This is a genomic window from Desulfovulcanus ferrireducens, from assembly GCF_018704065.1.
Classification (GTDB): domain Bacteria; phylum Desulfobacterota; class Desulfovibrionia; order Desulfovibrionales; family Desulfonatronovibrionaceae; genus Desulfovulcanus; species Desulfovulcanus ferrireducens.
Window position 1 is genome coordinate 1 of sequence record NZ_JAGUQP010000010.1, and the last position, 57671, is coordinate 57671.

The following is a 57671-nucleotide window of genomic DNA, read 5'->3' on the forward strand; positions in this document are numbered from 1 at the left end:
ACATGAACAAAATGAACAACGAAACAAATCGCCTAACTTATTGCCTTTATTGAAATATTTTTAACCGGACACTAGTGAGATAATTTAAAAATGGGTGGCATTCCTTGTCTCAATCCTTTTTTCTCAAAGGTACATCTCTATTCTGTAAAAGATGTGAAGTTTATTTTAACGAAGACGATTATTGGGTCTCAATCCTTTTTTCTCAAAGGTACATCTCTATTAAGATTTAACTTGGTGTAAAAATCAAATATTTGAAATGAAAGGTCTCAATCCTTTTTTCTCAAAGGTACATCTCTATTTATAATGTCTTATTGGTGGTCTTATAAACCTGGAGACATTGGTCTCAATCCTTTTTTCTCAAAGGTACATCTCTATTGGGAATTTCCTGAAATGTATGAACATCTTGAAAGAGTTGAAAATAGTCTCAATCCTTTTTTCTCAAAGGTACATCTCTATTTCCATAGCGAGCCAATAGGATTCTATTCCCTAATAGAGGCATAGTCTCAATCCTTTTTTCTCAAAGGTACATCTCTATTCTCAAATTAAAAGTAAAGGTTTATTAAACATTGTCTTAATCAAGTCTCAATCCTTTTTTCTCAAAGGTACATCTCTATTCACTAAAAAACCTTCTTTGTATAAAGCAGGAGCGGAAAAGGTCTCAATCCTTTTTTCTCAAAGGTACATCTCTATTACCTGAATTTAACCTCGGCCATGTTCAGGTATTTCCAAAGTGTCTCAATCCTTTTTTCTCAAAGGTACATCTCTATTCCCAAATATCACATTTTAAAATCTATCCAAGAAAAAGATTTGTCTCAATCCTTTTTTCTCAAAGGTACATCTCTATTGATGAGAATGGCTTTATAAGAACTAAGGTTGATAAAACCAAAGTCTCAATCCTTTTTTCTCAAAGGTACATCTCTATTCTGGACTAATTTCATTATTATTTAAACGATTTTGAACTAAAGTCTCAATCCTTTTTTCTCAAAGGTACATCTCTATTCCTGCCTTCCTAATCTCCAATCATTCCACTCCTTTATCCCCCACCTTGCGCGAACCTTTTTCCCAAAATCATCTTTACCCTCCAACCACACTTTACCTTACTCCTTTTTTCTCAATCATCCCAACTAATTAGACCTTTGCGCCAACCAGACCCAATTTTGCCCATTTCCCCCTTTTTGCCAGGTCAGCGCACATTTTCCCCCCCCACTTATAGTAGTTACAATCCTATAATCCATAGCTACTCCTACGGTTAAATTTCCAGCTTAATTGCATCAGTAGCAAATTTATGCAAAATTGATGCAATCAATGTTTGGTATGGAATAGCAGATTCAACACTTTTCCTTTTTTATCTTAAACAAATCCTGTCTGGACAATCTAATGCTTATCTGCGCCTTTTTATTCACATAGTCTTTCGCTACTTCCTGAAACATCATTTTTTCTTTTGCAACATTGTCCCACTGTTTATACTTGCCACTTTCTAAATCGTCCAGAATTTCCATTTCTTCTCTATCCAGTTCTTGTTCTAGAATTTCCTTCATTTTTTTCTCATAAATATTTTCTAGTCATTTTTCTACTGGGAATGATTGCTTTTAAAAAAAGTTCATTTTATTTTTATTGCTCACGAATGGCACTTTGCAGTAGTATTCGTTGATTTCAACTATCATACTCTTCTGATGAGGATATTTGGCTTGATTGTAATGTCCTAGTATATCAAGAATATCTTCCTGAGACATCGCCCAAATAACATCTTCAAAACATATCCCTCTAAATTGATTATAGTCTCAATCCTTTTTTCTCAAAGGTACATTTCTATTCTGTCTTTTAACTTTTCAAAAATTTCCATATCTTCTATCAATCTTTTGCAGACAATCTTCCTGCCATCTCCACAAATATCCACCACCTTCCATCTCATAACAATTTTATCTTTAAATTTCCACATATTACATTTTGCGCATACCAAAGGCATTTCCCCAATATTTTCAAACCGTCCTGAGGCCCACGCAAATAGAGCCAAGCAGCCACAAAATCTAAATATCTTTTTGCCCTCCATACTTCTTCCCCAAATAAACAGCCGCCCAATTCAATGCATTTTTAGACTCATCAGAAATACGAATCCTGAACCTGGCGCCAAAATCCTTGTGTTTATAGGTTCCGATTAATTTGTATCCATCTTTGTCCGACTTTACTCTGAAATGCTTGCCCTTAATGTCTCTTTGTCCGTAATATGGTTCAGTATGGATAGTCTTTATCCATTTATTTTCTTCCCAAATCTTGTTGACAAACTTCTTAAGACCGCCTGGATAATGGTGGTCATTGCCAAAAGTGGGCTCTTTGCGTTCTACTGCCTTTTCAAGTGTTTGCGGCGCGCTCTGATGTCTTCTGTCATAGCTAAGCAGATAAACCTGCCCAATCGGACTCAATTCATAAAGCCTTTCGCCATCAACCTCCACCTCGGTCAAAAATATTTTGAGCCTTTCATCTATCACCCCCAGCTCGCTCTCCGCAAAACAACTCCCTTGTTCAAGACTCATCAATATATCTGCGTTTTCACCCACTAGGTCATAGTCCAACGAAATTGGCAAGGGAGGAAAATCAATGATCTCGTTGAAACGTTCATGCTTGTAGTAAACGGGTATGTTCAGTGCCTGTCCGATAACCACGGCAATGGCAATCTGCGCTTTATAGCCCCCTGTTGCATCCAGGGCGACAAACCTCTCGCCCCCAAATCTCTGGATATAGTCGCCTATGGTTTTGACCAGGTTCCTGAGTCCTTTAGTCCTGAAGTCCCTTGGCGCCTCATCCTGCAAATTTTCGATCACGGCATAATCCAGGGTCTTAAATTTCAAATCCTTTCTCAGGGCAAAATATTTCTTCAGGAACTGCCCCATGTTCCTGCCCTGTTCAGTATCAGAAACAAGAAAAATAAGGTTATCCAAGTCTATCCCTTTTTTATACCTTAAGTGTTCAATGGTATTGATCTCTGCCCCGCAACAACCATGCGCAGGATCAATGTTTGCCATTAACCTGGCCACTCTTTTCCAATCCTTTTGCTCCGAGGAGAGCCGAATTTCTTCCCACTCAGCCGGCATGTCCGAGCCTGGTTCCAGCCGTTTCAAATTGCCCAGAAAACTGGTTCCTACAGTACAAAGAAGCGTATTTCTCATGGCTCGCTCCGTTTTTATATAATTTCCAGCAATTTTTTATACCAATCTTTCTTTTTGCACCTTTTTTCAGACCCGTATCCTTAATAAACTCCACAATTATTGCGCTTGCCTGTTTTTGAAACTCAGTGTCATCATCGTCTAAAACCTCGCGGCCAATATTAGGCGGCGAGCCGGCACGCTGATTAGCAGGCATGGCACCCAAACGCAGCGTCAGGGCAGCAATTTTTTGCGCACTTACCTCCAAAGGATCAAGTTTATCCTGCTTTAGAATTTCAGGCGCCGATCCTTGCTGGCCCTGCGCATTCTCTGTTTGAGATTTATATGGCTTATAAGCGGACAAAATATTTTTCGGACAAAATCCCTCTTGCAAACGCAGCATAACCCAACCAAAAGGATACCTGCTTCCGGCAAGAGTCCTAGTTTGTGCCTTAAACTATTCTGCCCTTATTTGTTTTGTCTGTTGGTCTGCTCACCTCATCCCAGGTCATACTCTCAACATGAGGGTATTTCCCAAGCCGCAATAAAGCACAGGTTTTGCTGTTTTTTATTTGCTCTATCCGCTCCATTACCGGCCTTAAACTGGCTATCTATAAAATTTTTCCATCTCTTCCTGAAATCTAGCGCAATAAAACAGGTTTAAAGCCAGCACAAGCTCACCTAAACCAAAAAAAAATATTTTACGTTCGCATTTTTTAAGGTTTTTGTCCGCAAAATTGCCAATAATGTAAGTGAACTATATTGGAATAAAGTCTCAATCCTTTTTTCCTAAAGGTACATCTCTATATGCAGACTAGGGTACAGATGTATGATGCTGCATTAAGGTAGTCTCAATCCTTTTTTCTCAAAGGTACATCTCTATGAAAGAAAAAGGTTAAATAGATAAATGGAGGGTTTATCATGTCGGGTCTCAATCCTTTTTTCTCAAAGGTACATCTCTATTTTATTTAAAGATTTAGCGGAATTGTACTATAGAGGGTTCGCGTCTCAATCCTTTTTTCTCAAAGGTACATCTCTATATGCAGACTAGGGTACAGATGTATGATGCTGCATTAAGGTAGTCTCAATCCTTTTTTCTCAAAGGTACATCTCTATAAGCTATGATTAAAGCTTATTGTAAAAAATACGAAATTGACGAAAATGTCTCAATCCTTTTTTCTCAAAGGTACATCTCTATTATATGTGTAAAGATATAGAAATGGCAAAACTTGCCGATTGGTCTCAATCCTTTTTTCTCAAAGGTACATCTCTATGAAATAACAAGTTGAATATATATGAGGGGTTAATGCCCGTCTCAATCCTTTTTTCTCAAAGGTACATCTCTATTTCAAAAAATACCTAATGCTGTATGTTGTGTTGGAATTGCTTTGTCTCAATCCTTTTTTCTCAAAGGTACATCTCTATAGCGAACCGATAGGATATAGAGTTATAATTTAACTTCCCTGTCTCAATCCTTTTTTCTCAAAGGTACATCTCTATACTGCCTTCCTAATCTCCAATCATTCCACCCCATTATCCCCCACCTTGCGCGAACCTTTTTCCCAAAAATCATCTTTACCCTCCAACCACACTTTGCCTTACTCCTTTTTTCTCAATCATCCCAACTAATTACAGCTTTGCGCCGACCAGAGCCAATTTCGCCCACTTTCCCCTTTTTGCCAAGTCAGCGCACATTTCCACCCACTTATCCATATCACCGCACAACCCAGCTTACAGATGCTCATCTAACCTATCCACCACAAACACATTCCCTTCAAAATACCCATAAACCCTATCTCCCTCACCAGTCCACGCGTAAAACTCGTGCGTACACGGCTCCATTGCCTTTCCCTCAATGGGGTGAAAGCGCAAACTCCTGGGATTAAATCCTTCATCTCTCAAACATCTAATAAGCTGGTCAATGCGATCGTTCATTTCTTTTTTTCTAGCCTCAGGTAATCCATTAATCTGTTTTACAAATTTTTCAGAAAACCGCACATATTCCACTGGCTCCGGCCAGAGCCGCTCTCGATACAAGACTTCTTTGGCCCTGTTCCAGACCACCTTGCCCCAAGGTGAAAAATCCACTTCTTCTTCCAGCCTGAAGACAAATATCTCAGGTAATCTTTCTGCTTCTTCAGGCTTTAGAAGCCTTGCCTCAAGCCGTCTGAACAAAGAAATGTTTTTTTTAATCCCCCCTTCCATATCAATTTGAATGGGCAGTCTGGGAATACGCAGCAGGGTTGAACCAGACTCAAACACATAAATAATCTCATCTGCATAAAACATGGCAATGACCTGCAAAAAACCCTGCACGCTTTTAAATCCTCCTGTCAGGTTAAACACAATGTGATATTGGTTTTGCCTGTAACCTGGCAAAGTAGAATCAAACAACTCTGCCAGTTCTGTTAAAGCCAATTGAAAGGACAGCATATTTTCTGTTTGTAAATCTGTTTGCCGATGCACCTCAACGCTCATTTTGTCATTTTGCTTGATGAGCCAATCACGAATCATGGTGCCTGTTTGTTCACCAAGCCAAGTATCAGTACAAAGCAGAAAATGATAATCACCTGCCATGAAGCGACCATTGTAAAATTTCACCAATGCGTTTAGTTCGGCAGAACGCCTGGTTACACCTGCGGGGCCGAGGGCAAACAATTCTTCCTTTACCTTTTGTACCCTTTTTTCCAGCAATGACCGATGTTCAGGTTCTATATCGCCTGGATTTTTATAATTGGCATAACGGGTCAATAAGGCGCGTGTTTCACCATCAGCCCCGCCGGTTAAAAGACTTGTTCCGCATGGAGACACAATGTAATTGGGCATAATTCTTCCTCCACAGCCATAATTTTTATCCGTTCACCAGTTCATGATACCATTTCTTTTTCTTTACGCTTTTCTTCAAACCTGTCTTTTGCACAAATTCCACAATAACCTGCCTGGCCTGATTTTGAAACTCTGTATCCTCATCAGCCATGACCTCATGTACAATATTAGGCAGAGAACCTGCCCGCTGATTGGCTGGCAGGGCTTCAAGACGCTGTTGCAAGCTCTTCAATTTCTCCCTGCTCTGATTAACTTCCGGCTCCTGTAGGTCCTGATCCGGTTCGTCAGCTTTACTGTGCTCTTTTACGCTTGCTGTTACAGGCATGGCAAAAGACGGGATATGCTCGTCGGGACTGTAACCCTCGTCAAAGGTAAGTAATACCCAACCAAAAGGATAGCTGGCTTCGGCCAGGGTCCTGGTAGTGCCATAAACATATCTATTTCCAATTTTTTTGCCTTTTGGTTTGCGCACCTTATCCCAGGTCATGCTTTCCACATGGCAAAAATGACCAATCCGCATCAATGCCTGATTGTTTTTTATCTGCTTTATGCGCTCCATCACAGGCTTTAAGCCAGCACCTACCTGACGCAAATGAGGAAGATTATAAAACTTTGTTATTTCTTCCTCAAACCTGGCCCGATAAAATTGATTCAGGGCAAGCAACAATTCATTCAAGCCAAAACTAGGTATTTTGCGCTTGCACTTTGCATCTTTTTGATCCGCAAAATCACCAATGGACAACCTGGCCTTCAGGCGCAAATCATGTCCTGCGCAAAGACATTTTAGAGCCTCAACATAACCTTTCGGCACAGACCGTTTATTCGGATTTTTACCCACTTCCACAGGACGCACAATTTCAGCTCCATCCTCAGGCACAACAGCATCAGATATTTTAAGGTGTTTAAAAACGTCAAAACGAACATCGCCAAAGATAATCTTATTATACGAGTCAAAACACTCCTTTTGTTTACGCTCGTTGAAAGAACATTTTCGCTCTGCCTCGGCAGTTACAGTATGAGCCAAAAAACTTCCTATGGCCGTGCGTATGGCTCCCTTAATACTGCTGCCCGGAACATAGGCATAATCTCCCACAGGATTGCGCGGCAAAAGATTAATGCGCAATTCATTTTCATTACGCTTGCCCTGCATGGCCTGACTGTAAAAATCCACCAATTCCTGTGCTGCCACAGGTATTTTTGCTGTTGCATAACTGCTTATATCTCTGGCTCTGCTTAAAATACGCCTTAATTCCAGATAATTGTAATTTTTTAACGCCCTTGCCACATCTGGCTCCTGCGCATGGTCAGCAAACCACCGGCCACTATCCACAAGAAAAATATACGCATCTTTGTCCTGTTTTTGCAGCACATAATTTAACGCATCCAGGTCTTCACCAGTTCCAACATGCACAGGCGTTAATACTTCCAGAGTCAGGGTATAATATGTCATATTCCACCTCCGACAATACGAAGCGGTAACCACAGGCCCATAGCATAGTGCCTTATGCGTGCATCCACATGCACATCCTGTAAAAGTGCCCCAGCTGGCGCAGTATTGTCCTTAAAAACAGCTCCTGGTTCCAACAAAATCATTGGTTTTTTAAAGGGATTGGGTTTACTGCCATCAGGGCTATGCACAGCAAAACTACCGCCTAATTTACCAAATCTGGAAAATACACTATAATAGCAAGGTAAATCTGGCATCCTCTCAAATCCCAGCAAAGACAGGCTCATCCAGGCATTGTATTCTTTCAGGTCAAACAAACACCCAGGATTAAACTCATTGTCCTGCTCAATAACAAGTTGCCCTGCACCAGTGCTTTTATCTTTGCCAAAGCCAGTAGGCACAATATATTCCTGCCAAACTTCATCCCATAAGTTTTGATATTCCTGAGATGCAAATTTCACATACACATCAAAACAACTGCCCGGATTAGCCCAGCTTTCACGGACAAAATACAGGCCCCCAGGTTCAAGCACAGTGCCTGTCTTGCGGCTAATAGTGTTGTGGGCACGCACTATTGATTTCCAGACGCTCTCCTGGTTATTTCCTCTAAACGTTTTCTGATTTAACTTCTCTGCTGCCATACAAATCATGTTTTCCTGAGTTGCATTCTCACGCAATCTTAACCAATCATCTATAGCTATCCATTTTTGCTTACGAATCTTCTTTAAAACCTGACTGCCCCAGAACAGCTTTTCATCCTCGCTTTTATCTCCTAATTTTTCATTAGCAGCAGCTATCTTCAAAGCTAATTTTCTAAGAAGCGACCTCTCAAGGGCTGGTAAGACAGGCAAAGGCAAATAGTTATGGGGAAAGGCGCAGGAAATAAGCATGGGCGCATCTTCCAAAAGGACATCATCAAACGCATCCAAAAAAGATTGTAAAAACTTCTCCCCCTTAAGATAACGCAGCCCCCAGCAAAGATGACCAAAAATAGTGTCAGAGTAGAGTGGCGTTATCAAACGGGATAAAAGGGTTATTTTATAACGCACATACATAATTAATCTCCATTTTCAGATTGCAAACCAACAGGCACATCCGCTTTTAATGCCTCCTGTAAATGTTCGTATTTGACTTCCTCTTCATCAATGCGCACATTACAAAATTTAATCTGACCACAACCTCTTGAACCACATCCACCCAGGGCATCAAGTTCTAAAAGAGCCATTGCCTGTTTGATGGCTGTTAAAATATTATTCTTGTTTTGCCCATCAAGATCAAAAAGACGAACACTAATGTTAAAATCAAATTCTACACCAGCAGGGACTCTTTCTAAAGGACGGGGATTTTCTGCTGTGCCTTTTATCCGATTAATGACATTTTCGTACTTAATTTCCATTGGTAAATCGCCATTTCTAAATTCATTTTTCCATTTTTCAGTCATATAGGCATCACGCACCAAGATACGCGTTGGACCTATCTTGGTTTTGCTTTTCTCAGCTCCACTAAACCCAAAAAGGCAACAAACTATACATTTACCACAATCACAGGGACCACCATCTCCTTTTAGCTTATTGTATTTTACTTCCAACAAAGAACGCATTTTGCCTTTTAAAGATGAACCAGGAATATAAGGTTCACCTGTCAAAGGATGTTTGATAATTGGCTGATCTAGGCCACCAATTTCCAGGGCTGCATCACCACCGCCAATGTGTAAACCAGTTAACAGCTTAATTGTGCCTGTAATATGAGTAATTTTTTGTAATTGCATTGTGTACCTCCATTAATTAATCTTTAATCCATATTCTTTGGCAAAATGATAGTAAAATCCAACTACAGCTTCAAAAAACAATATGAAATCCATAAACTGCTCTTCTGTTTGTATATCTTTTACTGCATTTTCAATAAATTGCCTAAAACTTTGAGGAATTTTACCCCTCGCTGCATTGTAATTAACCTGCGCAACCTGCAAGGCAATTAATGGTTCTAATTTTTGATAATCAAGACCATTTTTTAACTTCATTTCCAAACGTTTAAACTCACCGTAAAATTTTCGTAACTGACTGCTGCTCAATGTTTCTGTTTGTCTGTTACTTGCTTTACCATTTCTTTGTTTTCTTATAAATTTGTCAGCTTCTTGTCTTGCTTTGTCTATTAAATCTTCTTTAGTCAGCATACCACACCTCCTTATTTTCTTATTGCACAAAGTGCATATTGTATTCCAACTATGTTTTTAGCAAATCCTTTTGCGCCTTCATTTACCTGAATAAGCTCGCGCAAATACTTAATTTCATCTTCATTTTGCACTTTTCCCTCCTTTACCTTCATTATGTTTCTGGCCAGATCATAAAGGGCGTGAGAAACATAAAGTCCGCAACGCCAATCAAAAGATGATTTTTGCTCACTGTCTTCCCATCTTGCAATGACTTCTGCATCCCTGGCATACTTTAACAAACGATAGATAAAGGCCCTGCTTACCAGACTATCTTTGTCCATAGCCATTTCTGCCAGCCTTGTTCCAACTTCCACCTGCCTTTCCAGTTCATCCCAGGTCAACACCTCATCAAACAGACAAACAGCATCTTTAACTGTAAACCCCTGTTCGTCTTTTCTGGCCTTGGCCTTTTCCAGGGCTTCCTCTGCCAGTGGTGCTGCCCTGCGCACTGGAAAACCTGGTTTTATCAGATACAAACCACAGGAAAGGGAAAAGTCTTTATTGCCCGCACAAAACTCAGCAAACTCCTTTCTTATCTCCAGCGCCAGATCTATAGTCTGATGCCAAGGACCAATGAGGAAAAGATCATCTCCGCCAGCAAAGACCACATAAGTATCCTGAAACTTCTCTGTCTGTTTTAACTTCTCCACTAGATAACCAGCAAAAAACACATTGAGCATCCTGGACAGCGAGGCAAACCTGGATAAGGAAAGCCGTTCTTTTAAGCCCAGGCTAAACACCAACCCCAGGTTATCCACATCTGCCTTTAAAAGACATAATAAGGCCCTTCCCCTGCGATCTTCACCTTCGCCTTCACACGATTTCAAGGCAATAAGACCAAAAGTCTTTGTCCGTCCTGGCAAATCTTCTTCTTTAACGTCAGGATAACTCTCTTTTGCCAATTTAAAAAAATCTTTATTCTTTAACTCCTCTCCTGTAATTTGAGGCATAAAACCAGCAAGCCACCATTGACCAAACTCAGTATCTGGCTTTACTCCTAAAACTAAGTCTGCCTTTTTTAAATCAATCTCATTTTCTGCATTGATAAACACATTTATATTTCCAAACACCTGAAACCCGTCGCGGCCAAACACAACATATCTGGCTCCGGGTAGCTTCTTGCCAATGATTTTAATTTGTTCATAACACAAAGAACAAACAGAAGCGCCATCAATCTCTTTTTCTGCAGGCAATTTTTCACAGGCTCTGCATTCACCTTTCCAGGCATACAAATCATAACCATCGTCCAGAACAGAACCTTTTTGTTTTAAATAACTTTGAAAACGTGTATGCTTACTTTCATCCAGACAGAGATTAAATTTATCCAGGGTGGAGGCAAAATTTTCCAGCAGCAAATCTTTACCACTGACTTCCAGATGGGCCAGACAAAGGGCCAGTTCACCTTTAAAGCTGGCAATAAAAAACTCATCCACTTTAGTCTGAAAGTCTGCCACTATTTTTTTCACTCGCGGGGTATTGGGCAAAAGTAAAATAAACTTGCCTCCAGCATCCATCACCTGAGCAACCAGACCAAGCCCTGCCTGTTTACAAAAGTCCAGAGTTATTGAACGCGTAAGTACCTGCAAATAAAAGGACCTGGCCCGAAATAACCGCACAGCCCCTTTGATGCCACTTTCACTTACGCCAAAAATAAAGCGCTGAATCCCTGAAAGGTCGCCACCAAACAAAATAAATTTCTTAGCATCATCTACCTGTGTTAGTGCTACCTCTGGATGGTCCTGATGATAAAGCCACAGGGCCTGGGCAACGGCAGCGGTAACCAGACAGTGGTCATACAAGGAGATATCCGGCAGGGTTTTGTAAGAAGAAGACGGCACGCACCAGAGATATTTTTCCATGATGCGCAGAAGCCAGGGCAGATAGTGCTTAAAGGGCAAGTTTTCAGGCATTTTTTCCAGTTCAGCAAGAAATCCTTTATACAAATTCTCGTATTCCTGGCCAAACTCATCCTCTTTTTTATCTTCCTCTTCCAGTCGTTGGACCGAAAAAATAGCCTCTTTTTCCGGCTTAAACTCCACGAGCTTCATCCGCCATTTGCCTGGCTCAAAAAACTTATTTTGAGCCAATGACACCTCTTCCAGGATGCAATTGAGCCGGGCAGCGCGAAAATCTTCTGTAATTTTGTCCTTCACCCGATCAATACCAGCAGCCAGCCTATCCCCAACTGCAACACACATCTGATCCAGCCTTTCTTCATGAGGCTTATGATGAATGGACGCCAGAATTGCGAGTTCATCGCGCCTGCCTTCGAGTTCCGCAGGCAAAGGCAAAAAATGACGCACAAAATAGTCAGTATAAAGCACATGCCAGTGCGAATGGTGCCCATCTTTAAAAGGCATCAACTCGTCATCCTCTGGACTTCTGTCCGCTTTTGCCCGCTGCCCCAGCTTGCCTATATCGTGCACAAGGCCAGCCAACACAACCATCATTTGTTTTTCATCCATAATTCTTCTCCTTCAAACACCTTCACGCTTCCACACATTTATATTTTCCCAGCCCAAAACTGGTGTTTTTGCCTACATGGAAATATTGGCCCAAGAGCAAAAAGGGCCAGAAAGGCTCAAAATCGCCTTTAAAAGTAATGGATCCCACAAGGCCACCGCTTGGCATAATTGATTTCTGTCTTGTGGAGTATCGGCTCCAATGAAACCACTTAGTATTGTCCTCCAGCGTTTGAATGTTGGCTGCCAGATCAATCAAACCCTTGAAATCAACATCTGGTTGAGCAGCACAGTGAAATGTGGACAAAAGCGCTATCCGGCGCAGAAGGGAGCGAAACAAATCCTGAAAACTCAAACCTTTTTTTATGACCTGTCCTTTGCGCACAAGCTTGAGAGGGGTCAAAAATTCCAAGCTAATCCGCTCTCTTGGTGGCGCGGAAGCTAAAAGTTCGCTCCATTCAAATGGTGTAACAGGCTTAATCTCGCTAGAGCCCTGAGAAAAAACAGTTTTGTCCTTGCAGCGCACACATTCCAGAATGCATTTGCCTTTGTCCGCTCCTATCCCCTGGTTGCCCAGGGCCTCCATAACCAAAACAAAATAGGGTAAATAATCTATGGCCTTGCCTATCAAAGTTAAACCTACAACAAGCCTCGCATTTCTCTTTACCAGACGCTCCTTACCAAGAGGTGGACAAAGAACAAATGGGTGAGGTATATGCTCGTACTTACGCATAATCTCTGCCTTTTGGGGCCGAGGGGTCTCAAATACATAGGCATAAATACAGGATGTAGCTAGTATGCAATCCTTACACTCAGATGTAGACCTAGCAACGCATACGCTCTTTTTAAAAATATGGCCAAATCCGCCCCTGAAGGTAGCACCTTTGTATGCAGGGAGCACAAACTCCTCTTTTGCACTAAACTCAAATTCCAACGGGAGAAGTTTCATCTCTTCCATCCAAGACATACCAACACCTATTCTAGTCAAAAGTTTAAGATATAAATTGAAAATACAAATAACAGCTATAACTAAATGACTCAATAACAGACCAGCCATTAAAATTACTATCAAAAAAACTCCATAAATCTTTATAAACAATATTTAGCAAATATTGTTTTACCAAAGAAAACATAATTCATTGGAAAAATCATAAAATTACAATCTCTTAAATAGGTTTGCAAAGAAAGACAATAACTTCACTAATGTCCGATTAGAATCGGGTTAAATTTCAGGGGAAATATGGTAATCAACGGTTTTTTGACGGTCCAAGTTGCCGTGAACCTAAGTTGAGCAATTTTTAGGCGCCAAAAAGATACTTCAAACATGGTTTCATCAAGGACCTGCCTGAGATACCAGGTTGCCTGAAGAAGTAGTGCTGGACTGGCCTATTCGTAGGTAGGGTGCAGATAGATTGATCATTCCGGAAGCGTTGATTTTGATATCGCTTTTCATGCGAAAGAGTAACGATGTTTATTGATCCTAAGAATCGCCTTAAAGATTCTGAAATCTGCCGGCGAATGTTTTGCGCTGGGCCAAGATTCCGGTTAAGATGAAGTAAGCTCTCAACAAGGAGGACCTTGCTGAATCTCGGCGGCGTCTACGGTGACAAGGACGCGGGCAATCCCATCGAGTACGACCTCTTAAAACTCGTTCTCACGAACGACTCTTTTTATATTCTCTCGCTCCCCCCACTTCTCACTCCTCAAGTTCCCTTTATTTTGCTAACTACTTCTTATCCTCAACAATCCCCCTGGCTGAGTTAAAAGGCAATCTTCCTTGACGCTGTCTTCGATTTCAAATAATCAACTGGGTTTTCATAAGCTTAAAAAGTACGTGAGCAAACACCGACCGTTTAACCGTTTAAAAGAAGTTAGGAACATAGGAAGTTAAGGAGTTTGGAGAATACCGAAAGGACCAGTTCATCCTTCCCCTCCAATCTTCCCAGCGACCCAACTTCTTAACTTCCCATTTTGACCACGTACTCGAAAATTAAAGAATAGAGGTAAGTTAAGTTGAACAAGGAGCATTCAAAAGAAGAAAGTCAAATCTTAAAGCACCGCAGGGAAAAGGCCAAATTTCTTCAAGATGCTGGGATCCCTCTTTACCCCAATACCTTCCGTAAAAACACCGATATTGCTGATATTTTAGACAAATACGGGTCATTTACTGTTGAGCAGTTGGAAGAGGTAGGAAACGACTTTTTGGTTGCCGGCAGGATTGTGGCCCTGCGCTCTTTTGGCAAGGTAACTTTTTTTCATATCCAGGACCATACGGGCAAAATCCAGGTCTATGCCCAGCGCGATCTTATCGGCCCTGAGAATTATAAAATTTTCAAAAAATACGACATCGGGGACATTGTTGGAGTCAAGGGAGGCCTGTTCCGGACCAAGACCGGTGAGCTGACCATCAAGGCCGAGCACATTGAGCTGGTGACCAAATCCATGCGCCCGTTGCCGGAAAAATACCATGGTCTTAAAGACGTTGAGACCAGGTACAGGCAGAGATATGTGGACCTTATCGTCAATCCCCGGGCCAGGGAAATTTTTATCAAACGGACCCAAATCGTCCGCTTTATCCGCAATTTCTTAGACTCCAAGGGATTCATGGAAGTAGAGACCCCCATGATGCAGCCTATCCCAGGCGGGGCAACTGCCAGGCCCTTTGAAACTCATCACAACGCCCTGGATATGAAGCTTTATTTACGCATTGCCCCGGAACTTTACCTGAAAAGACTTTTAGTAGGTGGTTTTGAGCGAGTTTATGAAATCAACCGCAACTTCCGTAATGAGGGAATCTCCACCCAGCACAATCCAGAGTTCACCATGCTTGAATTCTATATGGCCTATGCTGATTTCCACATGCTCATGGAGCTTACCGAAGAACTATTTTCCAAGCTGGCCACGGAAATCTGTGGCAGTCCCAAGATTACCTACCAGGGCCAAACCGTTGACTTGACACCACCCTGGAATAAACTTTCTTTTTATGAATCCCTGGAAAAGATAGGGGGGCTTAAGCCAGAGGATTATCAGGATTACGACCGGGCCAAGGAATTGGTCCGGAAACTAGGGGAAAATGCTCAAGTGGGCGAAAAGCTGGGCAAACTCCAGGCCAAACTCTTTGACATCCTGGTTGAACCGAAACTTATCCAGCCCCATTTTATCTATCATTATCCAACTGATATTTCCCCGTTATCACGCAAAAATGAACAGGATCCAACCATAACTGACAGGTTCGAACTATTTATCACCGGTCGGGAAATGGCCAATGCTTTTTCTGAGCTCAACGACCCCTTTGATCAACGTGCCCGCTTTGAAGAACAGGTCAAGGAAAAAGAAGCAGGTGATGACGAAGCCCACCGTATGGACGAAGATTATATCCGGGCCCTGGAGTACGGTATGCCCCCGGCAGGCGGCGAAGGCATTGGCATTGACCGCTTGGTCATGCTCCTTACTGACTCACCATCCATTAGGGAGGTCATTCTTTTCCCTCTACTAAGACCAGAGGTTGCATCCGGTTAATGAACTTTGAACTCTTTGTCTCTCTTCGCTACCTTTTGGCCAGGCGCAAGCAGGCCTTTATCTCCATTATTTCCCTTATCTCCATTTTAGGGGTGGCCATGGGGGTGGCCTCTTTAATTGTGGTTCTGGGAGTAATGAACGGGTTCAGCCAGAACCTGAGAGACAAGATCCTGGGAGTCAATGCCCATGTGATTGTTAGCAGCTTCCAGGGAGGCATCGCGAACTACTATAAGCTCAGCCGGAAGATAAGCTCTCTCTCTGAAGTTAAAGGCATAACTCCTTTCATCTATACTGAAGTTATGCTCAGTACCCCTGGAGGGGTAAAAGGAGTGGTTTTGCGCGGCATTGATCCTGATGTAGCGGGACAAGTGCTCAGCCTGGCCCAGGACATGCGTAAAGGAAAACTTGAGGACTTGAATAATCAAGGTCCGTTTCCGGGGATAATCATTGGCCATGAACTGGCCAGCCGTCTAGGCCTGGTCATCGGCAGCAAGGTAAACCTCCTTTCACCTGCAGGCAAAAAATCAGCCGCAGGCTTTTCCCCCAAAATAGAGATATTCGAAGTTCGGGGCATTTTTAAGACCGGCATGTACGAATACGATTCTTCGCTGGCCTATACCACCATCTCGGCCTGCCAGAAGCTGTTAGGTTTTAAAAAAGACCTGGTCACCGGGCTGGAAATACGCCTCCGGGACGTATACAAGGCAGAAGTCATTGGCCAAAAAATCCAGGAGCTACTCGGAGGTTATCCTTTTTATGTGCGAAATTGGATGGAGATGAACCAGAATCTGTTTTCAGCGCTCAAACTGGAAAAGACAGCCATGGGTGTCATCTTGATTATGATTGTTCTGGTCGGTTCATTTAGCATCATTACCACCCTGGTCATGTTGGTTATGGAAAAGACCAAAGACATTGCCATTATGATGTCCATGGGTGCTACTACAGCGATGATCCGGCGTATTTTTATGTTTCAGGGGCTGATTATCGGTTTTATCGGCACTAGCCTGGGGTATATCCTGGGTTTGTCTATCAGCTTGCTCCTAAAAAAATATCAGTTTATCAAGCTGCCGGCAGATGTATATTATTTAGATCACCTGCCTGTTCTTCTGGAATGGTCGGACATGATTGTCATCGGCCTGGTGGCCATGCTCCTTTGTTTTCTGGCCACTATTTATCCTGCCAGACAGGCGGCACGCCTCAAACCATCTGAGGCCTTAAGATATGAGTGATACTTTGTACGTCCTAAAGGGCTTGGGTAAAGAATATAAAACCCCCTCCGAGCAAGTAACGGTGCTCAAGAAGATTGATCTGGAGATCAGGCAAGGAGACAGTGTGGCCATTTTAGGGACATCCGGCTCAGGCAAAAGTACTTTGCTCCATATCCTGGGCACGCTTGATTCTCCATCCTGGGGGAAAATCACCTTTAGGGGTTATGACCTAACCAAGATTGATGCTAAAACCAAAGCTAATTTACGCAGAAAAGAAATTGGCTTTATTTTTCAGTTTCATCACCTTTTACCTGAGTTCAATGCCTTAGAAAATGTGGCCATGCCGGCCATTATTTCAGGTATAAAAATGAACATGGCCAGGGAAATGGCTGCCAAAGCCCTGGAGCAGGTAGGTTTAAAGCACCGCATAGACCATAACGTAACAACTTTATCCGGAGGAGAAAGACAACGCGTAGCCATAGCCAGGGCCATCTTACTTAAACCCCGAGTCCTTCTAGCAGATGAGCCAACAGGCAATCTGGATGAAAATACCGGTGAATCCATCAGTCAACTTTTGATTAAATTAAATCAAGACTTGGGCATGACCCTGGTCGTTGTTACTCATAATAATAGTTTGGCCCAAAAAATGAATCAAAAACTAAAACTTCATCTGGGAGTATTGCATGAGATGTAGGGCACGAACCACAGGACCTGCCTTAGGCAGAAAAAGAGTGAGGTTAATCGGCTGGTTCTTTATCCTTTTTCTCTGGCTGACAGCTTCTGCTTATGCCCAGGACCTGACCAAAATCAGACTTATGGTCCTGCCTTTTGAAATAAATGCAGGCTCTGACCTGGACTATCTGCGTGAAGGACTGCCCAAGCTCCTGATTCAATCTCTTCGCGAACAGGGTTTTGTCGTTCAGGATTTTCAAGAGACATTAAAAATAGTTGAAGACCAGCAGGTAGATTATCTGGACCTGGCCACCGTCAAAGACCTGGCCCTGCTGGGGAATGCCCAATATGCCGTTTATGGCAATTTCAACCAGGTTGGGGAAACCATCAGCATTGATGCCCGACTGGTTGAAGCTTTTGGACTCAAAACTCCCAGGGCCCTTTTTGTGGTCAAAAAAGGGACCATCAATATCCTGCCGGCCATAGAAGAATTAGCGGCAAAGATAAAATTAGAGCTGCTCAAGAAAGAACGCATTACTGAAATTGAGGTCAAGGGAACCAAAATCCTGGATAAGGACGTGGTTTTACTGCGTTTAAAAATCCAGAAAGGTGATATCTTTGACCCAAAACAAATCAATACGGAACTAAAGAGACTGTTTGACCTGGGTTATTTTGATGATGTGCAATTCAAGGTAAGCGACCTGCCCGAAGGCAAAAAAATCACCATCATTGTAAAAGAAAAGCCTTTAATCCAGGCTATTAGCGTTATCGGGGCCGATGCCATTGACGAAGATGATATTTTAGAGGTCATGTCCACCAAAACCGGCTCGGTTTTAAACCCCAAGATCCTTGCCGAAGATTTAAACAAAATCCGAGAGTTGTATCGTAAAAAAGGATATTACCAGGCCAAAGTAAGCTATGAACTGGAACAGACCGACACCAGACAGGCCCGTTTAAACATAAAAGTCAAGGAAGGGGAAAAATTATATATCAAAAAAATTCGCATCGAAGGGGCCAGACAGCTCGACCCGGATGATCTCAAGGATCAACTGGCCCTGGCTGAACGAGGCTTGTTTTCCTGGCTGACGGGTAGCGGAGTGCTCAAAGAGGAACTTCTTGAACGTGATGCGGCCGCCCTGGAAGCTTACTATGGCAATCGCGGCTTTCTTGATGCCCGGGTGGGCCAGCCCGAAATAGAGTTTAAAGATGATGGCATCTACATAACCTTTAAGGTCATAGAGGGTCAGCGCTACAAAGTAGGTAAAATCGATTTTAAAGGGGATATCCTCGTTAGTGAAGACAAACTAAGGAACATAATCAAACTGGACGACCTGGCCGAGGAGGATGAATATTTTGATCGCTCGGTCATGCGCCACGATTTACAGGCCCTGGCAGACTATTATACTGATTTTGGCTATGCCTTTGCTGAAAGCGATGTTAAATTGGACAAAGACAAAAAAAACAATAAGATCAACGTAACTTATATCCTGAACAAAGGGCAAAAAATATTCATCCGCAGAGTGACCATTGACGGTAACACAAAGACCAGAGATAATGTAATCCGTAGAGAAATGCGGCTTTCTGACGGTGACCAATTCAGTGGAAGCGCCTTGCGACGATCCAATATTCGCCTCAATAAACTGGATTATTTTGAAACCGTAGAAATCGAGACCCTCCCCACAGACAGCCCGGATCAAATGGACTTAAAGGTAAAGGTCAAGGAGAAAGCAACCGGGATGCTCTCGTTGGGGGCCGGATACTCATCCCTGGACAAGTTCTTTGTTTCCGGTCAAATCCAGGAACGTAATCTTTTTGGCAAAGGATATGTCTTAGGGCTTAAAGGAACTTTTAGTGGCAGAAAGACAACCTATGATTTTAGCTTCTGGAATCCGCATCTCCATGACTCTAAGCTGGGGATCGGAGGAGACTTATATTTGATAGATGAAGAATTCTTTGATTATGACAAAAAATCCACGGGGGGCAAAATAAAGTTTGCCTATCCATTAGGTGAGTACACAAGGCTTTATTGGAACTATCGCCTGGAACAGTACGCCATTACTAATGTTAGCGATAGTGCAGATGAGGACATTAAAGCTTTAAAAGGCGAAAACTGGGCCAGTGCTCTTTATGTAGCCGCCTCCAGAGATACAACCAATAGACGTCTTAATCCCTCCAAGGGTAGCATCAACAGCCTATCCATAGAGTATGCTGGCGGCCTAATCGGTGGAGATGATAACTTTATCAAGTATATCTTCGACAGCAGCATTTATTATCCACTCTTCAAGGAAACAGTATTTCACTGGCATGGTCGAGCCGGCTATGTGACGCCCAATAGCGACGATGAAATTCCCTCTTTTGAACGTTTTTATATAGGTGGGATTAATAGTGTTCGCGGGTATCCCGGACGAGAAATTGCGCCTAAATACGACAATGGCGACTATAAAGGTGGAAACAAGGTCTTTTTTACCAACTTTGAATACCTTTTCCCATTAAATAAAGAAATAGGCCTTATGGGACTTGTCTTTTTTGATGCAGGTAATGCCTGGGATGAAACCGAAGGCATTGACCTTGACTTGTACAAGAGTGTCGGTGCAGGTATTCGCTGGTACTCGCCTCTTGGTCCCCTGCGCCTAGAATATGGCTATGGTCTGGATGAACTTGACGGTGAAAAACACAGCAAACTCGAATTTAGTGTTGGTCAGTTCTTTTAGGGAGTGTAAAGTGTGAGTTTGGAGTTAATTCAAAACTCTCCTGCTCTCAAAATTTTTTCAAACTTCAAACTCAAACCAAAAGGAGTTTAGCAATGATGAAAAAAATTACCTTGGCTTTAATCTCTATTCTTTGTTTTTCCAGTTTCGCCCTGGCCCAGACAAAATTGGCCATCATTGATATGAAAGAAGTCATTTCCAAATCAGAACCAGGGCAAAAGGCCATGGAAGAGCTAAAGAAAAAATTTGACAAAATGAAACAAGGCCTGGACCAAAAGAAACAGGAATTACAAGCCCTGCGTGAAGAACTCCAAAAGCAAAGTCTGGTTCTTAGCCAGGAAGCAAAACAGGACAAGGAGTTGGAGTTCAAGCGCAAAGTCAGAGACTTTCAAGACATGTTTCAAAATTATCGACGCAAAATCCGTATGGAAGAAAAGAAACTGAGCGATCCGATCATTGAACAACTCGTTCAAGTAATCAAAGAGTATGGTAAAAAACACAAATATACAGCAATCTTTGATACCAAGTCCAGCGGACTACTCTACGCTGACGATGCCATAGACATCACCAAGGAGATTATTGTCGAACTCAATCGTGCCTGGAGAACAAAACAAAACTCAAAAACCGGAAAGAAAAAATAATGCTTCTTTCAGAACTAGCGCAAAAATTGGGACTTAAACTCGTAGGCGATGACCTGGAAATAACCGGTGTCAACACCTTGGATAAGGCCAAAGAAGATGAAATCTCTTTTTTGGCCAATCCAAAATATATACCATTATTAAAAACAACAAAAGCCGGAGCGGTCATTGTCGATGAAGAACACGCCACTAAACTTAACCGTGCTTTAATCAGTGCCAATCCTTATCTGGACTTTGTGCGCACAGTACAGTTATTTGCAAAGCCTCAAGGCTCATTTACAGGCCAAAGTCCTCTCGCTTATATCCATGAAGCTGCCGAAGTCCATCCTTCAGCGACCATCTATCCACATGTCTATATCGGGCCGGGAGCAAGGATTGGAGAAAACACTCAAATCTTTCCTTCGTGCTATATTGGCGAAAATAGTGTTATTGGCGATAATTGCATTATTTACCCAAATGTAAGCATAATGGCCAGGACCATAATCGGGAACAAGGTCATTATACATGCCGGTGTAGTTATAGGTAGTGATGGCTTTGGTTTTGCACAAGGAGAGTTGGGCCTGGAAAAATTCCCTCAGGTTGGACAGGTGATCATTGAAGACAATGTTGAAATCGGAGCCAATACAACCATTGATCGTGCGGCCTTGGGTGAAACAAGAATAGGCCAGGGCACAAAAATAGATAACCTGGTCCAGATAGGACACAATGTTAAAGTAGGCGAAAATTCTATTCTTGTTGCGCAGGTAGGTATCGCCGGCAGCACTACTTTAGGCAAAAACGTAATTCTGGCCGGACAGGTTGGAGTAGCAGGGCACCTGGAAATAGGAGACAATTGCCGGGTAGCCGCCCAGGCAGGTGTCGGCAAAACCCTGCCACCGAATACGGACGTAGGGGGAAGTCCGGCTATGGAGCACAGCGCTTACTTGCGTAGTTCTGTCCTTATGCCCAAACTGCCTGAACTGTTTAAAAAAATCAGGCAACTGGAAAAAGAAATTCTGTGCCTAAAAGAAGAAAACAATAAAAAATGATATCCATGAAAGCTACGTATCACAAATATAAAGGAGACAAGATATGAAAGGCCCGAGTCACGGTGAAATTGTAACCAAAGATATCCTGAACCTCCTCCCGCATAGATATCCGTTTTTGCTGGTAGACAGAGTACTGGAATTTGAGCCTTTTAAATATTTGAAAGCCATTAAAAGTGTTACCATAAACGAACCTTTCTTTCAGGGTCACTTTCCAGCATTTCCGGTCATGCCTGGTGTTTTGATTTTGGAATCCCTGGCCCAGGCCGGTGGAATTTTAGTGGTCAAAAGCATCCCTGAAAAGATGGAGGGCAAAATATTTTTATTTACTGGCATAGAAAAAGTCCGCTTTCGTCGCTCTGTGTTTCCTGGAGACCAAATGGTTCTGGAAGTAGGTTATGAAAGGCATAAACTAAATCTGTGGAAAATGAATGCCAAGGCTCTGGTCGATGACAAAGTTGTTGCCCAGGGCATTCTGACTGCAGCTATTGCCGACCGGGGGGAACAGTAGTGGCAACTAATATCCATCCTACAGCAATCATACACCCTGGTTGCGAGTTAGGCCAGGATGTCCAGATCGGACCTTACGTTATTATTGAAAACAAGACCATTATAGGCGACCGCACCAGGGTTGATGCCTTTGCCCAAGTCAAATCTTATACTCAAATGGGCACTGACAACCATATATATTCTTATGCCTGTATCGGAGAGGTTCCCCAGGATTTAAAATTTAAAGGTGAGGAAACCTGGCTTAAAATAGGCAACAATAATAAAATCCGGGAATACAGCACGTTAAACAGGGGGACCGGAGAAGGAGGAGGAGTAACCACAATAGGCTCAAACTGTTTTTTTATGGCCTATACCCACGTGGCTCATGACTGCCACCTTGAGGACGGGGTCATCCTGGCAAATTGTGCAACTTTAGCCGGTCATGTCCATGTAGGACAAAAATCAGTAATCGGTGGTCTCTCAGCAGTGCATCAGTTTGTCCACATTGGAGAATATGCATTTATTGGGGGTAAAACAGGAGTGGCCCAGGACGTGCCCCCGTTTATGCTTGTAGCTGGCGAACGGGCCAAGGTTTATGGCCCCAATACAATTGGCCTGCGCAGGGCAGGATTTTCCAAAGAGCAAATATCAGCACTAAAAAAAGCCTACCATACCCTCTGGCGCTCTGGTTTAACCCAGGAACAAGCCCTGGAAAAAATCCAGGCAGAATTTGGCCAGTTGGACGTAATTCAAAAGTTTGTCCAGTTTGTCAAAAACAGCCAAAGAGGTGTGGTCTCTCCCAACCCTTAAAAATGTCTGAAAACAAAGTCTTAGGCTTAATTGCCGGCGGGGGCCAGTTTCCTTTTCTGGTAGCTGAAAATGCCCAAAAAGAGGGGTTCAGGGTCGTTGCTGTTGGCTTTGTCCATGACACAGACCCGGGCCTTGAAAGCAAGGTCCACTCCTTTCTATGGCTGAAACTTGGCCAGCTAAACAAGCTGATAAAGTTTTTCAAAAAAAATAATGTCCAAGAGGTAGCCTTTGCCGGCCCCATCAATAAGCCCCGGGCTCTTGATATCAGGCCAGACCTTAGAGCAGCCAAACTCCTGTTTAAGCTTAAAAGCAAAAACGACGATGCCATTTTAAGGGCAGTGGCAGCTGAACTTGAGCAGGAAGGCCTGGTAGTTGTTGCGGCCAATAACTTTGTACCCGAACTCATCTCCCCAAGAGGTCAAATAAGCAAAAGGAAGCCAAGTCCTGGAGAAATTCAGGACATCATCTTTGCCTGGCCCCTGGTAAAAAAGCTTGGCGAGCTAGATATCGGTCAATGCATAGTTGTGCGGGAGCAAATGGTCGTGGCAGTGGAAGGCATGGAGGGAACCAATGCCACTATTTTACGGGCCGGACAGTTAGCGGGCAAAGGTTGCACGGTGGTCAAGGCATTCAAGCCAGGACAAGACAATCGAATTGACCTTCCCGCACTTGGTCCGAAAACCATTGAGGCCATGGTTAAAGCCCAGGCAACCTGCCTGGCCTATGAGGCAGGCAAAAGCCTTTTTTTTGAGCTGGATCAAGCCATCTCACTGGCCGACAAGTATAAAATAGCCATTATAGGCGTTGACGAACAGTTATTACAAGGGCTTAAGGACTGATTTTTTAAAGTAGCTCACAAGACTCAATCCCCGAAAATCACCCCTCCTTTTTACTCAACCCCAGTATTTCCACGATTCTATTGCCCACTTCTAAAGTAAACTCTCTACCTTGTAAGGTCTTCTTTTCTTGTTCGCCAAGGACTTGTCTAGGAGTATTAATAAACTCCTTTTTAGGCTTGATTTCATAGTCAGGAGGAAATGAATCCTCAAAATACATTTGCTGAAAGCCAATAAATTTCAGACTATGCGCCGTTGCATCTAAAATAGCCAGCTCATCCTTATCCAAGAGACCGGCCTCTTTTGCCCTGATAAGCCCAGCCAGGCACTCACCTCCTTGGGTACAAGCAATGTGCCCGTACCTGTTGGCTAAAAGCATACCTTCGATGATCTCCTGCTCTTCAACCTGGACCACGTTAAATATACCTGGCCCGCCAACCCGCTCATACTCTTCTACCAAAGCCTTTACCCTGGGGAAAGAGACAGGATTGCCAATCATTGCGGCCTGGGCCACACTTGGACTTACTTTAACCGGAGCAAACCGGCGCTTTCCAGGTTCCTGGGCGTAATATTTAAAAACCGGATCAGCATGGCTGGATTGGACACCAATAATCCGGGGCAACTCATCTATAATGTTTAATTTCTTCAATTTTAAAAATCCGCTCATAATAGCGGTTATATTTCCGGCATTGCCAACGGGCACAAAAACAGCCTTGCCCTGCATATCCCAGTCATACCACTGGGCGACTTCATAAGCATAACTTTCCTGACCAAGGATGCGCCAGGCATTTTTGGAATTTAAAAGTGCCACTCGAAAATTATCAGCAAGATATTCCACCACCTTCATACAGTCATCGAATACTCCCGGAATCTCAAGCACAACAGCGCCACTACCAAGAGGCTGAGCTAACTGCTGGATAGTAACCTTGCCCTGGGGTAAAAGAACCACGGACTTAATCGGGTCCCCGACATAGGCAGCATAAAGGGCTGCTGATGCTGATGTATCTCCGGTAGAAGCACAGATAGTCAGGACCTGGCCCCAGTTTTTCTTGCGCACCAAAAATTTTAAATAACTAAAGGCACAAGCCATGCCTCTATCTTTAAACGATGCACTAGGATTTTGACCATCGTTTTTATAGGCTAATGGCTGGCCAATTTTCTTTGTTAAAGTCGGGCTTGAGGTAATAATTGGTGTGTTACCCTCTCCCAGGTAAACAATATCTTCTTCTTCCACTACCGGGGCTATAAGCTCATAAAAACGAAAAATGCCTCTTAAGGCGTTCTTTTTTGTCCTGGTTCGCTGATCAAAAATATCCTGCCACTTCTTTCCTGGTATTTCTTTTAAGTTTTCAAATTTTTTATCGTTTAATAAAAAAACTCCCTTACAGTCCGGACAGGTGTAATACAGTTCGTCTGCCGGGAATTTTTTCCCACATCCCAGACAAGAGTATTCCAATTCACCCCGATATTCTGGAAATTCATTGTGCATTATAAACTCCCTTTGATTTATAAGAAGATTAGAAGTCAGGAAGTTAAGATGTTTGGAGAGTAAGTATTAACTTATTATCTACTCACTCTCTTCCAGACCTCCTATCTTCTTATCTTCCCAACTTCTTCTTCCAGACTAATTCATATTTTAAAAAATAAGTCCCCTAATACTCCGGCAAATAAAACCATAGAGACAAGACCATTTAAAGTAAAAAAAGATATGTTAATCCGACTTAGGTCATCCGGAGAAATTATAAGATGCTCCACTACTAGAATTAGGGATACAACCCCCCAGGCCACAAAATAAATCCACTGCGCACCGTAGGCGAGACCTGCCAAAGCAAAAAAAATAACAGTGTTTACATGACTGAAAGCAGAATATCCAAAAGCAGCCTCTATGCCAAATCTGGCCGGTATTGATCTCAAATTCCGGCTCTTGTCAAAGTCCACATCCTGGATTGCATATAGGATATCAAATCCCGCCACCCAAAAAAGAACACCAAGGGCAACCAGCAGAGGAGTCATATTAAATTCCGGTCTGTAGGCAATCCATCCTGCAATGGGAGCAAGGCCCAGCACAGAGCCCAGAATATAATGGCATAACCAAGTAAATCTTTTGCTGTAGCTATAAAATGCCGACCATGCCAGGGCTATAGGAGATAAGTACAAGCAAAGTCTGTTCAGCAATGCACATGACCCAACAAAGATCAAGGCACAAAAGAAAATGAAGACAAGCGTTGCCTTTATACTGATTTCCCCCGTGACCAGAGGTCTTGTCCTGGTGCGCTCATTTTGGGCATCGAATTTAAGATCTGCCAACCGATTAAAGGCCATGGCAAAAGATCGCACAGCCACCATGGCCAAGGTGAGGGCCAAAAACTTCGCAAGACCAGGCCATCCGCCAGCTGCCCAAAAGAGTCCAATATAGGCAAAAGGTAGGGCAAATACTGAGTGCTCGATTTTGACCATCCTGGCCAGGATGACTGTCTTCTTGAATATATCTTTGAACATTTTTAACTTTCCCTCACCCTCTCGCTAGGGCTTGCTAGTGACACAAAGACCCAAAAAAATTTCCCTGCCAGGGATTTCTGACAAAAAACTCCGGCCTTAACCGACTGTATCAACAGTTAATCATCACAGCTTATAGAGCCTCTGGCCAGACACTATTCTAACCGCTGATTGAAAGTCTTGGTTTCTTTCATGCTGGTACCAAGACTGAAATAACACCATGGCATTTAAGTTGATTAAGAAGGTCCGGCCCAGGCTCTATAACATTTAACCAACTTCTTTGCTACTCAAGCAACCACCACTTTCAAAAACCTCTTCTTGCCCACTTTAAGCACATATTCACCAGGGGCAAACACATGTTCCGGATCCTTTATTTTCTCTCCGCCGAAAATGGAAACAGCATTTTGTTTACAAAGCCTTTTGGCCTCACTCTTGGAAGCACAAAGTTTACTCTCAAACAAAATCTCCACCAACTTCTTCTTATCCTTCTCGCTAACATTAAAAACAGGCATGTCCTCGGGCAGACCACCCTTGGCAAAAACCTGGTTAAATGCCTCAAGCTCTTTTAATGCCGTCTCACGGCCATGAAATCTGGCCGTTATTTCCAGGGCAAGTTCCTCTTTGCATTTTTTGGGATGAATCTTCCCTTCTTGAACACCTTTTTTCAACTTCTCGATCTCAGACATGGGCTTGTCAGACAAAAGCTCATAATACCGCCACATGAGATCATCTGAGATGGACATAAGCTTGCCAAACATATCCTTGGCAGGTTCTTCAATGCCAATATAATTGCCCAAGGACTTGCTCATCTTCTGGACCCCATCCAGACCCTCTAAAATGGGCATGGTCATAATGACCTGGGGTTCCTGCCCGTATTCCCTCTGTAGAGTCCTGCCCATAAGCAAATTAAATTTCTGGTCCGTGCCGCCAAGCTCTACATCTGCTTTCAAGGCCACTGAATCATATCCTTGAACCAGAGGATAGAGAAATTCATGGATGGATATAGGTCTGTTTTCTTTAAACCGCTTTTCAAAATCATCTCTCTCCATCATTCTGGCTACAGTGTATTTTGAGCATAATTCTACAAAATCTGCAGCAGTAAACTTATCCATCCATGTTGAATTAAAAACAATTTCTGTCTTATCAGGATCTAAAATTTTGAAAATCTGCCGCTTGTAAGTCTCGGCATTGGCCAAAACTTCCTCACGGCTCAACTTTTTTCTGGTTTCGGATTTTCCTGTTGGGTCGCCAATCATTCCAGTAAAGTCGCCAATTAAAAAGATAACCTGATGCCCCAGGTCCTGGAAGTGCTTCAGCTTTTGAATAAGCACTGTATGTCCTAGATGCAAATCAGGAGCAGTGGGGTCAAAACCGGCCTTGACCCTCAGGACTTTCTTTTTTTTCAGCTTTTCCACAAGCTCCTTTTCATCGATTATTTCGACACTTCCACGACGGATAATCTCTAAACTTTTTTCAATATCCACAGACATCTTTAACTAACACCCCTTAATTTAATTAGTCTGATCGAATTTCCATGCCTGGATATCCAGACAATGGCCTGTTTGCAAATCAAAATCTATGATCACACCATTCAGCTCAACCGAGCCTTTGGCCAATTCAAAGCGAACCGGTCTTGCAGTTTGAAATTTCTGCAACACAACACCGGGCTCCATGCCCAAAACCGATTCCTTTGGACCACACATCCCCACATCGGTTATATAACCTGTTGTCCCGGCCATGAGTTGGGCATCATTGGTTTGAATATGGGTATGAGTACCTATCAATGCAGTAACCCTGCCCTGTAGAAAATAGCCCATAGCCTTTTTTTCAGAAGTAGCTTCGGCATGAAAGTCAACAATAATCGGTATATCTGCGGGCAATTTCTCAATAGCTTCCTGAGCTTTTCTGAAGGGACAGTCCACGGCCTCCATAAAGACACGCCCTTGCAAATTCAGGACGGCCAGGGGTCTATCCCAAAAATTTTCATAAATATGCACACCTTTGCCCGGAGCACCCGAAGGATAATTTAAGGGCCGCAGAAGCCAATCTGTTTCCTCCAGAAATAAATTTATCTCTTTATATTTCCAGATATGATTGCCAGAAGTTAGTATATCAATCCCTGCGTTGTGGAGTTCCCTGGCGTTCTTGGATGTAAGCCCTAAGCCGCCTGAAGCATTTTCAGCATTAGCTATAACCAAATCAATAAAAAATTTCTCTTTAATTTCAGGCAGATGCTTTTTTATACACTTTCGTCCGGGCTTGCCCACAATATCGCCCAGGAAGAGTATTCTTTTCCGTTCCATTCTCTTTTGCAAACTAAAATCCATTAACCAGTGTTCTGCTTATCTCAACTTCCGTGGTTATCTAATATGTTCCCAAGTGGAGCGATTTTTTATTGAGTTATTTAGCATAGCCCACAGCTCGTTTTTCTCTAATCACTGTCACCTTTATCTGACCCGGATATGTCATATTGTCCTCGATCTTCTGGGCAATATCTTTGCATAAGAGATATGTCTTATCGTCATCCACATGATCGCAATCAACCATGACTCTAAGTTCCCGGCCAGCTCGAATGGCATATGCCCTGTTTACTCCCTCAAAACTGGTAGCTATATTCTCCAATTCTTCCAACCGCTTGACATAATTCTCCAAGAGTTCCTTTCTTGCTCCTGGTCTTGCGCCGGATAAACTGTCCGCAGCCTGGACCAGGACTGCCAGGATAGAAGCTGGAGCAACATCCTCGTGGTGAGCTGCAATGGCATGAACAATTTCTTTAGACTCACCATATTTTTTTGCCAGGTCTGCTCCGATCAAAGCGTGGGGGCCTTCTACCTCATGATCCACAGCTTTACCCAGATCATGAAGGAGCCCTGCCCGTTTTGCCTTCTTCACATCTACACCCAATTCAGCAGCCATAATTCCGCATAAAAAGGCCACTTCAAGTGAATGTTGTAATACATTCTGAGAAAAACTGGTCCGATAATGTAAATGTCCCAAAAGCCGCACTAATTCCGGATGAATACCATGTACGCCTACATCAAAAGTGGCTTGTTCACCAATTTCGCGCAATTTGACTTCCATCTCCTGCTCTACCTTGCGCACTATGTCTTCTATTCTAGCCGGATGAATCCGCCCGTCACTGATCAGCCTTTCCAGGGCCTGGCGAGCAACCTCACGCCTTAAAGGACTATAAGCTGATAAGACAACTGTCTCCGGAGTATCGTCTATAATTAAGTCCACTCCGGTTGCAGCCTCTAATGCCCTGATATTTCTGCCCTCACGACCAATAATTCTACCTTTCATATCTTCGCTGGGCAACTCCACAGCAGTAACGGTATTCTCAGCAACATATTCACCTGCATATCTTTGAACAGCTGTGGCCAAAATTTCCCGGGCCTTTTTCGCTGCCTTTTCTTGGGCCTCCATCTCAATGACCCTAATCATTTTAGCTGCCTCATGCCTGGTTTTACTCTCAATTTCGGCCATTAGCCTTGCTTTGGCCTCTTCTATTGTAAGCCCTGAAATCTCCTCCAACTTTTTGCACTGATCTTCAATAAGCCTTTGCAACTCGCTTTGCTTATCTTCCAATGATCTTTCCTGCTTGGCCAGCCTGTTTTCCCAGGCCACAACCTCGCTTTCTTTTTGGGCCACTTTCTCCAGCTTATGCTCCAGGCGCTCCTCCTTTTCCTGCAGCCGCTGCTCTTGCTTTTTTAGCTCCCTTTCACGCTCCCTGACTTCTCTTTCCCACTCTTTTTTCTGTCTAAAAATCTCATCTTTGGCTTGAAGCAAGGCCTCTTTTTTTTGTGCGGCTGCCTCTTTACGGGCCTCTTCTAAAATCTTGTCAGCAAGTTTCTGGCTTTCTTTTAGTTCCTTATTCAAAAAATATCTCTGGGCCATGATCCCCGCCACGGCACCCAGCCCCAGACATATAAAAGCAGTTATTATTATACTACTGATCATAGTTCACTCCTTACTTTTATTACTTCTATTTTAAATTATATCATCTTATTACATACTCAATTGTTATTCGTGACTTAACGACATTTTAAATGGCTATTACTTAATCCGGTCCCTAAAATAAACTTCAAAAGCTAAATAACACATCTGCATTGATGCTTATTCAGCAACTCAACCTTTGTTTTGCAAGCGACATTATCCTGAATGTATCAGTGAAACTACTCGAAAAATATAAAAACTTCCAAGCAGCGATACCGACAACATAAGCACGAGCTTAAACACATCTAATAAATTTTTAAAGAATTAGAAAAAAAAGGAGGGATTAAAGAGTTGAAAGCTAGGAAGGGGTATTTATCTTTATCCCCGGAAGGCCGTGTTGTGATCTATTTTGAACCGCGTACATGTATAAGTGGGCGCCAAAGCAACCCCTTTAGGCTTCCCTCTTCTAAAAGAGGGCATGCACACCGGAGCTGCACAACGGCTCCCGTAACGGCTGTGTTGGCTCAAAATAAATGTACACAATCACGCACCTTCCAGGAAATTTTATATCTCCGCTTGTTGAGATATCTTTATTTATCATGGTTTTCCAATCTATGTAAAAGCTTGGCCAGTGCTTTTTCCTGTTCTTCTAACCGCTTACTGGTCTGTAAATAATCATCGGCCAGGCTTAACGCTAAATATATGAGTAACTTTTCTTTGCTTAACTTCCTTCCTCGCTTTTCTAACTCTTGGAATCGCTCCTCAATTAATGCCTTTGCCTTTTTAACACGATCAGGTCCAACATCGGTTTTAAAAGCGACCTCAAGACCAAGAACATTTAAATTATAGCCAGGCATTAATTAATCTATATGTGCATCTTCAATCTTTTTCAATAGGCTATTAATTCTGGCCATAACTTGTGCGTTTTTTTGCCTTTCTTCGTTCAGCTCTTTAATAAGAGACCGATTTTCTTCACGTAAACGCTTATTAGCCTCAATAACAGCCTCAATTTTTTTACTAAGTTGAGCTATCACGTCCATTCTGTTTATAGATAATCATATTGTTGCTTTTTTTCAAGCAAATTTTTCCTTTTTCAATCAAAGTAAGGCAACCCTTCATCTTAACCTATTGATATCAATAAGCAATTTATTCTGATTTCTTTAAACTCTATCCCCACAATTCCTTTTGAGTCTGTAGCCAAACCCTACTTAATAGAACAATTTTTTATAATTTTTCAATGGTGATTTCTTTCAAGCTGGTGCAAATGCCAGGACCCATCTACCCCGGTTGAATACTGGCAAAGCCAGCGCAGCTTCGCTGGATTTAACGGGGTAAAAGGCTTGCTTGTGGGCAGAGCATAATGGGATATTTTGGGTAAACAAATAGTCTTTTAATTATACCTAAGTTGAGCGATTTTCACTCAATGGGTGAGATTGCCACGGACAGCTTCGCTGCCCTCGCAATGACAATTTCGCCCCTGTCATTGCGAGGGCAGCAAAGTGGAGCGAAGCAATCTCAAAGTTTGAACTGCAAAAAAATCGTTCAATTTAAACTATAGATAGTTACGGCAAGTAGCACCAGGTATCTATCTTTGTCACCCAGATGCTCTGTTTTTCCCCTAGCTTCGCCAAGATGTGTTGCCCAGCCTCAGGAAGCCAGGATTTCTAATCTAGTAATCAAAAAAATGGAGTTTGGCCACAGACTCTTTTGATACACCTAGCGTCTTTTTAAATTTTTTTGCCTGGCTCTTGCAATTCCCAGGTTATTCTCTGGCACGTCTCTGGTAATAGTTGAGCCGGCTCCAATCAGAGCCCTGGCTCCAACTTTTACCGGGGCCACCAGAGCTGTATTGCTACCAATAAAGGCACCGTCTTCAATTATAGTTTTGTGTTTATTCTGGCCGTCATAATTACAGGTAATCGTCCCGGCACCGACATTTACTTTCTCGCCAACTTCACTATCACCTATATAGCTCAAATGATTGACTTTGCTCCCTTGACCAATAACACTCTTTTTGACCTCGACAAAATTGCCCACCCTGGCCCCCTTTTTGATTCTGGTACCGGGTCTAAGCCGTGCATATGGGCCAATATTCACATCATCATCCACTTCTGTCTCAACAATATGCGAGAATGAAAATACATGTGCAGCACAGATTTTACTGTCTTCTACATAGCAGTGAGATTCTATGACCGCTCCCCGACTAATTTTAGAAGACCCATAAATCTCAGCCGGTCCTGTTATCTCTACTCCTGGCTCAAGTTGTACCTTCGGGCCTATTCGTACAAAATCCGGACTGCGAATTATAACACCTTTATCAAGCCATTTATTTACTATTTTCTTACGCAGAGCTTCTTCCTGTAACACAAGCTCCTTAGGGGTATTCACACCCAAAAGTTCTGTATTTTCACCACAATTTAAAGCCAGGATTTTATTCTTCCTGGCTGATGCCAGACCTATTAATTGAGTTATATAATATTCGTTTTGTCTGTTTTCATTGTCTAATTTTGCTAGCAAATCATGAGCAGATTCGACTTTTAGAAGGTAAACTCCTGCATTGACTTCTTTTACCTCCTGACCGAACTTACTATCATCAAAATCCTTGGCCTCTATTATGGCCTGAACATGACCCTTCTCATCTCTTATCACACGGCCATAACTCCCCGGATCATCCAAGGTTATGGTCAGAATTCCTATATCTGCATCCTTGGATATGCAAAGCCTGATCAATTCCTCCAGCTTCTCTTCTGGTATAAGTGGCGTATCTCCATTGACTACCAGAACCCAGTCAAGCTGTTGATCCACAACAGTTTGCCAGGCAACCTGCACAGCGTGGCCAGTACCCAATTGTTCCTTTTGCAAAATAAATCTACCCTTGTACCTGGGGAAACCATCCTCAACCTTGTAGGCTTGGTGTCCAATTATCGGCCAGATATTCTCGCCAACCACATTTTCCAAGGTTTTTAATACATACGCCAACATTGGTTCTTTTAAAATTGTCTGTAACACCTTTGGGCCTTCTGCATTCATCCTTGTACCTTTGCCTGCGGACAAAATAAGAGCACCGATATTTTTGTGACTAAACATAACTTCGAACCTTGTTTAAAATTTAAAGTTTAAAGTTAATTGAAATTAAAAATACAAAAAAATCATTAACTCAACCATTTAATTTTATTGACAATTATTAGCACAGCTAAATAACAAAACCTGCTTGATTCAACCCCCATTAACTTTAAACTTTAAATTTTAAGTTTAATTCTGTCCATCAAAAAAAAAGCCCCGCACAGCGGGGCTTGCTTGGTACAATCAAATGCTTATCTTTGGGGAAGGATAGAGGTAATTCCAGCACAAAAACGTTTTTTTAAACGTTTTTCATTTTCTACCCATCCCCATGTTTTGCTAGCTATTAATCATCTTTGAATTAGTTCTTCCTTAACTACATACAGGTGCCTGCCTCTTCAGCACATTCACGGCACTTCATTCTGTGCAGTGCTCTGGCAAGTGAAGCCTTCGCCCTGGCATAGGCTTCGCGATCTTTTTGCTCTCTTAGTCTCATTTCAGCTCTTTCTCTAGCCTTGCGAGCGCGCTCAACATCAATCTCTTCAGCCTTTTCAGCTATCTCAGCCAAGACAGAGACTTTTGTCGGAGTCACTTCTGCAAAACCACCAGCAACAAAGACATAATAGTTTCTGCCGTTCTTTTTATAGTAAAGGCTGCCAATGCCTAAAGCGGACAAAAAGGGTATGTGATTGGGCAGGACACCGAACTCACCATTAATCCCAGGTGCACCGACATATTCAACTTCTTCGGAAAGAAGTTTGCGATCCGGTGTCACTATTTCTAATTTTATTGAGTTAGCCATATATCCTCACCCTATTTACATTTTCTTGGCATTTTCAAGGGCTTCGTCAATTGAGCCAACCATGTAGAAGGCTTGCTCAGGTACATCGTCATGCTTACCTTCTATGATTTCTTTAAAGCCTTTGATAGTATCCTCTAATTTTACATAACGGCCAGGCTTACCAGTAAACTGCTCAGCAACATGGAAAGGCTGAGACAGGAATCTCTGGATCTTTCTGGCCCTGTTAACTGTGAGCTTATCCTCGTCGGAAAGTTCATCCATACCCAGAATAGCAATAATATCCTGCAAATCTTTATATTTTTGCAGAATCTGCTGAACCTCGCGAGCAACGGTGTAGTGCTCAACGCCCAGTACGTTTGGATCAAGAATACGTGAAGTAGAATCCAGAGGATCCACAGCAGGATAAATACCAAGCTCTGCAATCTGACGGGAAAGAACGATTGTTCCGTCTAAGTGAGAGAATGTTGTAGCCGGAGCAGGGTCTGTCAAGTCGTCAGCAGGTACATATACTGCCTGAACCGATGTGATTGAGCCCTTGGTAGTAGAGGTAATTCTTTCCTGAAGTTCACCGAGGTCAGTACCCAATGTAGGCTGATAACCAACCGCAGAAGGCATACGACCGAGCAAAGCTGATACCTCGGAACCGGCCTGAGTAAAACGGAAGATATTGTCAATAAACAAAAGCACGTCCTGATTTTCTTCGTCACGATAGTACTCGGCACATGCCAATGCTGTCAGAGCAACACGGGCACGAGCTCCTGGAGGCTCATTCATCTGACCGTAAATCAGACCGGCTTTGTCAATAACGCCAGCATCAATCATTTCATGATACAGGTCGTTACCTTCACGGGTACGTTCACCAACACCGGCGAAAACAGATATACCACCGTGCTGTTTGGCGATGTTATTAATCATTTCCATCAGAATAACTGTCTTACCAACACCGGCACCGCCAAACATTCCCATTTTACCACCTTTGGGGAATGGTACCAGGAGGTCAATAACCTTTACACCGGTTTCCAAAACCTCAATTTTGGTGCTCTGGTCTGTAAACTCTGGAGCTGGTCTGTGAATAGGATAATATTTGTCAGAATTGATCGGACCTTTATTATCAACCGGACGGCCGACAACATTAAGAATTCTACCCAGCGAAGCCTTACCAACCGGTACCATGATGGGGTTACCGGTATCCCTGGCTTCCATTCCCCTAACCAAGCCGTCTGTTGTGTCCATAGCAATACAGCGGACAACGTTGTTACCCAGATGCTGAGCAACCTCTACGACAAGGTTATCGGGTTGGTCATCGATAGTTGGGTTAGTAATATATATCGCATTGAGAATATTGGGTAGTTTGCCTTCCGGAAACTCAATGTCGACAACAGGTCCAATGACCTGAACAATCTTTCCTATATTTTGTGCACTCATTTATTTTTGCCCCCTATTATCCTTGTTTTAGTGCTTCTGCACCGCCAACTATATCCATTAGCTCTGCCGTAATGGTTGCCTGCCTGGCTTTATTATAGGCCAGGGTCAAATCATGAACCAACTCATCGCAGTTCTTGGTGGCATTGTCCATTGCCGTCATACGAGCTGCGTGTTCACTGGCCGATGTATCTAACAGGCCACGATAAACCTGGACCTTGATATATCTTGGTAGAAGTTCAGCCAAAAGCCCTTCCACTGACGGCTCAAAAATATACTCGCTTGATGGTCCTTCTTGGACAGTCTCAGTGGTTGATTCAACAGGCAGTATTTGGGCTACTTTGGCTTCCTGCCTGATCACGGTCACAAATTGACCGTAGACTATCTGAACTTCGTCCAGGTCTGCAGCAATGTATTTATCAATTATTTCATTTCCAATGTCGTTGGCGAGTTGAAAGTCAAAATTATTCATTATATCCGCTTTGGCATCAATAATCTCAAAGCCTCTTTTGCGGATGTAGTCCCGACCTTTCTTCCCTATACAGATAAATTTAACTGTTTTTCCTTCAGCCTGCTTCTGGCTGGCCAGCTTCTCTGCCTTCACACATAAATTGGTGTTGAAGCTTCCGCACAATCCCTTATCGGAGGTGACCAAAATGATACCAACATTTTTTACGGCCTCTCTCCTTTCCAGTAAGGGATGCACACTGGCATCAGCCCGAGAGGATAAATCCGCTATTATTTCATAGTATTTATCAGCATAGGGACGAAAGCGTTCGATGCGCAGTTGCGCGTTGCGCAATTTAGCCGAGGCCACCATATTCATGGCCTTGGTAATCTGCTTGGTCTTTTTGACCGCACCGATTTTTCGCTGAATGTCCCGTAATGAAGCCATTTATCTCTCCTATATTATGCCTTAAAGGTCTTCTTAAATTCCTCAATAGCAGCTGCAATTTTTTTATCTAGGTCTGCGCTTAAATCCTTTGTTTCAACAATTTCATTCAAGATATCTGCCTTCTGGTTGCGCATGAAATCTAAAAGTTCATCTTCAAACTTACGTACAGCTTCAACAGGGATGTCATCTAAATATCCTCTGGTACCGGCATACAGAGAGATAACCTGTTCTTCTACAGGCATTGGCTGATACTGAGGCTGCTTCAAAAGTTCGACCAGCCTTTCACCACGAATAAGTTTTTGCTGAGTAGATTTGTCCAAATCTGAGCCAAACTGGGCAAAAGCTGCCAATTCCCTGTATTGGGCCAGATCGAGCCGCAGGGTACCGGCAACCTTTTTCATGGCCTTAATCTGAGCAGCACCACCAACCCTGGATACTGACAGACCAACGTTAATAGCCGGACGGATACCAGCGTAGAAGAGGTTAGGCTCAAGATAAACCTGGCCGTCAGTAATAGAAATAACGTTGGTAGGAATATATGCGGAAACGTCACCAGCCTGGGTCTCAATGATAGGCAAAGCAGTAAGTGAACCTGCCCCCAGATCATCACTCATCTTAGCTGCACGTTCCAGGAGCCTTGAGTGAAGGTAAAATACGTCACCGGGGAAAGCCTCACGTCCCGGAGGACGGCGCAGAAGAAGGGACATCTGCCTGTATGCTACAGCCTGCTTGGACAGGTCATCATAGATAATCAAAGCATGCTTGCCGCTATCTCTATAATATTCAGCCATGGTACAACCTGTGTAGGCCGCAATAAACTGCAATGGTGCAGGCTCTGATGCAGTAGCAGAAATTACTGTAGTGTATTCCATGGCCCCATGTTTACGTAAGGTATCAACAACCTGGGCGACTGTAGATTTCTTCTGACCGATGGCCACATAAAAACAATGAATATCAGAATTTTTCTGAGCCAGGATTGCATCAATACCAATAGCGGTTTTACCAACCTGACGGTCACCAATGATCAACTCACGTTGTCCCCGGCCAATAGGTGTCATGGCATCGACAGCCTTAAGACCGGTGTACATTGGCTCATGGACTGACTTACGGGCAACAATACCGGGAGCTTTGATTTCAACAAGCCTAAACTCTGAGGCCTGAATTGGACCCTGTCCATCCAGTGGATTACCCAAAGGATCAATAACACGACCCCGAACAGCATCGCCCACTGGCACCTGAACGATTTTACCGGTCCTCTTAACAACATCTCCTTCCTTGATCTCTGTGTCTTCACCAAGCAAGGCTACACCAACACTATCTTCTTCCAGATTGAGAACCATGCCCATAACACCGCCAGGAAATTCCAAGAGTTCCATGGCCATGGCGTTTTCAACACCATAAACACGGGCAATACCGTCACCTACAGACAGAACTACACCGGTTTCACTCATTTCAACCCGCTTTTCGTAGTTCTTAATCTGCTCCTCAATGATCTGGCTGATTTCTTCTGCTTTTATTTGCATAGCCACTACTCACCCCTCTTGATGTTTTCTTTCAAAATTTCGATTTGCGCCCTAATACTGGCATCTAAAACTTTGTCCCCCACCTTCAGCACAAGTCCGCCCAAGATCTCCGGATCTACACTGTAGTCCAAGATAATCTTGCGACCGGACTGCTTTTGCAATTGTTCCACAACTTCTTGCTTTAGATCGTCTGCCAGATCAATGGCTGTGACCATCTCACCCCGGACAACGCCCTGAGCCATATCCAGGAGTTGATTAAAATAAACCTGTATGTCTGGCAGAAAAGCCAGCCTGTCCTTGTCGGCCAGCAAAAAGCAAAAGTTTTTAACCATGGGCACAGGCTTAACCCTGTCCAAAACTTTGTCCAGGACAGCCTTTTTTTCCTCCACACTAAAAACCGGATTGCGGAAAACCTTAAACAGCTCTGGCGCACCTTCCAAGACATCGACAAGCTCAGCAAGGCCTTTCCCGTAAGCTGCAAGCTCTTCTTTACCTTGCGTCTCGCCGATGGCAAAGAGAGCGCGCGCATATCTTCTGGCTACTATGTTACCTGTCAATTTAGCACCACCCTTGTTAAATAATCGTTAATTAATGCCTTATGACCTTCCTCAGTCAACTTTTCGCTAACTATTTTTTCTGCAGCTTCGGCAATTTTGTCAGCCAGCTCAGCTTTAACTGCTTCATAAGCCATTTTGGCCTCCTGTTCAGCTGACAACCTTGCCTGAGCTTTAATCTGTTCAGCTGTTTGCTTGGCCTTTTCAATAATCTGGACCTTAAGTGCCTCGCCCTGCTCCTTGGCTGCTGCTAAAATTTCCTCCCGCTCCTGCTCCAAGTTTGCGATCCGGCGTTCGACTTCTTTCAACTTCTTCTCTGCCTCATCCCGACGGGCATCTAGATCTTTTAACTCGGTCTCGATCTGATAAGTCCGACTGGAGAAAAACTGAGCAATCCTCTTACCCATAAGCTTGTAAATAATCCCGACCACAATGACAAAATTTATTACCCGGTATACGAGATTCATCCACTTTGAAGAATCTCCCCCGCCACCGTGCTCAGAAGCCACCGCTATCCCAGCCATGAGCAAGAGCATAGCCACGGCCATGCTAATTCTGAATATTTTTCTCAAAACACTGCCCTCCTTTTCCAAATTTATTTTAGGCCTGCCCCAAAATCTTTTCAGCGGCCATTTGGGCAAACTTATCGACTTGTTCTTTAAGGGCTGCGATGGCTGATTTCTTTTCAGAAGCAATCTTTTCCTTGGCGGCCTTCAAGATTGAACCAGCCTCTGCTGAAGCAGCCTCAACGAGTTTCTTCTCTTCAGCATACCCTTCTTCCTTCATGCTCATACGTACTTCCTGAGCTTGCCTGCGGGCATTATCCAACTCCTGCTCATATGCAGTCATCTTCTCTGAAGCCTGAGCAGTAAAGCGCTCAATCTCTTCCAACCTTTGAGCCATCACCTCTGCCCGCTTTTGAATGATCCCCCTGATTGGGCGATACAAAATAAGGTTTAACACAAGCAAAACTATCAAAAAATTAACCAATTGAATGAAAAAGGTAATGTTTAGTTCAATCATGATGCCCCCTCAGAGTATGTGAATTTTTGTTCAAAGTCATTGCGCCTTTAGCTAATTTCAAGACTTGTGTCAAAGCATTTTTCATAAATTCTAGGCTCAAAATTGCCTGGAAACCCTTGTCACACAAGGCTTGTTAACCATTTCACAAATTTTTTTTCACAATTAAAAATCTTAACCCTGGACTTCTTCCTTGTCTTCTTTGGCCATATTCACTTGGCCTTGAATAATTGCTCCTTCCTCTACCATCAACGATGGAGTTGTAAGAGTACCGAAAAATTTTGCCTCTTTGTACATAACCATTTTAGATTTGGCCAAAACATCACCGTCAACCCGTCCGCTGACAATTATCTGGCCTACTTTAATATTCCCTTTGACCAGTGCTTCTTTACCCACTACCAAGGTTCCCTCAGATTCAATCTCTCCACGAAATTCACCGTCTACACGCACTGTACCTTCAAACGCCAGCTTGCCTTCATAAAAAGTCCCTGTCCCTAAAAAAGCATTTATCTCATCTTTAGCCATATAGACTCCTTAATGATTAAGTGGTTTTATTAGCAAAGCAAACTAGCCAGTAATTAATATTACTGCATGAACAACTCTACCACTCTTCTACTCATCCTGACTTAAACATAAACTTACGCATGGACACATTCATTACCAAGCCAATCAAACAAAAGTTAACCAAAGATGCGCTACCTCCATAACTTATAAAAGGCAAGGGAATACCAACAACCGGCATAAGCCCAAGGACCATGCCCATATTGATTAAAACCTGCCAGAAAAAGTAAAAAAACACTCCGATTACAAGATAAGTTCCAAACTTATCCTTTGCTTCCTGAGAGACCAAAAAAATCTGATACAAGAAAGAACAAAAAAAGATGAGTAAGATTATAGAACCAACAAACCCCCATTCTTCTCCGAACACTGCAAAGGCAAAATCCGTATGTTTTTCCGGTAAAAAGCGTAGTTGACTCTGGGTACCTTCTAAAAAACCTTTGCCCCAAAATCTACCGGATCCAATGGCAATCTGAGATTGAATAATATGATACCCTGAGCCTAAAGGATCACGCTCGGGGTTTAAAAAAGTCAGGATGCGCTCCTTCTGGTAATCGTGTAAAAAATTCCAGGCTAATGGGAGCAGCAAGGGAAGCATGATCAACAGGGTTTTAAAAACCCTCTTTTTTAACCCCTTGTATAAAATCATTCCCCCTAAAATCAAAATCAGGATCAGCCCTGACCCAAGGTCAGGTTGCTTGATAATTAGTATGGCCGGCAGCAAGGCCACACTCATAACCTTGACCAAATCCCTCCATCCAAGAACATCCTCGGTTTTCGTCAATACCTTGGCCCCTAAGATTAGCACGCACACTTTGGCCATTTCACTGGGTTGAAAATTAAAAAAACCAAGGCCCAGCCATCTTTTAGCTCCATAAATAGTTTTACCCCAGATTGGTACGCAAAGAAGAAAAATAATAGTCAGGAGATAAAGATACCAGGATAATGATTTTAGATGCCTGTAATCAATAATCATTATCAGAAGCATAACAAGAAACCCGGCCCCTCCCCAGACCAGTTGCCTCATGTAAAAAGGTGTAAGGGTTAAGCCTCCTTCTACCCTTAAAGCACTGGCTGAATAAAGGTTGAGCACTCCGGCCCCGAACAATATAAAGGCCAGACCCAATAAACTCCAGTTTATGTGCTGCAGTAAACGGCGATCAAACATCATTGGGTAGATGAGTTTATGTGTGTGTACGGGTTAATGGGCTAATGGGTAAATGAGTGTAAGTGTTCATGAGTTAATGGGTTGATGGGTTTATGAGAGAAGGCAATCTGCCCATTAACCCACCTCGTTTCTATTGTTCAAAAATAAAATCAAAGATAGCGCGAACAATGGGGCCAGCAGCAGAACCACCATGACCACCATGCTCGACCATAGCAACGACCACATAGCTTCTATCTCCTTTTTTGGCAAAGCTGGCCATCCAGGCGTGATCGCGAAAGCGATAGGGAATCTCCTCGATCTCTTTTTCCTCATATTCGCTCAAAAGCTTTACTACCTGAGCTGTGCCGGTCTTGGCTCCTATAATTATACCATCCTTTCTCAACCCCCTGGCAGTACCATGGTCAGCTTCAACTGTTCGAATCATGGCCCGGATAATCTTCTGACGAATATCATCCGCAAATGGTAAGGCTTTTGCTTTGGCCCTTGACTCTTCACTCAGCAAAGAGGGCTTATATAATTTGCCCCCGTTAACTAACGCAGACACAAACCTGGCTACTTGAAGAGGCGTAACTAGAGTATAACCCTGACCTATAGACATATTCAAAGTTTCTCCACCCTGCCAAGGTTCCTTAAATCTTTTCAATTTCCAGTTCCGGTCAGGGATCAATCCTCTCTTCTCATGGGGTAAATCAATACCCGTAAGCTGGCCAAATCCACACTTTTTAGCAAAGGAGGAAATTCTATCCACTCCTAATTCTTCTCCTAATTTGTAATAATAAACATCACATGATTCCACCAGGGAACGCGTAAAATCTACCCGCCCATGGCCATGCTTCTTCCAGCATCGGAAAACCCGCCGGCCTAAACGATATGCACCTGAGCAGTAAATCTTTTCTTCCAGATCAATTTTTTTCTCAAACAATCCACAAGCGGCAACGACAAGTTTAAACACTGAGCCCGGAGGATAGACACTTTGAATACATCTGTTCTGCAAAGGATGCAGTGGGTTTTTAATTAGTTTGCGCCAATCTTCTATTGAAACACCTTGCACAAACTTATTGTTGTCGTAGCTGGGGCTACTAACCAAAGAAAGAATCTGACCGGAATCAGGCTCCATGACCACTACTGCCCCGGCTCTGCCCTCCATCAACTCATAGACTTTTTTCTGCAGTTCAAGATCCAAACTCAAATGAATGTCTTCTCCTGGCTGGGGAGGACGGAGCACCTCTTCGTGCAAGCTACGACCAACAGCATCTACTTCCATTCTTTTCAGGCCCTTTTTACCTCTAAGTCTTTTTTCCAAAACGTATTCAAGGCCTTGCTTGCCTATATTATCTCCCAAGGCTAGCTCAGAATCTTTGTTCAGCTCTTCTTCACTTGCTTGAGCCACATAACCTAAAACATGGGCAAATACCGGACCTTGCAAATATTTTCTTCTGGGTCTGACCATGATTTTCAAGCCGGGCCAGCGTGGAGCATAGGCCTCAATTTTGGCTAAGACTTCAAAAGACAAATTGGGGATGATGATTTGGGGTTCAAAAGACTTTACCCGTCTTCGTCCACGTTCAAAATTAGCTTTGAGCTCATCAAAAGGAACACCTGTCCATTTACTCACTTGAAGCAGTGTCTTATCGATCTCAGGGCAATCCTCGCGAACAATGGCCAAACTATATGACGGTTCATTAATGGCAAGAAGCTTCCCCTTGCGGTCCATGATCAGACCGCGTGGAGCATATATAGACTGTTTGCGCAACCGGTTATCTTTTGCCTTCTGGGCAAAAAACTCACCTTTATAAATTTGCAAATACCAAAGCCTTAATCCAAAGACACAAAACAGTCCCCATATGAGGACCAAAATCAAATAGGGACCATAATCCCTTTCCCACTTTTTTTTACTATTGAACAGGCTCATGGCCAAATAGTTTTTTATATGCCGGAAAAATAACCGCCCACATACCCAAATAAACTACGAACTGGGTTACAAACATTTTCATGGAAAAAAACTCAACTACAATTTCCTGTAAGTTACCCAAAATATAGAGAAGAATTGACCGACATATAGTCAGACCCAAAAAATAACCAAAGACAAAAAATAAATTTGTAGGTGTAAGCAGCCAGGTACCTAAAACAAAAAGTAAAAACAGCCCTAATTCCAGAAGAATTATCAGCCCAAAGTTTAGACTTCCTACTCCCTCCTGGACAAACAGGACCACGATACCCAGAAGTATGGCAGACTTCAGACGATTAAATTGGAGCAAAACCAGGAGACCTGGACTGAAAAAATCAGTGCCGGGGACAAGTTCTTGACCCCAGATACACAAAAAAAAATAACCGAGCCAAAAACAAAAAGGATTCATGGATTGGATTTCTGAGCAGATTCTGAACTCTGAACCTGGATATGGGGACATATGAGTAGAACCTCTTCCTGTGAACTTGCCTGAACCATAGGCTCGGCCTCTACAACCTGAAACAGTGAAACATCTGAACGTAAAACTCTGGTTACTCGGCCAACAGGCAAACCTTTGGGAAATATACCGGCTAAACCAGAGGTAACAAAAATGTCCCCTTGCTTTAAAGGAGCATTTTGCGGAACATAGGCTATTGACAGAGGTTTTGTCGGACCCTGGCCAATGGCTATGGCTGGTATCCTGGACTCAGAACTAATAACCGGGATTCTGCTGTTAGGATCGGTAATAAGCAACACAGACGAAAAATTCAGTCCAAGTTTAAAAACCCTCCCCAATACTCCCCTGGGAGTAATCACGGGGCAGTCAAGTTGAACAGAGTCTCGTTTGCCCAAGTCAATTAGAACGGTCTCCAGTATACCGCCAGGACCAAGCTTGTGCCCGATTATCCGGGCCCCCTTCATATCCCATTTGGGAGGTGGATTAAAGCCCAGCAACTTTTCCAGGCGGGCTGCTTCTTTTACCTTTTCCTCGGAAAACGCCAGAAGCAGACGGAGCCTGTCCACCTCCTTGCGCAAAGACTCATTTTCTTCCCTAACTCCAACAAGGTAAAAATAGTGCTCCCAGAAATACCGGGCCCTGGAATGCAGCCACTTACCAGGAGCCAATATCCAACCTGTTACTTCCAGGCCAGTATAGGCAGTTAAGCGATCTAAAAAATGCGTTTTCCAGTTCCAAGTATATAAACTTAAATAGAGGATAAAGGTAAAAAGCAGAGACCAGAATATTTTTTTGGGCCGAAAAGTTAAAGGACTAATCTACCGTTACCTCCTTAAGCACTTCTAAATTATCCAGGACTTTTCCCGACCCGAGAACCACAGTGGACAGGGGGTCATCCACAACAGTAATTGGCAAGGAAGTCTCTTCTCTAAGCAACTGGTCTAACCCTTTAAGCAAAGCTCCGCCACCCGTAAGAACTATTCCCCGGTCAACAATATCCGCCGCCAATTCCGGAGGAGTCTGCTCCAGAGCAATCCGTACTCCCTGAACAATACTATCTACCTGTTCAGCAATAGCCTTGCGGATCTCTTCTGAGGTTATGGTGATATTCTGAGGAATGCCTGAGACTAGATCTCTACCTTTTACCTCCATCTCAAGCTCCTGTTCCAAAGGATATGCGGAGCCAATAGTAGTCTTGATCAATTCTGCAGTACTCTCACCAATTAGCATATTGTACTTTCTTTTGACATGATGGCGGATGGCATCGTCCATTTTATCTCCACCTACCCGAACAGAACGACTATACACTATCCCGGAAAGAGAAATTACAGCGACCTCGGTTGTACCTCCACCAATATCCACGACCATGTTTGAAGTAGGCTCCGTAATAGGTAAATTGGCTCCTATGGCCGCAGCCATGGGCTCCTCAATGAGGTATACTTCTCTTGCCCCAGCGCTCTGGGCTGATTCTTTAACTGCTCTTTTTTCTACCTGGGTTATTCCGGACGGAACACAGATAATAATCCTGGGCCTCACAAGGCGCCTGCTATTATGCACTTTTGAAATAAAGTGCCTGAGCATGGCTTCTGTAACTTCAAAGTCAGCAATCACTCCATCTTTCATGGGCCTGATTGCGGTGATATTTCCGGGTGTGCGGCCCAGCATCCTTTTGGCCTCTTGACCTACGGCCAAAACCTTGTTCACTCCTTTATGATCTTTTTTTACCGCAACTACCGATGGCTCTCTTAATACTATACCTTTGCCTTTAACATACACGCAGGTGTTGGCAGTCCCAAGATCTATGGCCAGATCATTGGAAAAGGCCCCAAAAATTTTATCTAAAATCCTAGGCATATATCTCCTCTTTTTGGGATTTAGATTTTAACGTATTCATAAAAAATAGCCCCTAGACTACGGGTCTTAAATTCACAGATCCCAGTGTCTCTCAAAATTGAAGAACATCAAATCACAGGCTACCAAACTTCAGAAATCTGTTCAACACTCAGCGCCAAAAAACTAAGCATCAAGCCTTTATTCTCATGAAGTAATGAAGTAAATTGCGAAAATCCCTTGTCGTTGCGCTTTAACCTTTTCTGGTCACGCTAGCAAGATAATTTAAAAGCGGCTCCACGGTCGAGTTTGACGAACTTGAGCCTATACCCTAACATCCACTCTGTCTATTACTTATACCTCTTAGCCCTTGCCTGGAGCCATGAACCGATATTACAGCTTATCAACTTACCTGCGCACTCGTTTTGGGGAACGCGTCCAAAAAATACCTTTAGATGCGGGATTTTCCTGTCCCAACCGAGACGGTACAATTTCCAGAAACGGATGTATTTTTTGCAACCCAAACGGGTCTGGTACCGGACTAGGCTCCAAGGGCTTAAGCTTGAAAGAACAATACTTATTTTGGCAAGAAAAATTTTCAAAAAAATATAAGGCCAAACTATTTCTGGCATATCTTCAATCATATACTAACACTTACGGCCCGTTAAAAAAAATTGAAGAGATACTTGAACAGCTAAAAAATCTACCGGGATTAGTCGGTTTATGTCTCGGCACCAGGCCTGATTGCCTGGACAATGATAAGTTAAACCTTTTAGCTTCTTACCCCTTCCAGGAAATCTGGTTAGATCTGGGCCTGCAAAGCTCCAATAATCGCACCTTAGAGCTTATCAACCGGGGACATAAAGCCGAGGACTTTACCAGGGCCGCCACCCTTGCCCATAAAATGGGCATCAAAACTTGCGCCCATATCATTGCTGGCCTACCCCGAGAAACCCTGGAAGATTTTCTGGAAACCATTGATTTTTTAAACAAGCTGCCCATATCAGGCATCAAAATTCATAACCTCTATATTTGTAAGGATACCCCTCTGGCAAAACTCTGGCGCACAGGTGTTTACAAACCGCTAACCATGGACGAGTATATTCTCTGGCTAGAACGAGCTCTTTTTTCGCTCAGACCAGATATAGTCATCCACCGTTTAAACGGCGACCCAGCTCCTAACGAACTCTTAGCTCCGGACTGGGCCAGTCAAAAACATGTTATTTTGAAAAAAATCAAGCAGAGTTTGGTCGATAAAAATCTATGGCAAGGCAAATCCTCGCACCCCGACACCATTCCCCCCTGGTTTGAAGGAAGTCGGGAAGATGGGAAGTTGGGAAGTTAAGAGGTTAAGAAGTTGAAAAGTTGAGTAAGTACATGGAGCATGAAGTTTTTGGCAATTCTTTTTTTATCCTTAAGGTAAGCTGGAAAGAAGGACAGATTTATTCCACCAGCATAACCAGGACTGGAAAAAATATAGCAAACACCCCTTCATGTTCTTATTACCATCCTTATTCTAAAATTATCGCCCAAAACATCGCCAATTATGAAACGCAAAAATCTGTAATATGGCCTGAGGCCCCTCTTTTTTGGGAGAGAGTTTCGCCATTTTCCAAAGTAGTTCTATCGACCCTGCTGACACGGGTAGGTTTTGGTCAAGTAGTTACTTATAGTCAACTGGCCCAAATGTGCGGTAAGCCCAAGGCCATCAGAGCGGTTGGGCAAGTTATGGCGCATAACCCCTGGCCTCTACTTGTCCCCTGCCATAGAGTCATTGCCCAAAAAAGCTTGGGAGGCTTTGGGCCGGGTCTTGAACTAAAAAAAACGATCTTGCACCTGGAAGGCGTAATCTAAAATTCACCCATCCAACTACGCTTTCTCCCAACATAACCGCTTGACTAAGTCCTTTTTTGAGTTTAATTTGTGAATTTACTTTTTTGGAAGGAGCGAAAAAAATGAAGAGAACTTATCAACCAAGCAAGACTAGAAGAAAAAGAACTCACGGATTTTTGGTCCGCATGAGGACAAAAAACGGACGCAAAGTGATTAACAGAAGAAGGGCAAAGGGTAGGAAAAGATTAGCCGTCTAACTTTTCCCAAAAAATTCAGGATCACTAAACGGCCCCTGTATCTTGCATGCTATTCCAGGGGCCGTCGTTATTTTACACCACATTTTATTCTCTTTGTTCTTCCCCAGGATTTGGGGCATTGGCGGCTCGGTATTGCGGTCAGCAAAAAAATTGGCTCCGCAGTGAAAAGAAATCGCCTTAAAAGACTGATTAAAGAATTCTTTCGCCTACATCAAAATGAAATAAACTTGAGTGCTGATATTGTTGTTGTGCCAAAAAAAACAAAAGATTTGGACAAGTTGGATCTACACAAAGTCGAACACGAACTCGCTGCAGTAATTAATATCATAGAAAAAAAACATAATCCGTGATTCGAAATTCGTGGCTTCTTTTATTCGAGTCCAAATTTGTTTGCCTTTTTTATAAATCACGAATTAGGATCACGAGTCATAAAAATATGCGTACATTCCTTGTTTCTTGCATCTCGCTTTATCAAAAGTTTATTTCTCCCCTCTATCATCCATGTTGCCGTTACTATCCTACTTGTTCAAATTATGCCCGGGAAGCAATAACGCGTCACGGGATTTGTAAAGGTTTGATCCTCTCCCTTTTGCGTATTTTAAAATGTAACCCTTTATTCTCAGGGGGCATTGACCCTGTCCCTGATAAACTGACAATTTTTAGGAGCAATAAAGCCGATGGATAATAAAAGAGTACTCGCTGCTGTTATCTTGTCACTAGCTGTTTTGGTTCTCTGGAACTGGCTTTTCCCACCTGTTCCCCCAAAGCAGAACTCAGTCAACCAGACTCAGATCCAGAATGCAACGCCCCAAGAGACTAAAAAAACCGAACCAAGCAGTTCATCCGCTGTCGTGTCTGATTCTCCCCTCGTATTTAATCCGGCCAGGGGGCAAAAAATAACCGTTGAGACCCCCTTGTACAAAGCAGTGTTCAATTCACAAGGTGGAATTTTAGAACATTTTATCCTCAAGAAATATAAACAGAGCATAAAGCCAGATGCCCCGAATATCGACTTGATCACACCGGAAGCCTTACCCAAAGGCCCACTGGGTATTGTGTGGGACAAAATACCAACTTGGATTAAAGCTGAGTGGTCAACTAGTGGTAATGATGTGATCCTTAGCTCCGGGCAAACCCATACACTGACCTTTGTGGGCAGGCTGGGAAATCTTGAATTCCACCGACAGTTAAATTTTTATGCAGACTCTTATCAGATAAAAGAAACCTTGCAGGTACTAAACCTGGCGTCTAGTCTTGTCCCGGGAGAACTCTCTTTTATCATATCCAGCCCAAGCCTTAGTAAAGAAGGGGATCGTTACAACCCAACCCGCATAGCCTATTTTAATGAAGATGGCTTATATGAAGAAAGCGATAAAGATGACTTGAAACTTGGTCTTAAAGTCGATCCACCTGTCAAGTGGGGGGCTATTACCAGCAACTATTTTCTCCTGAGTCTAATTCCTGGCGATACAGACATGACCTTCAAGACCAAACTGGAAAAAAACATCTATCGTCTGGCCTTAAGCCAGAAGATCCAGGTTGCGGGTAATATGCAGTCGCAAATTTCTTGTACCTATTACCTTGGTCCCAAAGATGATAAATATTTAAGTAAGGCCCCGGCTGACCTTCAAGCAGCCGTTCATTACGGCTGGTTTGACATTATTGCAAAACCTTTAATCAAGGTTCTAAATTTCTTTTATAACTATACGGGCAACTACGGTTTGGCCATCATTATTCTGACCATCATCATCAAAATCCTATTCTGGCCCCTATCGCAAAAAAGTTATCAATCAATGAACCAGATGAAAAAGCTGCAACCCATGATGGCCAAAATCCGGGAGAAATATAAAGATGATCGACAAAAAATGAATGAAGAGTTAATGCGGTTGTATAAAACTTATAAAGTCAATCCCGCAGGCGGCTGCTTGCCCATGGTCATTCAAATTCCTGTATTTTTTGCTCTGTATCAAGCTCTGCTTGGGGCAATTGAACTTCGCCACGCGCCGTTTATCTATCATCTGCCTTTTACAGACATAGTCTGGCTGGCAGACCTGTCAGCGAAAGATCCTTTTTACATTACCCCCTTGATTATGGGCGCAACTATGTTTATCCAACAAAAAATGACGCCTGCTCCAGGGGATCCAACCCAGGCCAAAATCATGCTCTTTATGCCAATAATATTTACTTTCTTGTTCATGAATTTTCCATCTGGGCTGGTGATCTACTGGCTGGTAAATAACATTCTCTCCATCGCCCAACAATGGTGGATGCTCAAAAAATCTTAATTCAAGAAAGATTAACAACGCCCGGTTCATTTAATTTAACCTTGGCTCAAACTAAAGAGAGTGTGGAGTTTAAAGTCAAAAATCTAGAGTTTAGGGTAACGAGTGTCGAGTATAAAAACAAAAAATAACAGCATAGCCAGGCACGCTCTAAAAAGAAGTCAATGCCACACAACCCAAAACTCGTAACTCGTAACTCTTTTTAACAAAAAATTAAGATAAACAATAGCTACCAGGAAAAGCTCTTAATCCAAAAAAAACTTAAATTAACTCTACACTCTAAACAGCAAACTAAATAAAGTTTGAGCACAATTCCCAACCTTGACTTGTGGGCAATGGAGAGAAAAGCATGGAAACTTAGGTTGGGAGACCACCTCGATAATTAAACCTGCTCTTTGAAAATATGTATAACCGGGCCAATACACTTGACTGAAGGAGTTAGCATGGACGAATTCGTGGAATTCTCAGGTAAGAATGTGGACGAGGCCATAGCTAAGGCTTGTGAACACTTTCAAACTGATCGCGACCAACTGGAAATCGAAATTATTACTGGTGGCTCATCCGGGATATTTGGATTGGTGGGGGTAAAAAAAGCCAAGATAAAAGCAAAAAAAAGAAACAACTTGCGTGAACTTGAACAGTTAATTGAAGACATCATAACAAACCTGACCAGGCCTCTGACCCCCAATCCGGAAATATCTGTTGATATGCAATCTGAACCTATCACGGTCACTATTAAAGATAAGGAAAACTCCGGGTTAATCATTGGTCGCGACGGACAGACAATTACCGCCCTGCAGTACATTGCCAACAGAATCATTGCCAAAAAATGGCCAGGAGCTTCACGTATCCAATTGGACACCGGAGATTACCGGCAAAAACAAAATGAAAAATTGAAAAAAACGGCTATCTATCTGGCCCAACGGGCCAAAAGGGCGGGCAAGACCATGAGCACACAGCCTTTGAGTTCTTACCATCGCAGATTGATTCACTTGGCATTACAGGATGACCATAGTGTTCAGACCAAGAGTAAAGGTGAAGGGCCGATGAAAAGGGTCCTTATTATGCCCAGGAAGAGACGAAAAAGAACCTTTAAATCCAAAGAATCACGCTACTAAACGCGTTTACAAAAGGCGGAGAATTTTTCTCCGCCTTTTGTTTGTGGTTTATTGGTTTACCGATTAAAAGACCAACCACACAACCAATAAACTACTCAACAACTCAACCAAGATATGTATCAACCAGATAAAAATGACACTATTGTAGCTATTGCTACTCCCCTGGGGCCTGGCGGAGTAGGCATTGTACGTTTAAGCGGAAAAGAAAGTTTAAAGCTGGCGTTACAGCTTTTTACTTCCGCTAAAAGTGATTTCCAGGGGGTTAAACCTTATCGCCTGCATCATGGCTGGATCAAGGACTACAAAGGCAGAACTTTGGACGAGGTGCTTTTAACTTACATGCCCGGACCAGGTTCCTATACCGGCGAAGATGTAGTGGAGTTCAACTGTCATGGTGGGCCGGCTATTTTACAGTCCTTAGTGGAAACCCTGGTCAGCCTGGGGGCTAGACCTGCTGAGCCAGGAGAATTTACTTATCGAGCCTTTTTAAACGGCCGTTTGGATTTAACCCAGGCTGAAGCTGTAGCCGAAATGATTACAGCACCCACCAGGGCCTCAATTTCCATGGCCCAGGCCAAGTTAAAGGGGCTGCTCAAACAAAAAATAACAGAGCTACGATTAAAACTGGAAAATTTACGTCAGGACCTGTGCGTGGCCGTTGATTTTCCGGAAGAAGACCTGGAATGTCTGCCAAGAGAGCAACTGGTACAAAAAGTAAAAGATTGTATTCAGGAAATTAACGAATTAATCGACAACTATAAACAAGAACACATCTGGCAGGACGGCGCACTAGTTGTTCTGGCCGGTCGCGTCAACGCCGGCAAATCCAGCCTGCTCAATGCCCTGTTGGGGCGAGAACGTGCTATTGTCACAGATATACCCGGAACAACAAGAGATTATCTCGAAGAAACCATAAATTTGCAGGGCTTGCCTGTACGTCTGGTGGACACGGCAGGACTACGCAGGACAAACAATATTGTTGAAAAAGAGGGTTTTTTACGGGGCCAGGAATTAATCAGTAAGGCTGACCTGTGCCTGGTGGTTATTGACTCTCAACTTGGTATAAGCCACGAAGACAGAAATATTCTAAGAAATCTAGCAGCTGACAAAGTGATCCTAGTGGCTAACAAAATGGACTTAATTGAAACTGAGCCTGACTGGACCAATGAGTTTAAAGAAAAAAATCTTGACCTACTTTTTATTTCTGCCAAGTACGGCCAAGGCCTTAAAGAGCTAACAACACTTATCCGAAAAAAAATCATCGGCCATAAAAAAGAACCGGAACCAGGCAGACTTGTTCCTAATTTGCGTCAAAAAAACAGCCTGGAAAAAGCGAGAGACGAGTTGAGTGTCCTGGCAGAGGAAGCGAAAAAAGAAATACCCTATGACCTGCTCGGCACTCGTCTTGATTATGCATGTACACTCCTGGCCGAAATTACAGGAGAGATTACCCCTGATGACGTCCTGAACAGAATTTTTGAAAACTTCTGTATAGGAAAATAACGTAATTTAATTTAGATTGATGCTTGTGCACGCGTTATCTTATTTTTGATGTATCTGTAAAATTCCAATTATACCTTTTTAACTTTAATAATGAACACTATCTGGCTTAATGTTGGTGAAGCATCGGCTGATATTTATGGGTCTTTACTGATTCGGGAGTTACTCTCCAAAGACCCTCGGTTAAATATAATCGGCATGGGCGGGCCATCAATGCGCGAAGCTGGCCTAAAGGCAATAATTAAGGCCGAAGACCTGTCAGTCATGGGTCTAACCGAGGTGGTGGGAGCCCTGCCTAAAATTTTGGGATTTTTAAAAAAAATAAAAAGAGAACTGGAGAGACAACGGCCAAAGGTCCTGGTTCTTTTTGATGCCCCTGACTTCAATTTTCGCCTGGCCAAAATGGCTAAAAAATTGGGGATTCCTGTCATCTATTATATTGCCCCCCAGGTCTGGGCCTGGCGTAAAAACCGAATCAAATTCCTTAAACGCTTTGTGGATCGCATTCTTTGTATTTTCCCCTTTGAACAGAGTTTTTTTGCCCAGCACGGCATAAAAACTGTTTATATCGGTCACCCCCTTCTTCAGGTAATGGACCTGAAAAAACTAAATCAAATTACACCTGACCCCAATAAAATAGTCATCCTGCCCGGAAGCAGAGTTAAGGAAATAAAAGCTCTCTTGCCTGTATTTGCTGACAGTTGCCAGATTTTAAAACAAAAAAAACCAGAGCTTACATTTTCCATTGTAAAGGCCCCGCACATCAACATGGACTTGCTCCGGACCTATTGGCCCAAATCTCTTCCTGTGACCATCCACCCGCCTAAAGAACGCCACCGGGTCATTGCACAGTCTTGTCTTGCCCTGGCAGCTTCTGGCACTGTTACCCTGGAATGCGCCCTGTTAAAAGTACCCACCATTGCGGCCTACAAACTGTCCTGGTTAAGTTATCTCGTGGGTCGACTATTGGTTGATGTCCCTTTTATCAGTATGCCCAATCTCATTTTAAACCAGAAAATTTTTCCTGAATATATTCAGGACCAGGCCAATCCGGATAAAATAGCAGCTAAGGCACTCTCCTGGCAGGAAGATGACACCCAAAGACAAAAGATCAGATCCGGGTTAACCAAGATACAACAGATTCTTGGCCAAAACCAAGCTACCCAGGTGGCAGCCAGAGCCGTGATGGAGTATGTATAATTGGGGGATAAGGATTAAGAGGTAAGGGGTAAAAAGGAGTTAGGAAGGAAAGATTATGAGAAAAATCAATTATGGCATCATTGGTGTCGGGCATCTTGGTAATTTCCACGCCCAACTTGCCAAAAAAATAGACCAAATCAACCTGGTCGGCGTTTATGATATCGATTTAAAAAAAGCTCAGGAAGTTGCTGACACTTGCCAGACAAAAGTCTTTTCTTCCTTAGAAGAATTATTGACCCAGGTCGAGGCTGTGAGCATTGTCGTTCCGACAATTCATCACTACCAGACAGCACTAAAGGCCTTGGAATACAATTGTCACCTCTTTATTGAAAAGCCCATAACTTCAACAATAGACCAGGCCCGGGAGCTTATATCCCTTTCCCAAAAAAAGAAACGCAAACTTCAGGTGGGTCATATCGAACGATTTAATCCAGCCATCCTGGCCATCAAAGACTACCCTTTACAACCTATGTTTATTGAATCCCATCGCCTTAGCCAATTTAACCCCAGGGGGACAGATGTAAGTGTTATCCTGGACCTGATGATTCACGACATCGACATTATTTTGCATATTGTCAAAAGCCCTTTGACCTCCATCGACGCCTGTGGTGTTGCTGTGGTCTCCGACTCAGAAGACATAGCCAATGTCCGCTTGAAATTTGCCAATGGGTGCGTGGCCAACCTCACCAGCAGTCGCATCTCAGTCAAGGCCATGCGCAAAATGCGTATCTTTCAAAAAAATCACTACATCTCCATTGATTTTTTAAAGAAAAAATCGGAAATTTTTAAGCTGGAAGACTGCGACTTAAAACCTGGTGAAGCAGGTTTTTCCATGCTCGTAGACACCATTGGAGTTGGTGAAAAGAAAAAAAATATTATCTATCAACAACCGAAAGTTCCAGAGGTAAATTCACTCCAGGCCGAGCTTGAAGAGTTTGCCCGGACAATCTTGCTGGACAAAGAACCTCCAGTCACTGGCGAACAGGGACTTCAAGCCCTGGAAGTAGCCACAACTATTTTACACCAAATCCAGCACCCCAAGAAATTTAATGCCTTTAATTGAAAACAATATTGTCCGAAAAATACTCTTGACAAAACTCTAAAACCATGACAAATATTTTCTTCTGTTGATGCGGGGTGGAGCAGCATGGTAGCTCGTCGGGCTCATAACCCGAAGGTCGTAGGTTCAAATCCTGCCCCCGCTACCAAAAAAAAATACAAAAAGGGCTTAGCCAACCTCGGCTAAGCCCTTTTTTATTTTCTCAACCTTACATAATGGCACTTGCTGGAGAGAGATAAACTCGGATAATTTTTCCAAAAAAAAGCCCCCAAGGAGTAGTCTCCTCGAGGGCAGAATTATACTCAAAAGTGGTGGGCCACCAAGGAATCGAACCTTGAACCTCCGGATTAAGAGTCCGCTGCTCTGCCAATTGAGCTAGTGGCCCATTTGTCAAGCACTTGACTTGCTCAACGGTTGGCATAGATAGACCTCTCCTTTTTTTTTGTCAAGAAAAATTATATGTAAAAACGGATACATCAAACTCGACCGTAAAATATCAACATTCCGGTAAGTTTTAATTTATGAAAACAATAGTCAAACTTTTTATTTTTTTTATCATCATCCCTTTCTTTTCTGTCCCTTCTGCCTATGGACAGAGTTATCCCCTGGATACCAAGTGGGAAGTGTATACCCTCGATGATACCGGGACTGATTTTCAAGCTCTGGCCATTTTATGGCTTATCCCCAAAGAAGGATGGCACACTTACGCCCACACTCCAACTTCTCTTGGCCAACCCACAACTGTTACGGCAACACTTTCTCCCGCTGCTGCCGCTAACGACCGACTCCAGCTTCCGGTCTTTTACCCTCCTGGTCAAAAACAGAAAGATATTTTTGACCCCGAAATAGAAGTCCGGGTCTATGAGGGGCCAACGCCTATTTTTATACCTTTGCCGGCCATTCCAGGACAAGACCAGACCATTTCTGCTCACATTCGTCTTCTTTTGTGTTCCGCTAAGAGCTGCTATCCTGTTGATACGAATCTTGAACTAAAGTTCACTGCGCAAATTCTAAACAAACTTAAACCAGCCCAAAATCAACCCTGGTGGGTTCAATGGCTAAAATCCATCTCACAATCTTCCAACATCCAACATTCAACATTCAACATTCAACATTATAATTTCTCACCACTCTCATTTACCCCGGGGCTGGAAGTAACCAATTTGAGCAGGGCCGCTTTACTGGCCATGTTAGCCGGGCTAATTTTAAATTTCATGCCCTGTGTCCTGCCCGTTATCAGTCTAAAACTTCGGGGGATGTTGCCCAGGGAAACGGAAGGCAAAAGCTTAAGGCAAAAAAAAAGAGCTTTTAGAATCCACAATTTCTTCTTTGCCCTTGGTATGCTCCTTTATTTCTCAGCTCTGGCCCTGATTATCTCTTTAACGGGCATGGCCTGGGGACAAATTTTTCAAGATAGCAAGGTCGTCTTGGTCTTGAGCCTGCTTGTTTTCGCGTTATCCTTAAGTCTATTTGAAGTTTATGATCTGCCAATTATAGACCTCAAACACAAGAGTACCGCAATCAAACACCCGCATACGGAGGCCTTATTTACAGGCATACTGGCTACACTCCTGGCCACTCCGTGCAGCGGACCGTTTCTAGGCGGAGTACTGGCCTGGACCCTAACCCAGCCTCAGGATATCATCGCGCTGGTCCTCTTTTGTATCGGCCTGGGAATGGCCAGTCCGTACCTGATTATGGCCCTTTTTCCGGGACTGATTCGCATCTTTCCGAAGCCCGGACCCTGGACCCTTTACCTGGAAAAAATCCTGGGCTTTTTGCTTTTGGCGACCTGCATTTACCTAATCAGTCTTTTGCCTGACAGCCTTGTACTTCGCGCCTTGGTCATGTTTTGGGTAATCGGCTTCGGGGCCTGGATGTGGGGAAAATGGACAAACTTAAACCAGAGCAGGCTGAAGAGATGGTCCATTCGCCTCCTGGCCATTGGACTGATCTTTTCCGCTGGTTTCTTTTTATTTATAGAGCCCAAAAGCCCAGAACCATGGGAAAATTTTGAGAGTCAAAAATTTACTCGCCTTCTTGGACAGGAAAATTTTATTTTAGACTTTACTGCTGATTGGTGCTCAAATTGTAAATTTCTGGAAAAGACAGTACTTACGCCCGGTTTTTTAAATGACCTCAAAGTAAAGCATGGTCTGCGATTGATACGCGTTGACTTAACCCGTGCCAATCCGTCCGGCCAAAATCTGCTTAAAGCCCTGGGTAGTCATAGCATCCCTACTCTGGCCATTTTTTCTAAGGAAAACCCTCAAAGCCCGCTAATCATCCGTGATCTTTTTACTAGAAGCCAACTGGAAAAGGCCATTAAGCAGGCGCTAGCAAATGCAGCCTCAAAGCCATAAAAGCTGATGGGTCTCTGGCAAAACCCATTTTGACCACCAGATTGAAAATCCTGGTTTCTGAAATACATTACAAACGGCTTGGGCAACCCATCTCAGGGAAGCTTGCGAAAAAACAGAGCATCGGGTGACAAAGATAGATGCCTGGTGCTACTTGCCATAACTATCTATAATTTAAATTGAACGTTTTTTTTGCACTTCAAACTTTGAGATTGCTTCGCTACACTTTGTTCCACTCGCAATGACAGGAGCGAGATTGTCATTGCGAGGGCAGCGAAGCTGTCCGTGGCAATCTCACCCATTGAGCGAAAATCGCTCAACTAAGGTATAATTAAAAGAATATTCATTTATCCTAAATGCCCCATTATGCTCTGCCCGCAAGCAAACTATAGATGGATCC

At 43.1% G+C, this 57671-nt stretch carries 51 protein-coding genes, 2 tRNA genes, 1 other RNA gene and 2 CRISPR repeat arrays; of the genes, 21 read left to right on the forward strand and 33 right to left on the reverse strand.

Features of this window, described 5'->3' with window-relative positions:
• Window positions 1–106 precede the first annotated feature (106 nt).
• Window positions 107–1000: a CRISPR direct-repeat array (repeat unit 36 nt; unit sequence GTCTCAATCCTTTTTTCTCAAAGGTACATCTCTATT).
• Window positions 1001–1328: 328 nt separating this feature from the next.
• The 10 genes from KFV02_RS04830 to cas6 all read right to left on the reverse strand — a co-directional run bounded on the left by KFV02_RS04830 (window position 1329) and on the right by cas6 (window position 13054).
• Window positions 1329–1538: a hypothetical protein gene (locus tag KFV02_RS04830; RefSeq protein WP_252380408.1), complete on the reverse strand. Its 210-nt coding sequence runs from the start codon at window positions 1536–1538 to the stop codon at window positions 1329–1331.
• Window positions 1539–2027: 489 nt separating this feature from the next.
• The gene (locus KFV02_RS04835; RefSeq protein WP_252380409.1) at window positions 2028–3164 is read right to left on the reverse strand and encodes a putative CRISPR-associated protein; all 1137 of its coding nucleotides are present in this window, start codon (window positions 3162–3164) and stop codon (window positions 2028–2030) included.
• Window positions 3079–3543 carry a hypothetical protein gene (locus KFV02_RS04840; RefSeq protein WP_252380410.1) on the reverse strand — a complete coding sequence of 155 codons (465 nt, stop codon included), beginning with the start codon at window positions 3541–3543 and terminating at the stop codon, window positions 3079–3081. The genes KFV02_RS04835 and KFV02_RS04840 overlap by 86 nt, the downstream gene beginning before the upstream one ends.
• Window positions 3544–3912: 369 nt before the next feature.
• A CRISPR array of direct repeats spans window positions 3913–4640; the repeat unit is 35 nt; unit sequence GTCTCAATCCTTTTTTCTCAAAGGTACATCTCTAT.
• Window positions 4641–4871: 231 nt separating this feature from the next.
• Complete coding sequence (locus tag KFV02_RS04845) at window positions 4872–5966, reverse strand: hypothetical protein (RefSeq protein WP_252380411.1); 1095 nt, start codon at window positions 5964–5966, stop codon at window positions 4872–4874.
• Between the two features lie 25 nt (window positions 5967–5991).
• A complete protein-coding gene (gene csm5 / locus KFV02_RS04850) occupies window positions 5992–7416 on the reverse strand; it encodes a type III-A CRISPR-associated RAMP protein Csm5 (RefSeq protein WP_252380412.1) in 1425 nt (474 codons plus the stop codon).
• Window positions 7413–8468: a type III-A CRISPR-associated RAMP protein Csm4 gene (gene csm4, locus KFV02_RS04855; protein WP_252380413.1), complete on the reverse strand. Its 1056-nt coding sequence runs from the start codon at window positions 8466–8468 to the stop codon at window positions 7413–7415. The genes csm5 and csm4 overlap by 4 nt, the downstream gene beginning before the upstream one ends.
• A gap of 2 nt (window positions 8469–8470) precedes the next feature.
• Complete coding sequence (gene csm3 / locus KFV02_RS04860) at window positions 8471–9181, reverse strand: type III-A CRISPR-associated RAMP protein Csm3 (protein WP_252380414.1); 711 nt, start codon at window positions 9179–9181, stop codon at window positions 8471–8473.
• 12 nt (window positions 9182–9193) lie between these two features.
• Window positions 9194–9586 carry a type III-A CRISPR-associated protein Csm2 gene (csm2, locus tag KFV02_RS04865; RefSeq protein WP_252380415.1) on the reverse strand — a complete coding sequence of 131 codons (393 nt, stop codon included), beginning with the start codon at window positions 9584–9586 and terminating at the stop codon, window positions 9194–9196.
• An 11-nt stretch (window positions 9587–9597) separates the two neighbouring features.
• Window positions 9598–12090: a type III-A CRISPR-associated protein Cas10/Csm1 gene (gene cas10 / locus KFV02_RS04870; RefSeq protein ID WP_252380416.1), complete on the reverse strand. Its 2493-nt coding sequence runs from the start codon at window positions 12088–12090 to the stop codon at window positions 9598–9600.
• Window positions 12091–12112: 22 nt separating this feature from the next.
• Window positions 12113–13054 (reverse strand): CRISPR system precrRNA processing endoribonuclease RAMP protein Cas6, encoded by a 942-nt coding sequence (gene cas6 / locus KFV02_RS04875; protein ID WP_252380417.1) that lies wholly within the window; start codon window positions 13052–13054, stop codon window positions 12113–12115.
• A 1046-nt stretch (window positions 13055–14100) separates the two neighbouring features.
• On the opposite strand from cas6, the gene lysS reads away from it, so the two are divergent.
• The 9 genes from lysS to KFV02_RS04920 all read left to right on the forward strand — a co-directional run bounded on the left by lysS (window position 14101) and on the right by KFV02_RS04920 (window position 23995).
• A complete protein-coding gene (lysS, locus tag KFV02_RS04880; protein WP_252380418.1) occupies window positions 14101–15606 on the forward strand; it encodes a lysine--tRNA ligase in 1506 nt (501 codons plus the stop codon).
• Window positions 15606–16835: a lipoprotein-releasing ABC transporter permease subunit gene (locus KFV02_RS04885; protein ID WP_252380419.1), complete on the forward strand. Its 1230-nt coding sequence runs from the start codon at window positions 15606–15608 to the stop codon at window positions 16833–16835. The genes lysS and KFV02_RS04885 overlap by 1 nt, the downstream gene beginning before the upstream one ends.
• Complete coding sequence (locus tag KFV02_RS04890; protein ID WP_252380420.1) at window positions 16828–17508, forward strand: ABC transporter ATP-binding protein; 681 nt, start codon at window positions 16828–16830, stop codon at window positions 17506–17508. Before KFV02_RS04885 ends, KFV02_RS04890 begins: the two co-directional genes overlap by 8 nt.
• Complete coding sequence (gene bamA, locus KFV02_RS04895; RefSeq protein ID WP_252380421.1) at window positions 17498–20197, forward strand: outer membrane protein assembly factor BamA; 2700 nt, start codon at window positions 17498–17500, stop codon at window positions 20195–20197. The genes KFV02_RS04890 and bamA overlap by 11 nt, the downstream gene beginning before the upstream one ends.
• Window positions 20198–20289: 92 nt before the next feature.
• Complete coding sequence (locus KFV02_RS04900) at window positions 20290–20835, forward strand: OmpH/Skp family outer membrane protein (RefSeq protein WP_252380422.1); 546 nt, start codon at window positions 20290–20292, stop codon at window positions 20833–20835.
• Complete coding sequence (gene lpxD, locus KFV02_RS04905; protein WP_252380423.1) at window positions 20835–21860, forward strand: UDP-3-O-(3-hydroxymyristoyl)glucosamine N-acyltransferase; 1026 nt, start codon at window positions 20835–20837, stop codon at window positions 21858–21860. Before KFV02_RS04900 ends, lpxD begins: the two co-directional genes overlap by 1 nt.
• Before the next feature lie 43 nt (window positions 21861–21903).
• The gene (fabZ, locus tag KFV02_RS04910) at window positions 21904–22368 is read left to right on the forward strand and encodes a 3-hydroxyacyl-ACP dehydratase FabZ (RefSeq protein WP_252380424.1); all 465 of its coding nucleotides are present in this window, start codon (window positions 21904–21906) and stop codon (window positions 22366–22368) included.
• Window positions 22368–23156 (forward strand): acyl-ACP--UDP-N-acetylglucosamine O-acyltransferase, encoded by a 789-nt coding sequence (gene lpxA / locus KFV02_RS04915; protein ID WP_252380425.1) that lies wholly within the window; start codon window positions 22368–22370, stop codon window positions 23154–23156. Before fabZ ends, lpxA begins: the two co-directional genes overlap by 1 nt.
• A gap of 2 nt (window positions 23157–23158) precedes the next feature.
• Complete coding sequence (locus KFV02_RS04920; protein ID WP_252380426.1) at window positions 23159–23995, forward strand: LpxI family protein; 837 nt, start codon at window positions 23159–23161, stop codon at window positions 23993–23995.
• Window positions 23996–24032: 37 nt separating this feature from the next.
• On the opposite strand, the gene thrC is transcribed toward KFV02_RS04920, so the two are convergent.
• From thrC to KFV02_RS05030, 22 genes are all read right to left on the reverse strand, one after another.
• On the reverse strand, window positions 24033–25481 hold the full coding sequence (gene thrC, locus KFV02_RS04925; RefSeq protein ID WP_252380427.1) for a threonine synthase: 1449 nt from the start codon (window positions 25479–25481) through the stop codon (window positions 24033–24035).
• Window positions 25482–25621: 140 nt separating this feature from the next.
• Window positions 25622–26491 (reverse strand): 4-hydroxybenzoate octaprenyltransferase, encoded by an 870-nt coding sequence (locus tag KFV02_RS04930; protein WP_252380428.1) that lies wholly within the window; start codon window positions 26489–26491, stop codon window positions 25622–25624.
• Window positions 26492–26775: 284 nt separating this feature from the next.
• The gene (tyrS, locus tag KFV02_RS04935) at window positions 26776–27978 is read right to left on the reverse strand and encodes a tyrosine--tRNA ligase (protein WP_252380429.1); all 1203 of its coding nucleotides are present in this window, start codon (window positions 27976–27978) and stop codon (window positions 26776–26778) included.
• 21 nt (window positions 27979–27999) lie between these two features.
• Window positions 28000–28815, reverse strand: coding sequence for a TIGR00282 family metallophosphoesterase (locus KFV02_RS04940; RefSeq protein ID WP_252380430.1), 816 nt, complete (start codon window positions 28813–28815; stop codon window positions 28000–28002).
• A gap of 73 nt (window positions 28816–28888) precedes the next feature.
• Window positions 28889–30448, reverse strand: a complete 1560-nt coding sequence (gene rny, locus KFV02_RS04945) for a ribonuclease Y (RefSeq protein WP_252380431.1) — start codon at window positions 30446–30448, stop codon at window positions 28889–28891.
• A 353-nt stretch (window positions 30449–30801) separates the two neighbouring features.
• Window positions 30802–30988, reverse strand: a non-coding RNA gene (gene ssrS, locus KFV02_RS04950) — 6S RNA.
• A gap of 26 nt (window positions 30989–31014) precedes the next feature.
• Complete coding sequence (locus KFV02_RS04955; RefSeq protein WP_252380432.1) at window positions 31015–31281, reverse strand: cell division protein ZapA; 267 nt, start codon at window positions 31279–31281, stop codon at window positions 31015–31017.
• 3 nt (window positions 31282–31284) lie between these two features.
• Entirely contained in the window at window positions 31285–31464 is a 180-nt protein-coding gene (locus tag KFV02_RS04960) for a cell division protein ZapB (RefSeq protein WP_252380433.1), read from the reverse strand.
• A gap of 676 nt (window positions 31465–32140) precedes the next feature.
• Complete coding sequence (gene glmU, locus KFV02_RS04965) at window positions 32141–33511, reverse strand: bifunctional UDP-N-acetylglucosamine diphosphorylase/glucosamine-1-phosphate N-acetyltransferase GlmU (RefSeq protein ID WP_252380434.1); 1371 nt, start codon at window positions 33509–33511, stop codon at window positions 32141–32143.
• Between the two features lie 349 nt (window positions 33512–33860).
• Complete coding sequence (locus KFV02_RS04970; RefSeq protein ID WP_252380435.1) at window positions 33861–34286, reverse strand: F0F1 ATP synthase subunit epsilon; 426 nt, start codon at window positions 34284–34286, stop codon at window positions 33861–33863.
• 15 nt (window positions 34287–34301) lie between these two features.
• Window positions 34302–35711 carry a F0F1 ATP synthase subunit beta gene (gene atpD / locus KFV02_RS04975; RefSeq protein ID WP_252380436.1) on the reverse strand — a complete coding sequence of 470 codons (1410 nt, stop codon included), beginning with the start codon at window positions 35709–35711 and terminating at the stop codon, window positions 34302–34304.
• A gap of 16 nt (window positions 35712–35727) precedes the next feature.
• Window positions 35728–36603: a F0F1 ATP synthase subunit gamma gene (locus tag KFV02_RS04980; RefSeq protein ID WP_252380437.1), complete on the reverse strand. Its 876-nt coding sequence runs from the start codon at window positions 36601–36603 to the stop codon at window positions 35728–35730.
• Window positions 36604–36617: 14 nt separating this feature from the next.
• Window positions 36618–38126 (reverse strand): F0F1 ATP synthase subunit alpha, encoded by a 1509-nt coding sequence (gene atpA, locus KFV02_RS04985; protein WP_252380438.1) that lies wholly within the window; start codon window positions 38124–38126, stop codon window positions 36618–36620.
• 5 nt (window positions 38127–38131) lie between these two features.
• Window positions 38132–38683: an ATP synthase F1 subunit delta gene (gene atpH, locus KFV02_RS04990; RefSeq protein ID WP_252380439.1), complete on the reverse strand. Its 552-nt coding sequence runs from the start codon at window positions 38681–38683 to the stop codon at window positions 38132–38134.
• The gene (locus KFV02_RS04995; protein WP_434800285.1) at window positions 38680–39252 is read right to left on the reverse strand and encodes a F0F1 ATP synthase subunit B; all 573 of its coding nucleotides are present in this window, start codon (window positions 39250–39252) and stop codon (window positions 38680–38682) included. The genes atpH and KFV02_RS04995 overlap by 4 nt, the downstream gene beginning before the upstream one ends.
• A gap of 28 nt (window positions 39253–39280) precedes the next feature.
• Entirely contained in the window at window positions 39281–39703 is a 423-nt protein-coding gene (locus tag KFV02_RS05000) for a F0F1 ATP synthase subunit B (RefSeq protein ID WP_252380440.1), read from the reverse strand.
• A 171-nt stretch (window positions 39704–39874) separates the two neighbouring features.
• A complete protein-coding gene (locus KFV02_RS05005; protein WP_252380441.1) occupies window positions 39875–40225 on the reverse strand; it encodes a bactofilin family protein in 351 nt (116 codons plus the stop codon).
• A gap of 91 nt (window positions 40226–40316) precedes the next feature.
• Window positions 40317–41429 (reverse strand): rod shape-determining protein RodA, encoded by a 1113-nt coding sequence (gene rodA, locus KFV02_RS05010; RefSeq protein WP_252380442.1) that lies wholly within the window; start codon window positions 41427–41429, stop codon window positions 40317–40319.
• A gap of 127 nt (window positions 41430–41556) precedes the next feature.
• Window positions 41557–43338 (reverse strand): penicillin-binding protein 2, encoded by a 1782-nt coding sequence (gene mrdA, locus KFV02_RS05015; protein ID WP_252380443.1) that lies wholly within the window; start codon window positions 43336–43338, stop codon window positions 41557–41559.
• A complete protein-coding gene (locus KFV02_RS05020; protein ID WP_252380444.1) occupies window positions 43322–43783 on the reverse strand; it encodes a hypothetical protein in 462 nt (153 codons plus the stop codon). The genes mrdA and KFV02_RS05020 overlap by 17 nt, the downstream gene beginning before the upstream one ends.
• Window positions 43780–44499, reverse strand: coding sequence for a rod shape-determining protein MreC (mreC, locus tag KFV02_RS05025; protein WP_252380445.1), 720 nt, complete (start codon window positions 44497–44499; stop codon window positions 43780–43782). Before mreC ends, KFV02_RS05020 begins: the two co-directional genes overlap by 4 nt.
• 145 nt (window positions 44500–44644) lie before the next feature.
• A complete protein-coding gene (locus KFV02_RS05030) occupies window positions 44645–45685 on the reverse strand; it encodes a rod shape-determining protein (RefSeq protein WP_289510082.1) in 1041 nt (346 codons plus the stop codon).
• Window positions 45686–46043: 358 nt separating this feature from the next.
• On the opposite strand from KFV02_RS05030, the gene mnmL reads away from it, so the two are divergent.
• The 11 genes from mnmL to KFV02_RS05085 all read left to right on the forward strand — a co-directional run bounded on the left by mnmL (window position 46044) and on the right by KFV02_RS05085 (window position 55059).
• Window positions 46044–47006, forward strand: a complete 963-nt coding sequence (gene mnmL / locus KFV02_RS05035; protein WP_252380446.1) for a tRNA modification radical SAM protein MnmL/YtqA — start codon at window positions 46044–46046, stop codon at window positions 47004–47006.
• A 20-nt stretch (window positions 47007–47026) separates the two neighbouring features.
• Window positions 47027–47515, forward strand: coding sequence for a methylated-DNA--[protein]-cysteine S-methyltransferase (locus KFV02_RS05040; RefSeq protein ID WP_252380447.1), 489 nt, complete (start codon window positions 47027–47029; stop codon window positions 47513–47515).
• 101 nt (window positions 47516–47616) lie between these two features.
• Window positions 47617–47751 carry a 50S ribosomal protein L34 gene (gene rpmH / locus KFV02_RS05045; RefSeq protein WP_252380448.1) on the forward strand — a complete coding sequence of 45 codons (135 nt, stop codon included), beginning with the start codon at window positions 47617–47619 and terminating at the stop codon, window positions 47749–47751.
• Entirely contained in the window at window positions 47739–48101 is a 363-nt protein-coding gene (gene rnpA, locus KFV02_RS05050; RefSeq protein WP_353617294.1) for a ribonuclease P protein component, read from the forward strand. Before rpmH ends, rnpA begins: the two co-directional genes overlap by 13 nt.
• 86 nt (window positions 48102–48187) lie before the next feature.
• Window positions 48188–48436 (forward strand): membrane protein insertion efficiency factor YidD, encoded by a 249-nt coding sequence (gene yidD / locus KFV02_RS05055; RefSeq protein WP_252380449.1) that lies wholly within the window; start codon window positions 48188–48190, stop codon window positions 48434–48436.
• Window positions 48429–50036, forward strand: coding sequence for a membrane protein insertase YidC (gene yidC / locus KFV02_RS05060; RefSeq protein ID WP_252380450.1), 1608 nt, complete (start codon window positions 48429–48431; stop codon window positions 50034–50036). Before yidD ends, yidC begins: the two co-directional genes overlap by 8 nt.
• Window positions 50037–50476: 440 nt before the next feature.
• Window positions 50477–51151, forward strand: a complete 675-nt coding sequence (jag, locus tag KFV02_RS05065; RefSeq protein WP_252380451.1) for an RNA-binding cell elongation regulator Jag/EloR — start codon at window positions 50477–50479, stop codon at window positions 51149–51151.
• Between the two features lie 114 nt (window positions 51152–51265).
• The gene (mnmE, locus tag KFV02_RS05070) at window positions 51266–52654 is read left to right on the forward strand and encodes a tRNA uridine-5-carboxymethylaminomethyl(34) synthesis GTPase MnmE (RefSeq protein WP_252380452.1); all 1389 of its coding nucleotides are present in this window, start codon (window positions 51266–51268) and stop codon (window positions 52652–52654) included.
• Window positions 52655–52744: 90 nt separating this feature from the next.
• On the forward strand, window positions 52745–53851 hold the full coding sequence (gene lpxB / locus KFV02_RS05075; protein ID WP_252380453.1) for a lipid-A-disaccharide synthase: 1107 nt from the start codon (window positions 52745–52747) through the stop codon (window positions 53849–53851).
• Between the two features lie 55 nt (window positions 53852–53906).
• Window positions 53907–54914 carry a Gfo/Idh/MocA family protein gene (locus tag KFV02_RS05080; RefSeq protein ID WP_252380454.1) on the forward strand — a complete coding sequence of 336 codons (1008 nt, stop codon included), beginning with the start codon at window positions 53907–53909 and terminating at the stop codon, window positions 54912–54914.
• Between the two features lie 68 nt (window positions 54915–54982).
• Window positions 54983–55059 (forward strand) — tRNA-Met (locus tag KFV02_RS05085).
• A gap of 161 nt (window positions 55060–55220) precedes the next feature.
• On the opposite strand, the gene KFV02_RS05090 is transcribed toward KFV02_RS05085, so the two are convergent.
• Window positions 55221–55296: transfer RNA gene (locus tag KFV02_RS05090), tRNA-Lys, on the reverse strand.
• Window positions 55297–55432: 136 nt separating this feature from the next.
• Here KFV02_RS05090 and KFV02_RS05095 point away from each other — a divergent pair.
• Window positions 55433–57274: a protein-disulfide reductase DsbD family protein gene (locus KFV02_RS05095; protein WP_252380455.1), complete on the forward strand. Its 1842-nt coding sequence runs from the start codon at window positions 55433–55435 to the stop codon at window positions 57272–57274.
• The last annotated feature ends 397 nt before the right edge of the window (window positions 57275–57671 follow it).

Excerpts from the sequence above, each read along its gene's own strand:
- KFV02_RS04885 (WP_252380419.1), top strand. The coding sequence starts at position 15,606 with ATGAACTTTGAACTCTTTGTCTCTCTTCGCTACCTTTTGGCCAGGCGC.
- csm3 (WP_252380414.1), bottom strand. The coding sequence starts at position 9,181 with ATGCAATTACAAAAAATTACTCATATTACAGGCACAATTAAGCTGTTA.
- yidC (WP_252380450.1), top strand. The coding sequence starts at position 48,429 with ATGGATAATAAAAGAGTACTCGCTGCTGTTATCTTGTCACTAGCTGTT.
- KFV02_RS04970 (WP_252380435.1), bottom strand. The coding sequence starts at position 34,286 with ATGGCTAACTCAATAAAATTAGAAATAGTGACACCGGATCGCAAACTT.
- cas10 (WP_252380416.1), bottom strand. The coding sequence starts at position 12,090 with ATGGATGAAAAACAAATGATGGTTGTGTTGGCTGGCCTTGTGCACGAT.
- csm4 (WP_252380413.1), bottom strand. The coding sequence starts at position 8,468 with ATGTATGTGCGTTATAAAATAACCCTTTTATCCCGTTTGATAACGCCA.
- atpD (WP_252380436.1), bottom strand. The coding sequence starts at position 35,711 with ATGAGTGCACAAAATATAGGAAAGATTGTTCAGGTCATTGGACCTGTT.
- KFV02_RS04845 (WP_252380411.1), bottom strand. The coding sequence starts at position 5,966 with ATGCCCAATTACATTGTGTCTCCATGCGGAACAAGTCTTTTAACCGGC.
- mnmE (WP_252380452.1), top strand. The coding sequence starts at position 51,266 with ATGTATCAACCAGATAAAAATGACACTATTGTAGCTATTGCTACTCCC.
- fabZ (WP_252380424.1), top strand. The coding sequence starts at position 21,904 with ATGAAAGGCCCGAGTCACGGTGAAATTGTAACCAAAGATATCCTGAAC.
- KFV02_RS04900 (WP_252380422.1), top strand. The coding sequence starts at position 20,290 with ATGATGAAAAAAATTACCTTGGCTTTAATCTCTATTCTTTGTTTTTCC.
- KFV02_RS04940 (WP_252380430.1), bottom strand. The coding sequence starts at position 28,815 with ATGGATTTTAGTTTGCAAAAGAGAATGGAACGGAAAAGAATACTCTTC.
- csm2 (WP_252380415.1), bottom strand. The coding sequence starts at position 9,586 with ATGCTGACTAAAGAAGATTTAATAGACAAAGCAAGACAAGAAGCTGAC.
- KFV02_RS04955 (WP_252380432.1), bottom strand. The coding sequence starts at position 31,281 with ATGCCTGGCTATAATTTAAATGTTCTTGGTCTTGAGGTCGCTTTTAAA.
- KFV02_RS04920 (WP_252380426.1), top strand. The coding sequence starts at position 23,159 with ATGTCTGAAAACAAAGTCTTAGGCTTAATTGCCGGCGGGGGCCAGTTT.
- KFV02_RS05030 (WP_289510082.1), bottom strand. The coding sequence starts at position 45,685 with ATGCCTAGGATTTTAGATAAAATTTTTGGGGCCTTTTCCAATGATCTG.
- rpmH (WP_252380448.1), top strand. The coding sequence starts at position 47,617 with ATGAAGAGAACTTATCAACCAAGCAAGACTAGAAGAAAAAGAACTCAC.
- glmU (WP_252380434.1), bottom strand. The coding sequence starts at position 33,511 with ATGTTTAGTCACAAAAATATCGGTGCTCTTATTTTGTCCGCAGGCAAA.
- lpxD (WP_252380423.1), top strand. The coding sequence starts at position 20,835 with ATGCTTCTTTCAGAACTAGCGCAAAAATTGGGACTTAAACTCGTAGGC.
- KFV02_RS04980 (WP_252380437.1), bottom strand. The coding sequence starts at position 36,603 with ATGGCTTCATTACGGGACATTCAGCGAAAAATCGGTGCGGTCAAAAAG.
- KFV02_RS04960 (WP_252380433.1), bottom strand. The coding sequence starts at position 31,464 with ATGGACGTGATAGCTCAACTTAGTAAAAAAATTGAGGCTGTTATTGAG.
- lpxB (WP_252380453.1), top strand. The coding sequence starts at position 52,745 with ATGAACACTATCTGGCTTAATGTTGGTGAAGCATCGGCTGATATTTAT.
- KFV02_RS04930 (WP_252380428.1), bottom strand. The coding sequence starts at position 26,491 with ATGTTCAAAGATATATTCAAGAAGACAGTCATCCTGGCCAGGATGGTC.
- rny (WP_252380431.1), bottom strand. The coding sequence starts at position 30,448 with ATGATCAGTAGTATAATAATAACTGCTTTTATATGTCTGGGGCTGGGT.
- KFV02_RS04835 (WP_252380409.1), bottom strand. The coding sequence starts at position 3,164 with ATGAGAAATACGCTTCTTTGTACTGTAGGAACCAGTTTTCTGGGCAAT.
- KFV02_RS04890 (WP_252380420.1), top strand. The coding sequence starts at position 16,828 with ATGAGTGATACTTTGTACGTCCTAAAGGGCTTGGGTAAAGAATATAAA.
- yidD (WP_252380449.1), top strand. The coding sequence starts at position 48,188 with ATGCGTACATTCCTTGTTTCTTGCATCTCGCTTTATCAAAAGTTTATT.
- KFV02_RS05020 (WP_252380444.1), bottom strand. The coding sequence starts at position 43,783 with ATGAATCCTTTTTGTTTTTGGCTCGGTTATTTTTTTTTGTGTATCTGG.
- mrdA (WP_252380443.1), bottom strand. The coding sequence starts at position 43,338 with ATGAGCCTGTTCAATAGTAAAAAAAAGTGGGAAAGGGATTATGGTCCC.
- cas6 (WP_252380417.1), bottom strand. The coding sequence starts at position 13,054 with ATGTCTTGGATGGAAGAGATGAAACTTCTCCCGTTGGAATTTGAGTTT.
- rodA (WP_252380442.1), bottom strand. The coding sequence starts at position 41,429 with ATGATGTTTGATCGCCGTTTACTGCAGCACATAAACTGGAGTTTATTG.
- KFV02_RS04830 (WP_252380408.1), bottom strand. The coding sequence starts at position 1,538 with ATGAAGGAAATTCTAGAACAAGAACTGGATAGAGAAGAAATGGAAATT.
- KFV02_RS04840 (WP_252380410.1), bottom strand. The coding sequence starts at position 3,543 with ATGCTGCGTTTGCAAGAGGGATTTTGTCCGAAAAATATTTTGTCCGCT.
- tyrS (WP_252380429.1), bottom strand. The coding sequence starts at position 27,978 with ATGTCTGTGGATATTGAAAAAAGTTTAGAGATTATCCGTCGTGGAAGT.
- atpA (WP_252380438.1), bottom strand. The coding sequence starts at position 38,126 with ATGCAAATAAAAGCAGAAGAAATCAGCCAGATCATTGAGGAGCAGATT.
- bamA (WP_252380421.1), top strand. The coding sequence starts at position 17,498 with ATGAGATGTAGGGCACGAACCACAGGACCTGCCTTAGGCAGAAAAAGA.
- mnmL (WP_252380446.1), top strand. The coding sequence starts at position 46,044 with ATGAACCGATATTACAGCTTATCAACTTACCTGCGCACTCGTTTTGGG.
- KFV02_RS05080 (WP_252380454.1), top strand. The coding sequence starts at position 53,907 with ATGAGAAAAATCAATTATGGCATCATTGGTGTCGGGCATCTTGGTAAT.
- KFV02_RS05095 (WP_252380455.1), top strand. The coding sequence starts at position 55,433 with ATGAAAACAATAGTCAAACTTTTTATTTTTTTTATCATCATCCCTTTC.
- KFV02_RS05000 (WP_252380440.1), bottom strand. The coding sequence starts at position 39,703 with ATGATTGAACTAAACATTACCTTTTTCATTCAATTGGTTAATTTTTTG.
- thrC (WP_252380427.1), bottom strand. The coding sequence starts at position 25,481 with ATGCACAATGAATTTCCAGAATATCGGGGTGAATTGGAATACTCTTGT.
- csm5 (WP_252380412.1), bottom strand. The coding sequence starts at position 7,416 with ATGACATATTATACCCTGACTCTGGAAGTATTAACGCCTGTGCATGTT.
- KFV02_RS05005 (WP_252380441.1), bottom strand. The coding sequence starts at position 40,225 with ATGGCTAAAGATGAGATAAATGCTTTTTTAGGGACAGGGACTTTTTAT.
- jag (WP_252380451.1), top strand. The coding sequence starts at position 50,477 with ATGGACGAATTCGTGGAATTCTCAGGTAAGAATGTGGACGAGGCCATA.